General features: G+C 35.1%; 54 protein-coding genes and 4 tRNA genes (2 of these 58 only partly in view). 14 read left to right on the top strand and 44 right to left on the bottom strand.

The window, feature by feature from the left end; translation table 11 throughout:
* Window positions 1-863: the 5' portion of a two-component system sensor histidine kinase LytS gene (gene lytS, locus JFT89_RS18310; RefSeq protein WP_016096439.1), read on the bottom strand. Its footprint begins 907 nt before the window's first position; only the first 863 of its 1770 coding nucleotides appear in the window; its start codon is at window positions 861-863; its stop codon lies beyond the left edge, outside the window.
* Between the two features lie 328 nt (window positions 864-1191).
* Here lytS and JFT89_RS18315 point away from each other — a divergent pair, with 328 nt between their 5' ends.
* Complete coding sequence (locus JFT89_RS18315) at window positions 1192-2490, top strand: MFS transporter (RefSeq protein WP_016096438.1); 1299 nt, start codon at window positions 1192-1194, stop codon at window positions 2488-2490.
* Between the two features lie 119 nt (window positions 2491-2609).
* Here JFT89_RS18315 and JFT89_RS18320 read toward each other — a convergent pair whose 3' ends face one another.
* A complete protein-coding gene (locus JFT89_RS18320) occupies window positions 2610-4178 on the bottom strand; it encodes a BCCT family transporter (protein ID WP_016096437.1) in 1569 nt (522 codons plus the stop codon).
* 363 nt (window positions 4179-4541) lie between these two features.
* Window positions 4542-5612, bottom strand: a complete 1071-nt coding sequence (locus tag JFT89_RS18325; RefSeq protein ID WP_016096436.1) for a nitric oxide synthase oxygenase — start codon at window positions 5610-5612, stop codon at window positions 4542-4544.
* A 217-nt stretch (window positions 5613-5829) separates the two neighbouring features.
* Here JFT89_RS18325 and sodA point away from each other — a divergent pair, with 217 nt between their 5' ends.
* Window positions 5830-6456, top strand: coding sequence for a superoxide dismutase [Mn] (sodA, locus tag JFT89_RS18330; protein ID WP_201040435.1), 627 nt, complete (start codon window positions 5830-5832; stop codon window positions 6454-6456).
* 88 nt (window positions 6457-6544) lie between these two features.
* On the opposite strand, the gene JFT89_RS18335 is transcribed toward sodA, so the two are convergent.
* Window positions 6545-7489, bottom strand: coding sequence for an NAD-dependent epimerase/dehydratase family protein (locus JFT89_RS18335; RefSeq protein WP_201040436.1), 945 nt, complete (start codon window positions 7487-7489; stop codon window positions 6545-6547).
* Between the two features lie 43 nt (window positions 7490-7532).
* Window positions 7533-8123, bottom strand: coding sequence for an AmiS/UreI family transporter (locus tag JFT89_RS18340; protein ID WP_201040437.1), 591 nt, complete (start codon window positions 8121-8123; stop codon window positions 7533-7535).
* A 519-nt stretch (window positions 8124-8642) separates the two neighbouring features.
* Between JFT89_RS18340 and JFT89_RS18345 the strand changes: the two genes are divergently transcribed.
* A complete protein-coding gene (locus JFT89_RS18345) occupies window positions 8643-9044 on the top strand; it encodes a hypothetical protein (protein ID WP_201040438.1) in 402 nt (133 codons plus the stop codon).
* Between the two features lie 117 nt (window positions 9045-9161).
* Here the strand turns inward: JFT89_RS18345 and JFT89_RS18350 are convergent, their stop codons facing one another.
* Window positions 9162-9980 carry a glycoside hydrolase family 191 protein gene (locus tag JFT89_RS18350; RefSeq protein WP_201040439.1) on the bottom strand — a complete coding sequence of 273 codons (819 nt, stop codon included), beginning with the start codon at window positions 9978-9980 and terminating at the stop codon, window positions 9162-9164.
* 297 nt (window positions 9981-10277) lie between these two features.
* On the opposite strand from JFT89_RS18350, the gene JFT89_RS18355 reads away from it, so the two are divergent.
* Genes JFT89_RS18355 through pelG form a run of 5 tightly spaced genes read left to right on the top strand, consistent with a single transcriptional unit; the run spans window position 10278 to window position 17107 of the window.
* A complete protein-coding gene (locus JFT89_RS18355; RefSeq protein ID WP_201040440.1) occupies window positions 10278-11501 on the top strand; it encodes a nucleoside-diphosphate sugar epimerase in 1224 nt (407 codons plus the stop codon).
* Complete coding sequence (locus JFT89_RS18360; protein ID WP_201040441.1) at window positions 11501-12421, top strand: tetratricopeptide repeat protein; 921 nt, start codon at window positions 11501-11503, stop codon at window positions 12419-12421. Before JFT89_RS18355 ends, JFT89_RS18360 begins: the two co-directional genes overlap by 1 nt.
* The gene (locus tag JFT89_RS18365; protein WP_201040442.1) at window positions 12405-14237 is read left to right on the top strand and encodes a DUF2194 domain-containing protein; all 1833 of its coding nucleotides are present in this window, start codon (window positions 12405-12407) and stop codon (window positions 14235-14237) included. The genes JFT89_RS18360 and JFT89_RS18365 overlap by 17 nt, the downstream gene beginning before the upstream one ends.
* A 3-nt stretch (window positions 14238-14240) precedes the next feature.
* Window positions 14241-15662: a GT4 family glycosyltransferase PelF gene (gene pelF, locus JFT89_RS18370; protein ID WP_016096429.1), complete on the top strand. Its 1422-nt coding sequence runs from the start codon at window positions 14241-14243 to the stop codon at window positions 15660-15662.
* Window positions 15650-17107, top strand: coding sequence for an exopolysaccharide Pel transporter PelG (pelG, locus tag JFT89_RS18375; RefSeq protein WP_016096428.1), 1458 nt, complete (start codon window positions 15650-15652; stop codon window positions 17105-17107). Before pelF ends, pelG begins: the two co-directional genes overlap by 13 nt.
* Window positions 17108-17156: 49 nt before the next feature.
* On the opposite strand, the gene galE is transcribed toward pelG, so the two are convergent.
* Window positions 17157-18173, bottom strand: coding sequence for a UDP-glucose 4-epimerase GalE (galE, locus tag JFT89_RS18380; RefSeq protein WP_016096427.1), 1017 nt, complete (start codon window positions 18171-18173; stop codon window positions 17157-17159).
* Window positions 18174-18356: 183 nt separating this feature from the next.
* The gene (gene trhA / locus JFT89_RS18385; protein ID WP_002016441.1) at window positions 18357-19004 is read right to left on the bottom strand and encodes a PAQR family membrane homeostasis protein TrhA; all 648 of its coding nucleotides are present in this window, start codon (window positions 19002-19004) and stop codon (window positions 18357-18359) included.
* Between the two features lie 164 nt (window positions 19005-19168).
* On the opposite strand from trhA, the gene JFT89_RS18390 reads away from it, so the two are divergent.
* Entirely contained in the window at window positions 19169-19729 is a 561-nt protein-coding gene (locus tag JFT89_RS18390; protein ID WP_002035007.1) for a DUF1836 domain-containing protein, read from the top strand.
* A gap of 44 nt (window positions 19730-19773) precedes the next feature.
* Here JFT89_RS18390 and JFT89_RS18395 read toward each other — a convergent pair whose 3' ends face one another.
* Both JFT89_RS18395 and JFT89_RS18400 read right to left on the bottom strand, forming a co-directional pair.
* Complete coding sequence (locus tag JFT89_RS18395) at window positions 19774-21219, bottom strand: DEAD/DEAH box helicase (RefSeq protein WP_016096425.1); 1446 nt, start codon at window positions 21217-21219, stop codon at window positions 19774-19776.
* Window positions 21220-21398: 179 nt separating this feature from the next.
* Window positions 21399-22364, bottom strand: a complete 966-nt coding sequence (locus JFT89_RS18400; RefSeq protein ID WP_201040443.1) for a lysozyme inhibitor LprI family protein — start codon at window positions 22362-22364, stop codon at window positions 21399-21401.
* Window positions 22365-22634: 270 nt separating this feature from the next.
* Between JFT89_RS18400 and guaC the strand changes: the two genes are divergently transcribed.
* Window positions 22635-23618, top strand: coding sequence for a GMP reductase (guaC, locus tag JFT89_RS18405; protein ID WP_002068771.1), 984 nt, complete (start codon window positions 22635-22637; stop codon window positions 23616-23618).
* 138 nt (window positions 23619-23756) lie between these two features.
* A complete protein-coding gene (gene pepF / locus JFT89_RS18410; protein WP_201040444.1) occupies window positions 23757-25574 on the top strand; it encodes an oligoendopeptidase F in 1818 nt (605 codons plus the stop codon).
* Between the two features lie 36 nt (window positions 25575-25610).
* Here pepF and JFT89_RS18415 read toward each other — a convergent pair whose 3' ends face one another.
* The 24 genes from JFT89_RS18415 to JFT89_RS18530 form a co-directional block, all read right to left on the bottom strand.
* The gene (locus tag JFT89_RS18415; protein ID WP_002016446.1) at window positions 25611-26489 is read right to left on the bottom strand and encodes a radical SAM/SPASM domain-containing protein; all 879 of its coding nucleotides are present in this window, start codon (window positions 26487-26489) and stop codon (window positions 25611-25613) included.
* A 179-nt stretch (window positions 26490-26668) separates the two neighbouring features.
* The gene (gene rlmH, locus JFT89_RS18420) at window positions 26669-27148 is read right to left on the bottom strand and encodes a 23S rRNA (pseudouridine(1915)-N(3))-methyltransferase RlmH (protein WP_002089928.1); all 480 of its coding nucleotides are present in this window, start codon (window positions 27146-27148) and stop codon (window positions 26669-26671) included.
* A 59-nt stretch (window positions 27149-27207) separates the two neighbouring features.
* Entirely contained in the window at window positions 27208-27393 is a 186-nt protein-coding gene (locus JFT89_RS18425) for a CxxH/CxxC protein (RefSeq protein ID WP_002035001.1), read from the bottom strand.
* A 53-nt stretch (window positions 27394-27446) separates the two neighbouring features.
* On the bottom strand, window positions 27447-28634 hold the full coding sequence (locus JFT89_RS18430) for a S1C family serine protease (protein ID WP_016096421.1): 1188 nt from the start codon (window positions 28632-28634) through the stop codon (window positions 27447-27449).
* Between the two features lie 63 nt (window positions 28635-28697).
* Complete coding sequence (locus JFT89_RS18435) at window positions 28698-29492, bottom strand: MBL fold metallo-hydrolase (RefSeq protein WP_016096420.1); 795 nt, start codon at window positions 29490-29492, stop codon at window positions 28698-28700.
* Window positions 29476-30312, bottom strand: coding sequence for a two-component system regulatory protein YycI (locus JFT89_RS18440; protein ID WP_016096419.1), 837 nt, complete (start codon window positions 30310-30312; stop codon window positions 29476-29478). The genes JFT89_RS18435 and JFT89_RS18440 overlap by 17 nt, the downstream gene beginning before the upstream one ends.
* On the bottom strand, window positions 30293-31636 hold the full coding sequence (locus JFT89_RS18445) for a YycH family regulatory protein (RefSeq protein ID WP_016096418.1): 1344 nt from the start codon (window positions 31634-31636) through the stop codon (window positions 30293-30295). Before JFT89_RS18445 ends, JFT89_RS18440 begins: the two co-directional genes overlap by 20 nt.
* Window positions 31633-33468, bottom strand: coding sequence for a cell wall metabolism sensor histidine kinase WalK (walK, locus tag JFT89_RS18450; RefSeq protein ID WP_016096417.1), 1836 nt, complete (start codon window positions 33466-33468; stop codon window positions 31633-31635). Before walK ends, JFT89_RS18445 begins: the two co-directional genes overlap by 4 nt.
* Before the next feature lie 3 nt (window positions 33469-33471).
* Window positions 33472-34179 carry a cell wall metabolism DNA-binding response regulator WalR gene (gene walR, locus JFT89_RS18455; protein WP_002089942.1) on the bottom strand — a complete coding sequence of 236 codons (708 nt, stop codon included), beginning with the start codon at window positions 34177-34179 and terminating at the stop codon, window positions 33472-33474.
* Between the two features lie 282 nt (window positions 34180-34461).
* Window positions 34462-34534 (bottom strand) — tRNA-Phe (locus tag JFT89_RS18460).
* Between the two features lie 41 nt (window positions 34535-34575).
* Window positions 34576-34651, bottom strand: a tRNA-Asp gene (locus JFT89_RS18465).
* A gap of 21 nt (window positions 34652-34672) precedes the next feature.
* Window positions 34673-34744 (bottom strand) — tRNA-Glu (locus JFT89_RS18470).
* A 13-nt stretch (window positions 34745-34757) separates the two neighbouring features.
* Window positions 34758-34833, bottom strand: a tRNA-Lys gene (locus tag JFT89_RS18475).
* A 154-nt stretch (window positions 34834-34987) separates the two neighbouring features.
* Complete coding sequence (locus JFT89_RS18480) at window positions 34988-36277, bottom strand: adenylosuccinate synthase (protein ID WP_002138921.1); 1290 nt, start codon at window positions 36275-36277, stop codon at window positions 34988-34990.
* A gap of 215 nt (window positions 36278-36492) precedes the next feature.
* Window positions 36493-37854, bottom strand: coding sequence for a replicative DNA helicase (dnaB, locus tag JFT89_RS18485; protein WP_002016457.1), 1362 nt, complete (start codon window positions 37852-37854; stop codon window positions 36493-36495).
* A gap of 27 nt (window positions 37855-37881) precedes the next feature.
* Window positions 37882-38328, bottom strand: a complete 447-nt coding sequence (rplI, locus tag JFT89_RS18490; RefSeq protein WP_201040445.1) for a 50S ribosomal protein L9 — start codon at window positions 38326-38328, stop codon at window positions 37882-37884.
* Window positions 38325-40298, bottom strand: coding sequence for a DHH family phosphoesterase (locus tag JFT89_RS18495; protein WP_016096415.1), 1974 nt, complete (start codon window positions 40296-40298; stop codon window positions 38325-38327). Before JFT89_RS18495 ends, rplI begins: the two co-directional genes overlap by 4 nt.
* Window positions 40299-40399: 101 nt before the next feature.
* Window positions 40400-41332, bottom strand: a complete 933-nt coding sequence (locus JFT89_RS18500; protein WP_016096414.1) for a YybS family protein — start codon at window positions 41330-41332, stop codon at window positions 40400-40402.
* A 79-nt stretch (window positions 41333-41411) separates the two neighbouring features.
* Complete coding sequence (gene rpsR / locus JFT89_RS18505; RefSeq protein ID WP_000918874.1) at window positions 41412-41645, bottom strand: 30S ribosomal protein S18; 234 nt, start codon at window positions 41643-41645, stop codon at window positions 41412-41414.
* Between the two features lie 44 nt (window positions 41646-41689).
* On the bottom strand, window positions 41690-42211 hold the full coding sequence (gene ssb / locus JFT89_RS18510) for a single-stranded DNA-binding protein (RefSeq protein WP_000981963.1): 522 nt from the start codon (window positions 42209-42211) through the stop codon (window positions 41690-41692).
* A 26-nt stretch (window positions 42212-42237) separates the two neighbouring features.
* Entirely contained in the window at window positions 42238-42528 is a 291-nt protein-coding gene (gene rpsF / locus JFT89_RS18515) for a 30S ribosomal protein S6 (protein WP_001233782.1), read from the bottom strand.
* 191 nt (window positions 42529-42719) lie between these two features.
* Window positions 42720-43820, bottom strand: coding sequence for a redox-regulated ATPase YchF (gene ychF, locus JFT89_RS18520; RefSeq protein WP_002089951.1), 1101 nt, complete (start codon window positions 43818-43820; stop codon window positions 42720-42722).
* A gap of 115 nt (window positions 43821-43935) precedes the next feature.
* Entirely contained in the window at window positions 43936-44133 is a 198-nt protein-coding gene (locus JFT89_RS18525) for a DUF951 domain-containing protein (RefSeq protein WP_000436054.1), read from the bottom strand.
* Between the two features lie 20 nt (window positions 44134-44153).
* Window positions 44154-45011 carry a mechanosensitive ion channel family protein gene (locus tag JFT89_RS18530; RefSeq protein WP_016096413.1) on the bottom strand — a complete coding sequence of 286 codons (858 nt, stop codon included), beginning with the start codon at window positions 45009-45011 and terminating at the stop codon, window positions 44154-44156.
* Window positions 45012-45271: 260 nt separating this feature from the next.
* Between JFT89_RS18530 and yyaC the strand changes: the two genes are divergently transcribed.
* Window positions 45272-45868, top strand: a complete 597-nt coding sequence (yyaC, locus tag JFT89_RS18535; protein WP_016096412.1) for a spore protease YyaC — start codon at window positions 45272-45274, stop codon at window positions 45866-45868.
* A 20-nt stretch (window positions 45869-45888) separates the two neighbouring features.
* Here yyaC and spo0J read toward each other — a convergent pair whose 3' ends face one another.
* The 10 genes from spo0J to rpmH form a co-directional block, all read right to left on the bottom strand.
* Complete coding sequence (gene spo0J, locus JFT89_RS18540) at window positions 45889-46740, bottom strand: stage 0 sporulation protein Spo0J (RefSeq protein WP_195743302.1); 852 nt, start codon at window positions 46738-46740, stop codon at window positions 45889-45891.
* Window positions 46733-47494, bottom strand: a complete 762-nt coding sequence (soj, locus tag JFT89_RS18545) for a sporulation initiation inhibitor protein Soj (RefSeq protein ID WP_002016469.1) — start codon at window positions 47492-47494, stop codon at window positions 46733-46735. The genes spo0J and soj overlap by 8 nt, the downstream gene beginning before the upstream one ends.
* Before the next feature lie 186 nt (window positions 47495-47680).
* Window positions 47681-48553, bottom strand: a complete 873-nt coding sequence (gene noc / locus JFT89_RS18550) for a nucleoid occlusion protein (protein WP_002016471.1) — start codon at window positions 48551-48553, stop codon at window positions 47681-47683.
* Window positions 48554-48658: 105 nt separating this feature from the next.
* The gene (gene rsmG, locus JFT89_RS18555; protein WP_002016472.1) at window positions 48659-49378 is read right to left on the bottom strand and encodes a 16S rRNA (guanine(527)-N(7))-methyltransferase RsmG; all 720 of its coding nucleotides are present in this window, start codon (window positions 49376-49378) and stop codon (window positions 48659-48661) included.
* A gap of 22 nt (window positions 49379-49400) precedes the next feature.
* Window positions 49401-51290, bottom strand: a complete 1890-nt coding sequence (gene mnmG / locus JFT89_RS18560) for a tRNA uridine-5-carboxymethylaminomethyl(34) synthesis enzyme MnmG (RefSeq protein ID WP_002068716.1) — start codon at window positions 51288-51290, stop codon at window positions 49401-49403.
* A 58-nt stretch (window positions 51291-51348) separates the two neighbouring features.
* A complete protein-coding gene (mnmE, locus tag JFT89_RS18565) occupies window positions 51349-52725 on the bottom strand; it encodes a tRNA uridine-5-carboxymethylaminomethyl(34) synthesis GTPase MnmE (RefSeq protein ID WP_002034990.1) in 1377 nt (458 codons plus the stop codon).
* A 227-nt stretch (window positions 52726-52952) separates the two neighbouring features.
* The gene (gene jag / locus JFT89_RS18570) at window positions 52953-53570 is read right to left on the bottom strand and encodes an RNA-binding cell elongation regulator Jag/EloR (protein ID WP_002166368.1); all 618 of its coding nucleotides are present in this window, start codon (window positions 53568-53570) and stop codon (window positions 52953-52955) included.
* Window positions 53567-54334, bottom strand: a complete 768-nt coding sequence (gene spoIIIJ, locus JFT89_RS18575) for a YidC family membrane integrase SpoIIIJ (RefSeq protein ID WP_016096410.1) — start codon at window positions 54332-54334, stop codon at window positions 53567-53569. The genes jag and spoIIIJ overlap by 4 nt, the downstream gene beginning before the upstream one ends.
* 52 nt (window positions 54335-54386) lie before the next feature.
* Window positions 54387-54734, bottom strand: coding sequence for a ribonuclease P protein component (gene rnpA / locus JFT89_RS18580; RefSeq protein ID WP_002089963.1), 348 nt, complete (start codon window positions 54732-54734; stop codon window positions 54387-54389).
* Between the two features lie 76 nt (window positions 54735-54810).
* A complete protein-coding gene (gene rpmH, locus JFT89_RS18585; RefSeq protein ID WP_000831901.1) occupies window positions 54811-54945 on the bottom strand; it encodes a 50S ribosomal protein L34 in 135 nt (44 codons plus the stop codon).
* Between the two features lie 563 nt (window positions 54946-55508).
* Here rpmH and dnaA point away from each other — a divergent pair.
* Together dnaA and dnaN are read left to right on the top strand one after the other, a co-directional pair.
* Window positions 55509-56849 (top strand): chromosomal replication initiator protein DnaA, encoded by a 1341-nt coding sequence (dnaA, locus tag JFT89_RS18590; protein WP_002016481.1) that lies wholly within the window; start codon window positions 55509-55511, stop codon window positions 56847-56849.
* A gap of 182 nt (window positions 56850-57031) precedes the next feature.
* On the top strand, window positions 57032-57671 hold the 5' portion of the coding sequence (dnaN, locus tag JFT89_RS18595) for a DNA polymerase III subunit beta (RefSeq protein ID WP_002068698.1). It continues 506 nt past the right edge of the window; the window shows 640 of its 1146 coding nt (coding positions 1-640); it begins with the start codon at window positions 57032-57034; its stop codon lies beyond the right edge, outside the window.

Genomic DNA, 57671 nt, shown 5'->3' on the forward strand with positions numbered 1-57671 from the left:
TCTTTTGATAAACCTGTTATTAAACTGTGTGAAGGAATATGATGATCTGATGCTAATCCAACGTGAGCTAAGATTTCCTCTGTATCTGTTAAGGATACCGCATCCGTTCCCGTAAAGCGGTGAATAATTTGTGCCACATGTTTACAAGACTCTTCTGTTAACCCTTGGCGGAAATATGGTAACGTCTTATCAGCAATTCGTAATACTTTATGCGTTTGCAAAGCTTTTGCGTTTTCTTCTTGTCGTAAAATAGCTAGTATCATCGAAAGTAAAATGAAACTGCCAAAACTATTTACAAGAATCATCGGTAGCGCAATTGTTTTCACAACACTAAGTCCATCTTCTATAATTAATAGAATCATAAGCATTTCTAAAGTAACGATAAAAACACTTAAAATCGCAGAAAATTTAGGAGTAATAGTACGGTTATATTTTTTGAAAATGTATCCAATATAACCTGTTATAATCCCAGCCAAAATTGATGAAATTGCACAACTTACTGCCGTCGTCCCGCCAAGCATATAACGATGAATACCCGCAATAGAACCTACTCCAATTCCGACGATAGGACCGCCAAGCAATCCACTAATTCCAACACCCATGATTCGTGTATTCGCAATTGTGCTGGATGATGAAACACCTTGTAACCAATTTTCATTCATAATAGTATTTCCTGCTATTTCAATCCCTGTGTAATTGCTTACAATTGTAAAGACTGAAAAAATACAAATAAGCTTAAACTTATCTACATATCCGTCTTGCTTATGAAGAAGACGCCGGAACGTTTTAATATGAGAGAGTAAAAATCCTAAAATAACAATAAGTCCGACGCGTTCAATCATCATAAGTACTAAATTTAGCATCTGTGATTCATTCCTTTTTATATTAGTTAGTTTTATTATGGGAAAATAATGAAGCGTGCGTCAAGGAGAATGAAATGTTTTTTGAAATATTTTACACATAACTATCCCCTCTTTATTTGACAATCTAACAGAAGAGTGCTAAAAATAAAGTAATATAATACAGTCCTTTAACCCAACCCCGTGAGGTTGAGAAGGAAGTCGGAATATGCTATACGTATGGTCTTTTTTAGGGATACGTATGCTTTTTTGGCCTTCTCATCATATCAGGTGAGAAGGCCTTTTGTTATTCTTCCATAGCGACTGTAGAAGAAAATAAGGAGGAGTAATGATGAACGTCACTACTGATGTACAATCAACAACAGAGGAAACGAAGGAGAAAAGATATAAAACATTGTTTGGTTCTGCGCTAGGATATGCAGCAGAAGGTTTAGATATGTTGCTCTTATCTTTCGTACTCGTCTACATTTTAAAAGAGTTTCATTTAAGCCCTGTTGAAGGTGGAAACTTAACATTAGCTACCACAATAGGAATGCTAACCGGGTCTTATTTATTTGGATTTATTGCTGATTTATTTGGGCGTATCCGTACGATGGCCTTCACAATCTTACTATTCTCACTAGCAACAGCACTTATTTATTTTGCAACAGATTATTGGCAATTATTAATTCTTCGCTTTTTAGTTGGAATGGGGGTTGGTGGTGAATTCGGAATTGGAATGGCCATCGTAACTGAAACATGGTCTAAAGAAATGCGCGCTAAGGCGACATCCGTTGTTGCACTTGGATGGCAATTTGGCGTACTAGTCGCTTCACTCCTTCCGGCATTTATCGTCCCGCATTTTGGATGGAGAGCTGTTTTCTTATTTGGACTCATTCCCGCTCTATTAGCTGTTTACGTCCGCAAAAGTTTAAGTGAACCGAAAATATGGGAACAAAAACAACAATACAAAAAAGAATTGTTACAAAAAGAAGCTGAAGGTAATTTAACAATCACTGAAGCAGAACAACTAAAGCAAATGAAAAAGTTCCCACTTCGAAAGTTATTTGCCAATAAAAAAGTAACGATAACAACCATTGGTCTTATTATTATGTCATTTATCCAGAACTTCGGATATTATGGAATTTTCACTTGGATGCCAACTATTTTAGCAAATAAATATAATTACACGTTAGCAAAAGCGAGCGGTTGGATGTTCATCTCTACAATCGGCATGCTAATTGGAATTGCGACTTTTGGTATTCTAGCCGATAAAATTGGCCGCCGTAAAACTTTTACAATCTATTATGTCGGTGGTACTATATACTGTCTCATTTACTTCTTCTTATTCACAGACTCAACATCATTGTTATGGGGAAGTGCACTGCTTGGATTCTTTGCCAATGGCATGATGGGGGGATTCGGAGCAGTTTTAGCTGAAAACTATCCTGCTGAAGCTCGCTCGACAGCAGAGAACTTTATTTTCGGTACAGGACGTGGGTTAGCTGGATTTGGACCTGTTATTATCGGCTTACTTGCTGCAGGTGGTAATTTAATGGGAGCATTATCTCTCATCTTCATTATCTATCCAATCGGTTTAGTTACAATGCTATTATGTGTCCCAGAGACGAAAGATAAAGTATTAGAATAGATTGAAACTATACGAAATGTTTATCCAAATACTATCCCCTCAGGAAAAGTATTTGGATAAATGGCAAAGAGGAAGCATCTCAAATGAAATGCTTCCTCTTCTTATATAAATACAATTATTTATTTTGATTTACTAGCTTTTTGGAACAAGAAGCTAGTTTTATCTTCTTCTTTTACAATACCTTGTTTTAACGCTAATTCCCCTGCGACTTTAGGTGCTAGCCATAGCATTGGGAATAACAGAATAGATACCGGAACAGCCGTCACTACAATGAAGGATTGTAAGGCGTTAATACTTCCCTCACCCATATATAAAAGAATCGCCGCAACTGCGCCCATAATAAGCGACCAAAAAACTCGCAAACTAATTCTAGGATCTCCATCTCCAGTCACTGCCATTGAAATCGAATAAGCCATTGAATCTCCTGTTGTCACTACAAATAAAATTGTTAATAAAAGAAATGCAGGTCCAATAATATTAGATAGTGGCAGTTGCTCTGTAATTGCAATCATAGCCGCTGGCATACCAGATTCACTTAATGCGGTCGAGATAGAACCAGGATTCATTAACTCATAAAACACACCTGATCCCCCTAGTATAGTAAACCAAAACGTTGTAATAATAGGTGCAATAATTCCAATTGCAACGATGATTTCTCGGATTGTTCTTCCTCTTGAAATTCGGCTCACTAAAATTGCCATCATCGGTCCATATCCAATAAACCATCCCCAGAAAAAGATTGTCCACGATCCTAACCAAGCTGTATCACCACGATATGTGCTCATTGGAATAAATTCATTTATATAAAATCCAAACGAAGAAACAAATGAGTCGATAATAAATCCACCTGGTCCAAATAGTAATACAAATGCCATTAATAGAACTGCTAACCTAACATTTAAATTACTTATAATTTGAATCCCTTTATCAATTCCTGTTACCGCAGATATAGTAGAAACAGCTACTACACAAACAATAATTGCTAATTGAGTAGTAAACACATCAGGAATGTCAAACAATGCTTGTAACCCATAACTTGCTTGTAGTCCTAAAAATCCAATTGGACCAATTGTCCCTGCAGCTACCGCAATAATGGCAAACACATCGATCATTGTTCCAAGCCAACTCTTTCGCAATTTCTCTCCAAAAATAGGATATAAAAGCGTTCGAGGTTTTAACGGCATACCTTTATGATAATGTCCGTACATCATAACTACCGCACTAATTGTACCTAAAATCGTCCAAGCCAGGAAACCCCAGTGCATATAACTTTGTGCTAAAGCAGGCATTACCGCTTCTTTCGTTCCAGCAGTTATACCTTCATGTATTGGTGGCACCGTCATCAAATGGTACATCGGCTCTGCGGCTGCCCAAAAAACGCCACCTCCAGCAAGTAATGTAGACATAATAATAGCGAGCCATTTTGTCGTACTAATCTCAGGTTTTTCTAGCCCCCCAAGTTTAACTCTCCCATATTTTGAAAACGCCATACACATTGCAACAACAAATGTACCAATTAATAAAACCTGCCAAAAGGCACCAAAATATTTAATTGAAGCTGCAAAACTGCTATTAATGGCTCCCTCTACGTAACTTTTATTTAAAATAACTGCAATTACAAATAATAAAAGTGAGCCACCACTAATAAGAAATACAGGCCAATCCGTTTTTCGACTCTTCATCCTCATTTACACTTCCTCCTTCCTCAGCAATCTAAAAAAACAACTTTATTATGTTTTCTTGTTTACACCCAAAACACAATGATTATATAAGCATAATAATTCATCAATTTCCTACACACTTATGTTGTCCCTAAAAATATGCTAAATCCCTTATTTAAAAGAAAATTCCTATTCCTATTACATAAAAAAGCAAAACAAAAGACCTTATATTTCTATAAGGTCTTCGAAACAGAAATTTGATTATAACATAAGGAACTCCTTGGTTCAAAAAGTCCTTTCCAAAAATAACCGATAGTAAAGGCTTCCATTTGCTACGTAACAGTAATTAAAAAAAATTATATTTTGCAGAAAAAAAAACTATACTAGCTATTATTTATGAAAGAAATTCGGCTTCAAAATTTCATTTGGATACGGTTTATGATAAATATGAGTGGTAGCTGGCGACAACGGTGGAATGAGCCACACCCAATTCCCTGTTACAACCCGTCCACATGATGCTTCTTGCTTCTCGAATTGTTGAAATTGTTGTGCAGCTGTATGATGATCTACAATACTAACTCCTTGTTTTTTAAAGGAATGTAATACAGCAATATTCAACTCAATTAGTGCCTTGTCTTTCCATAACGTACCGTTTCTAGATGTATCGAGATTCATCATCTCTGCAACCGCTGGCAGTAAATTATAACGATCATGATCCGCTAAGTTACGAGCCCCAATCTCCGTCCCCATATACCATCCATTGAACGGAGCGGCTGTATAGGAAATACCGCCAATTTCTAAGCGCATATCTGAAATCATTGGAACCCCATACCATTTTACTCCTAAAGATGAGATTGGGTACTCTGGATGTTCAATCGGTACCTCTTTCACTTCTTTTTTAGGAATTTCTTTATATACGGGTTCTTTTCCATCAACAGAAAAAATAAGTGGCAATACATCGAAATTCGTACCTTCTCCTTGCCAGCCAAGTTCCTGACAAAAATCTGTAAACGCAGTGGAATGAGAGTCACCAATCACTCCCATTTCTGTTTTATATCCTGCATACCGAATCAATTGGTGATTATAAATTCGTATATTATTTTCTTCACCTTGATATTGCTTAAAAATTGTAATTGTCGGTTTAACTTTCCCATCGTTCGTTGCATATTTAATATGATGAATTAATGCATTGTATACACCTTCCTCATCATTTACTTCACGTGCATCTAATATGTGCATCTTACTCCAAAATAGTCTTCCGATGCATCGATTACTATTGCGCCATGCCATTCGTGATCCATGAACAAGTTCTTCAAATGTATGCTCATACGTCCCCGTCTTCTCTATCTCAACTTGAATTTCTTTTATTCTCTCTTCTATGAATTGTTCTTTATTAAGCTCTTTATAGCAAACCGTAATAAAATGACTCGCTTCCTCTATTAATTGTTTCGTTTTACTCATAAACGATCTCCTTCTATTTCAACAAAACGTTACTACTTTACAGTATAAGCAAAAAGAATAAGAGTCACAAATGAAAGTCGAAATGTTACTTTTATTGTAATATTTTTCAGAAAATTAAAGAACTTACTATTGACTTGTATAAAAAATAGGTGTATTTTTGACTCAGGTAAATTATTTTTACCTAGACCAACTTTTTAATAAGAAAGGAGGGAATGTTATGTCTTCATTTCAATTGCCAAAGCTTTCATATGACTATGATGAACTAGAGCCATATATCGATAGCAACACGCTTTCTATTCATCATGGAAAGCACCATGCGACATACGTAAATAACTTGAATGCCGCTTTAGAAAACTATACGGAATTACATAATAAATCTTTAGAAGATTTACTATGTAATTTAGAAACTTTACCAAAAGAAATTGTTACAGCTGTCAGAAATAACGGTGGTGGACATTATTGTCATAGTCTTTTTTGGGAATTAATGAGCCCGCGAGGTGGCGGTGAGCCTAATGGAGACGTTGCAAAAGTAATTGATTATTATTTCAATACCTTTGACAACTTAAAAGATCAACTTTCTAAAGCAGCTATTAGTCGTTTTGGAAGTGGCTATGGATGGCTTGTTCTGGACGGTGAGGAACTCTCCGTTATGAGTACACCCAATCAAGATACACCTTTGCAAGAAGGTAAAATTCCATTACTCGTCATCGATGTATGGGAACACGCCTATTATTTAAAGTATCAAAATCGGCGTCCAGAATTTGTTAACAACTGGTGGCATACGGTGAACTGGGAACGGGTAAATGAAAAGTATTTACAAGCAATTCAATCACAAACACATTAGTCGTGCGTATAAGGTAAATTTGGTAATGTAAAATTAGTATTGTCGAAATCCTCCAGAATCCCCCGGATTGCCACCGGGGGATTTATGATTATTTCATTGTATTTATGTAATAACGTAAAACTTTTTCCGTCTCTAATTTCAACTCTCGGAACGGGAATCCTAATTCACGAGCCTTTCCATTATGTAACGTACAATTAATCACTCCATTATAAGGAGCTATATTATCTCCTACTTCTTGAATGAGCGCTTTTATCCCGGTATTCTCTTCTATGAAACGAATAACTTCTCTGGTAGAAACCACCCCGTTACTACAAGCATTAATTGGCCCTTCTATGTTTTCCATCCCGCACCAAGCTAAAAACTGTCCTGCTTCCTTTTCATGTATAAATGACAACTCTCCATCTACATGATCCACAACGATAGACTCTTGTTTCACAACATGTTCAACGTAAAATTGTAATCTTTTCGTATAATCGTTTTCTCCAATAACAACTGGAAAACGCACTGCGACAACTGGAAATGTTGCATGTTGAAATAAAACTGCTTCAGCTAATCGCTTACCTTCACTATAATTGAAATCATTCCTACCTCCATACGTAATTGTATACTCGTACGGATTGAAGTTTTCTTCTAATAGACCTAACGCAGGCTCATAGACAGCCATTGAAGATGTCATAATGTATTTCTTCGTTTTTCCTTTTAGCACTTCACATATTATCTTCGCTGCATTCGAGCTATAGCATAAATTATCGTATACGATATCATAACTTTTACCTTCAAAACGCTCTTCTAGTAGCCTCTCATCTTCTCTATTTACAATCAGTCTTTTTACTGCACTTCCAAAGGAATCTTCAGTAACTCCCCTCGTCGCAATCGTTACATCATGTCCAGCTTGCAACAGTACTTCTACTAAATGTTTACCAAAAAATCTTGTTCCCCCTAGCACCAATACTTTTTTCACCTTCATCATCCCCGTTTTTACAAATTGTAAAATACTACCTCTATTATTATAAACGCTAAAATAAAAAAACATGGAATCAGTTTAACGATTCCATGTTTTTTCTACACACGATACATTAACGTACTCGATATTTAAAAATACAATAGCAGCAATATAAAATAGAAATTACTGATACATAAACCCATAGTTCATATATGAATCCCTCGCCCCATACTCCCATAAAATAAAAGAGTGAAGGCAACGTCAATGTTACCCATGATTGTACAAAGGCAATTCTGCCAAGATATTGACTGATATTCTTTTTTTGTGCATTTAATACAAAGAATAAATACCAAAGTAATGCCCACATAAACCATGTTAACGCATTAACAACATCGTGGAATTGAACAAATGAAACAATCATATAGAATAAAGCAATAATTGCTACCCAAATACAGAACCAGCCTAGTCCACTACTATCCATTCCTTTAATAAAAGTAACGCCTACATATAAATAAGTTAAACCAAATAAAAAAGTAGCTGCATATGAATATACCGTCCAATTACTTTGATCAGAAATCATAATCAAATAGAACGGAATGATAATTTGTAATGCCCCCACAAATAAATTAAAGACACCTGCACTTTTCATCTCTACTTTGCCTAATATGACAAGACTATTTAAAAATAAAGCTGCACCTGAAAGTAATAATCCTACGTAACCCATATATATTCGTGTGAAAATCTTTCCCTTTCACACTTTTAACCTCCCCACAATATAAAGTGATACTTTATCCCGCATTAACGAGCAGTAAAACCCCCACCTCAAAATTCAGCTAGAGCAAAGAAGTTAAGTGGGAGATCAACTGCCCGTAAAGCCCGATTGGTGAGGGCTAATAATCAGTGGGGATGAACAACCCCCACTGATTAAAGTTTCACTTTATTATTTTTCTTCCTATTTAAAACTACATACATAATTTTTAATCTGAATAAGTTAGACTTCCTACCTTAAAAAACAACAAATTTAAAACGCTTTCAATAATAAATAACCCTATCAAAACATGAAATAGGATTCCTTGATTATAAACGTACTCTAACAATGATACAAGTGTTGGAATACTTTTCAATACTACGTTTTGAATTTCTATAAAAAATTAGTAGAATGATACATTTTCCCTATCTCATTCTATTAATTATTTGCATAGAATATCGTACACTCATATTAATTTAGAAAGGTTTGATATTTATGCCTCTTCATTATCCAAATCATTTTGTTTTTCACTCCACAGGTGTATTAACAAGAGAGCCTGCAACTGTTTCAGCAGTAGTAAACATTGTAAATTTAGATGCATATTACACACACCATGTAACTATAGAGGTTTGGGATTGGTCTAACTATTCTAATCCTGTAAAATTACCTATACTAATTGGTGAAAATACGGAAGTAGCATTCCCATATATTTTACAAGGCAACCACTTAGCAGTTTTTCATGCTGATTTAGATGACTCTATTGATTTGTACGAAATTCGTATTTCTTATCCTGGCCACTCCAATATTGTTGCAAATTGTTTTGGGCGAAGTATCCCGCCATATACAAGCCAAGAAGGTAATACAGTATACCATAAACAACTCGTTCGAATTCATTAAATCTCCCCTATTATGTGAAAGGGGCTGGTCAGTAATACATTTATCTTTATAAGATAATCGTATTACTGACCTAAAGCGTGATAGTCAATCTTGATAGTTTCTCATTTTGAACACTTGCTATTTATCATAAATATCATTCGGATTTATTGTAGGAACAAATCCATTTGTAGAACTATATTTTTTAGATACATTATCTGGGGTCACGGTAAACGTTACAATTTTATTGCTTTGTTGTTTAAAATAACGCATCCAATTTTGACTCCATTCATCTTTCGCAATAACTTGTTTATTGAAGTCTTCCCACAATACACCATGTATAAAATTCAAGGATGTATTTTTGATTGTGTCAAATCCCCAATTCTGTATAAGAAGCAGGTTGGAATCAACACTTTTAATTTCTTTTAATAAATTTACATATGCTTCTCGAAATTTCCCTTGTATAGACGGCTGATCATAAAAATAGTCATCAATATCACCAGCTGTATCTAAAAACACCCCATCTATTCCTTTTCCAATAACTTGCTGTTTCACCTTATTCACAACAATCCCACGGTAGTGTTCATCAGCTAAATTCATAATATATGTATCCCACTGCTCAATCTTCATTTTCTTACCATCTCTATAATAATAGTCTGATTCAACTACTTGTGATTTATGCCACGATTCTAATTCTAAAACACTAACATAGCCAAGAACTACCGTTCCTGATTTTTTTAATTGCTGAACCTGTTCTTTCGTAAATGCATATGGCTCTATAATAACCATGTCATACTTTGAAAGTCTCTCAATTACTTGCTCATTTGCTTCACCATAATAAATTTTATAACTTCGTACATTTTTTAAAACTGGTTCCACAACATTTGCTTGTGCGGATGTACTTGAGGAAAAAATAAAAGAAAATATAGCTAAAAAGCATACGGAACGTTTCCACTCCATAATAATATTACCCCCTATACAACTGTAATTTTCTATTGTTTTAAATGTTAATACAAATATAGTAATACCATAACATTCTACATTTTTTCAAAATCGATTTTTTATAAAAATCCCAATAAATGCAATACATTAACAGAAATTAGAATTTATTTCACTTGAATTTACTACATCTCTGTTGATAAAATGATTTGGGCTTTACATATTATATATCTTAAAATAATTCTTTTAAATTATGTATTTTATTTTAGTGTACTATTCCTCAAAATTAAATTTGCAAATGAAAGAAGGAATTTATTTATGTACTATAAGCAATCCAATTCATTCCAAAAAATGATTGAACCTACGATTCTCTTTATTGCACTATTTTTTCTCTCAATACTAACTGATTTTCTAACACCAACGTATGAATACTTCCTACTCTTATTTATTACATTAATTATTTCTAGCCGGTATGGCATATCTATTGCCCTTTTCGCCTTTCTGGAAGCAATGATTTATATTTTCGTAAGCGGTATATATAAAGAAAATGATGTATTACTGTACTTTTATTCATCAGATTACTGGATAAGTTGGATTTTCTTACTTGTTATTAGTTTATGCTGTGGACTGATGAGCACTGCACAAAAAGAACGTTATGAAGATGTACATATGATAAATAATGAGTTGAAAGCTGAAAATAAAGAATTAAAATATGTCGTGAAACAATTGGATGAAACACGTATTACACTACGTTCTCGTGTACTTGAATCAAATAACCACTTATCTAAAATGTATCATATGTTTAAAGCTTTAAATCATACACATCCTGAAATTGTACTCGATGAAGGAATGAATGTATTAAAAATGTATTTTGGAGCAAAAAAAATTGGTATCTATCACGTTGATAACAATAAACAATCGCTTCGTATTAAATTAAGAGCTGAAACTGGTAAAAATACATTATCTCAATCTATTTTCGTTAAAAACGCTTCCTTAGTCATCAAAAATGCGCTAGCGCATAATCGACCTTTTTTCCGTACAGATGAGGATTTTCAAGACGCTCCACTTTTAGTTGGTCCCGTCCTATTCCAAAATGATGTACAATACGTCATTATATTAGACGAAATCGAATTTTCAAAAGTAACTTCTGAGCAATTCGAACTTTTCACATGGTATTTACGCTGGATGGGTGATCGTTTACAAAACGCTTCTAATCTTTGGCTATCCAGTCAAGAGAATCGCACATTCCCTAAAACAAGCATTTATTATGAAGATGAATTTGAACATTTACTAAAAATAGAAAAGAAACGTTACGAAACATTATCTTATCCATATTCCTATTTTGAGTTCAATTCTCCACAAGATTCTTTAGGAATGATAAATTCTATTTTAAAAGACCATTTGCGAGATATCGATATATTCGGTTATAGTACGACCGAGCAGAAAATCATGATTTTATTACCTGGCACTGAAGAACAGTTTTGTATACAAGTTCAAACTCGTATACAAAACGCTCTTTCTTCTAAAGGAGTGATAGTCTAATGATTTTACTCCTTCTTTATTTTATTTATGTTATTTTGGTTTTTCTTTTATTTCGATTTACGAAAAGTTTGATTACTAAAGATAAAAAAGGAATTATTGAATTTTGCTTGATTCTATCTCTTCTTTTCCCGCTTATCGGACTTATTGTATCAGCAATCATGTTATTACTTAATATAAGACGTTCCAAAACCGAGTGGTTACAGCAATACTCTGATTATGTTGCCTTTCACGTTGATAATTACGAAGATATTTTGGAATCAGCAAAACAAGATATGGACTTAATTTCATTTTCTTCTGGATTAGAACTAGATAAGCCTGAATTACATAAACAACTCATTGTACAGTTAAGCTCCTCCTCTATTGCTAATGAAGGAGGCTTATTGAAAGAAGCCATTCACCATAAAGATCCTGAAACTGTGCATTACGCAGCAACTACTATTAATTTACTAAATGAACGGTACGAAAAACAGATCGAATACTTAAATAAGCAATTTCTACAAAATCCACAAAATGAAATTGCAAAAGAATTGGTTTCTAACTATTTAAGATATATAAACAGTGGGCTTCTTTCTAATCAGCAAAAAGAAAAAATAATCGCTGAATTTATGAATTTTATTACACAAGGTGTAGAACTATTCCCTAACGAACCTCTTTACCCTTTCCATCTTGGAAATCTGTTTCTACACACAAAACAATATGCAAAGTCTGAAGAACAATTTTTAAATCTTGTTCATTTCTATCCTGAATCATATTACGGTTACGTTGGTTTACTTGAAATATATTATGAGCAACAGTTATGGGACAAGCTCTATAACTTAATCAATAATCTAACAGATGCAAAAAGAGTTCATATACTACCGCGTAAATATCAATTATTTGTAAGGCAGTTTGGAGGCGCACACATTGAAAAAGGGGATTAATATATATATCGGGATTATTAGTATCATTTTATTTCTCTTAATTTTATCCATCCTTATATATCGAACAGAAAATTTTTATCAAAAGTTTTCTGTTCCTAAAACTAAAGAAACAGATACTGTTAAAACACTCAAAGCAAAAGATGTAGCTCAAAATGGACAAAAAATGCAATTATACGTTTTAAAAACGGATAATACATTAGGGCAACAAGTCGAATTTAATACGAAGAAGGCAATGGATTACGCACACCTACGCTATAAAGATATTACAGCTAATGAAATTAAGGGACTTACGCCCTCTCCCTATACAGGGATTATTATTACAGGTGAAATAATGGAGCAACTTCCACAAGCTGATATTCAAAATTTTGTACAAATGGGCGGAAGAATTATTATCGCAAACCGACTTGATTCAGATCCTTCCTGGAACACATTATTTGGTATTACCCAAAAAGAAGGTTTCAAAGATGCGAAAGGATTAACCTTTGAAGAAGTTTTATTCCCTGGTTATCCAGATCTCTCAAGTTCTTCTCCATTGTTTACTCATAGCTCAATGAATATTACGCTAGATGAGAATACAACTAATACTTGGATTACAGCGGAAGATACTCCCATCCTTTGGACCAATGACTACGGTGAAGGAAAAGTCTTATATTGGAATACAACAGCATTGAACGATAAATTAGGTAGAGGTATGTTCGTTCAATCACTGGGTACTATTTTCCCGGCTTTCGCTTCAGCACAACTTGGAGCGGAGATTATGTATATCGATGACTTCCCATCTCCGATTCCAAGTGGCGAACTAAAAAACTTAACGAAAGAAAAAATTTCTGTTGAAGAATTTTATAAAAAACATTGGTGGAAAAATATGAAGGATATCTCTGAAGATCTTGATATTAAATATACGGGTGTTGCCATTGGGACGTACCAAAATAAAGTAACGCCACCCTTTGAAGATTTCACAGGTAAAAATAGAAATACCTATTTATTATTTGGGAGAGAATTACTAAGTCACGGCGGGGAAATAGGCATTCATGGCTATAACCATCAACCTTTATTATTACCACCAGCTCCAGTAGATAAAGCACTTGAATATGTTCCATGGAATTCAAAAGAGGATATGGAGAGCTCCTTAGATGCTCTGCAAAAACTCGTGTATAACTTCTTTCCAAACGAAAAATTAAAAACCTATGTACCACCATCCAATATTATAAATACAACTGGATTAAGTGCATTAAACGACGCGGTTCCAACTATGGAAACAGTTGCTTCTCTATATGTGGGAAGTAAAAGTAACGGTAGTTTAATTCAAGAATTTGGACCAGATGAACATAATAAAAACATTTATCACTTCCCGCGCATTACGAGCGGCTATGCTATCACAGATGAAGAGCAATTTATCTTAACTGATGTTACCGCAAATTTAGGGGTTATCTCACATTTCGTCCATCCAGATGATATCCTTGATGAAAAACGCTCAGGTAATTTAACATGGGAAGAATTATTTAAAGCTTATAAAAAGACAATTAAAGAAATACGAGAAAGATATCCTTATATAAAAAGTATGACCCAAAGTGAAGCAACTGCTTCTATGAAAATTTATCAAACTGGTGACCTAGATGTTTCTTATGAAGATGATGCTGTTCACATTGCATATAAAGGGTTACCAAACCATACTTCAACAATTATACGTGTAGAAGAAGGTAAGAAAATACAACCTGGCTCATTCCCTTACGGTACAGTTAAAAAGCTTGATTCCCAAATTTATAGCGTTACGTTAACGAAAGCCAGCGCTACGATTCCAATTAAAGGAGCATAACAGATGAGAATAGGTTTGGTCGTTGAAGGCAGCTATCCCTTTGTAAGTGGAGGGGTAGCAAGCTGGGTTCAAATGATTATCCAGCAGTTTAAAGAACATGAATTTACGATTTTCGCGATAGTCCCTCAAGTAAAAACAGAAGATGAATATCAATATGAAATTCCAAGCAATGTAAAAGACATCATTCTGATTCCTTTGCAATCAGAAAATGGAGCAAAACATATAAAAACTAATTTAACTGAACAAGAAGTACAGACACTTCAAAAATGGTTTACATTTCAAGCGAACGATACAACAGCATTACAAATATTAGGGAATAAACAAAAGCTAGGAACACTCCATTCCTTCTTCGAAAGCCGTGAGTTTTATGAAATTGTTAAAGAAAGCTATTTATATGAAGAAAGTAGTGGATCCTTCTTAAATTATTTTTGGATGTGGAGATCTATGTTCACACCAATCATTCAAATTTTACAAATTGATTTTCCTGAATTAGATCTTATTCATTCTGTATCGACAGGGTATGGTGGATTACTTGGTGCTGCAATTAGTGCCAAGTCCGATATACCATTTATTCTAACTGAACACGGTATTTATTCTCGGGAGCGTGAAGAAGAAATACTACAATCTACTTGGATACCAATTGAATATAAAAAAAGATGGGTTTCTTTCTTTCATCACTTGTCTCATCAAGCATATGAACAAGCCGCTGATGTAATTACGTTGTTCGGCCGAAATAGTGCATATCAAAAAGAATTAGGTGCTCCGGCCCATAAACTAAAAATCGTTCCAAATGGCGTTACTTTATCTGACTATAAAGGGTTACGTAAACCAAAATACAATTCGGATAAACTCATCATTTCCGCTATTATACGAGTTGTGCCAATTAAAGATGTAAAAACAATGATTTATGCAGCTAAATTATTATTAGAAAAAGATATTCCATTTACATTTTACTTACTAGGTCCTGATACGGAAGAAGCAGAATATGCTCAGGAATGTCGTGATTTAATTCAACAATTAGGATTAGAAGAGCATGTAATAATGACCGGCAAAGTAAATATTAAAGATTACTTAAAACAAACAGATATTCTCGTATTAACAAGTATATCTGAAGGACAACCATTAGCTATGTTAGAAGGAATGGCAGCAGGATTACCATGGGTTGTTACAGATGTCGGCTCTTGTAAGGAATTAATTTACGGACAAGATGAAGATCCTTACGGACAATGTGGATTTGTTGTACCACCTGTATCTCCTGAACAAGTTGCCATTCATTTAGAGTGGTATTATCGTCACCCTGAATCCATTCAACAATTTGGGGATAACGGGCGCAATCGTATTGAAGCGCACTATCAATTATCAGGTGTCGTTGATAGTTATCGTAAGCTTTACTTAGAAAGAGGTAAAAAAACATGGCAGGGATAGGATTTCGTTTACAAAAATTATTCCAAGAAGACTACTATTCTTCCAGAATAAAAGCGTACGGATTTTCATTATTTGTTACAGCTGGTCCTTGGTTAGTCGTTATTTTAGCAGTAACAGCTATTCGATACATTTTAAGTTTGTTCCATTCTATTTCAATTGAGGAACAGCGCCTTTTCACAATTTCAATTTCATACTGCTTCATTTTTTCTCAAATCATATATGGTGCCTTGCAACTCATCGTAACTAGATATGTGGCCGACCTTTTATACGAGCAAAAAGCTGATAAAGTATTTTCTTCCTTTTTAGGAATGACGAAAATCACACTTTTTTTAGCTATTACCTTATGGATTTTGTTTGCAATTTTTACACCATTAGCCTTGTATTATAAAATTGTGATGCTATTTTTATTTTTAGCTTTAAACATCATTTGGATTCAATCCATTTATTTAACAGCAGCTAAAGATTATCAGTCCATCGCTCTTGCATTTTTAATTGGTTCCATTTTCTCCTTATCTGGAATTGCACTTATCGCTTACTGGCATCCAACACTTGGAATAGAACACGGATTGGCCCTATTACTTTTAATTTCTTTTACAATCGGGACTTTCATTACATTAGTGTGGTTAAGTATAGTTATTGTACGAATGTTTCCAAATAGTGATGCTACTGAACAATTTACCTTTCTTTCTTATTTAGATAAATATCCAGAACTATTTTGGTCAAGCTTACTTTACAATATTGGCATTTGGGTATGTAACTTTGTTATTTGGTTCGGAGAAGGGCGAGGAAATATTGAAAACACGTTTATTTATCATCAAATTTATGATACATCTGTTTTCTGGGCTTATTTAAGCATTATCCCAACCTATATTTTCTTCGTAGTATCCATTGAAACAAGGTTTTATGAACGGTATAAGAAGTTCTTCGGTTCAGTTAACAATGGGGCGACATTAAATACAATCTTACAATTAAAAGAATCAATGAACTTTGTCCTAAAGCAAGAAATGGAACGAATACTTCGTAATCAAGGTATTTTTTCTTTACTTATTATTTTTATAATATGGATGTTTAGTTCACAATCTGGGAACGTAACACTTGAGTACTCTATTTTGCAGCTGACTATAATTGGTGCTTATGCAAACGGGATGGTCCTTGTTATCACGTTACTACTCTTATATTTTGAAGATCGTAAAGGGGCATTTCGAACATCAGCCCTGTTCTTTTCTGCAAATTTGTTATTAAGTCTTCTTCTACTTCCATTTGGGTTCAATGGTTACGGTATTAGTTTTGCACTCGGATCTTCTATTACATTCTTATATGCTATTTCTAGACTCTTTACTTACATTAAAGATATTGATTACTATACGTTTTGTCAGTCAAATACTCCTATAAAACGGCGAACTTTCTTTACTAAATTTGCTAATAAACTTAATGGAAATAAATAAATAAAAATGACCTTTTGCTCCCGCAAAAGGTCATTTTTTTATCTGTTCATTAAACTTCTAGATAGCCATTTTTGTTATTTGATTGCCATCTCCAAGAGTCTGCACACATCTCTTCTAATCCGCGTTTTGCTTCCCATCCTAATTCACGCTTCGCTTTCGATGCATCTGCAAAACATACTGCCACATCACCAGGTCGACGCTCCGTAATTTTATAAGGAACTTCTTTGCCCGAAACCTTTTCAAATGCTTCAACCATCTCTAGCACACTATAACCAGTACCTGTACCGAGATTGTATGCATCTATCCCAGTAGTGCCAAGTACCTTTCCAAGCGCCTTTACATGGCCATTTGCTAAGTCTACAACATGAATATAATCACGGACACCCGTGCCATCTTTTGTTGGATAGTCATTTCCAAATACACTTAATTCCTTTAACTTCCCTACTGCTACTTGTGTTACATATGGCATTAAGTTATTTGGAATTCCGTTTGGATTTTCTCCAATACGTCCACTTTCATGCGCACCAAATGGGTTGAAATAACGAAGTAATGCGATACTCCATTCTGCATCCGCAAATGCTACGTCACGCATAATTTGTTCAATCATTAATTTCGTTTGACCATATGGATTCGTTGCACTTAATGGAAACTCCTCCGTAATTGGTGATGTTTCTGGAATACCATACACTGTTGCAGATGAACTGAAGATCATCTTCTTCACATCATGCTTCTGCATCACTTCACATAGCACTAGTGTGCTTGTAATGTTGTTATGATAATACGTTAACGGAATTTCTACTGATTCCCCTACAGCCTTAAAGCCTGCAAAGTGAATAACAGCTTCAATTGTATTTTCTTCAAAAATCGTATCAAGTGCTTCTCGATTTAAAATATCTTCTTTATAAAATTTAAACTGTTTTCCTGTTATCTCTGTCACTCGATTTATAGACTCTACTGAGCTATTCGAAAGATTATCTACTACTATAATTTCGTAACCGTTTTTTAGTAATTCTACGCATGTATGACTACCAATATATCCTGCTCCACCTGTTACAAGTATTGCCATAATTATAGTCCTCCATATTTCATTCATTATAAACTTCTCAAAGTATATCACATATTTCTTATCATATGTTTATTATGCGAACACAGAAACTTACATTTTATCCCATGATTTTTTGTACAATAAACGATTCAAATCAGGTAATAAAAAAACGCCACATAACAGACATCGCGTGGCGTTTTTTGATCAAATTACGTAACAATATACACTTAGAAAATGTGCAAGACTACCTAACAATACAAAAACATGAAAAATTTCATGGTGTCCCATATATTTAAACTCCAACCATTTTGGCTTCGCACCGTAAATAAACCCACCAATTGTATAAAAAATGCCTCCAAGTACTAAGAAAATAATACCTCCTGTACTTAGATTCTCAGCTAGCGGTGCAAAGAATAGAACAATTAACCAACCCATCAGAAGATAAATTGCTGTCGATAACCATCTTGGACAATTAAACCAAAACATTTTAAAAGCAATACCACAAATTGCCGTTGCATAAACTAAACAAAATAATAGTAAACCATTTGCCGAATTTAATGTAATTAAGCAAAAGGGTGCATATGTACCTGCAATTAATATGAAAATCATAGAATGATCTAGCTTCCTAAAGAAATAAATAACACGTTCACTGGCTACGACACTATGATACACAGCTGATGCCATATAAAGGACCATCATCCCGATACCGAATAAAATAACAGCTGTAATTGCAGCAACAGATGGCATCTTAACAGAAACTTTCACAAGCATAGCTAATAATGCAATAAATGATAATACAGCTCCTCCTAAGTGAGTAAATGCATTAACCGGTTCTCTTACATAAACATTCATATAAACACCCCTCATATAATTACATGTAGTTTTCATAACTACATGTAATTATATACATATTATCCGTGCGGGTCAACATTTACAATTCATTTGTTTCGTAATACCATATTTAAAGATATACTAAACATTAAGTTCCACTAAGTTATAAAAGTGAGGGGTTCTACGTGGAAAATATAAATAAATTACTTGAATCATTACATTTAGAAAAAAGTATTAAACTTGAGGATATCCCAAATGTCGACTTATATGTAGACCAAGTTGTCCAACTATTTGAGAATACTTATGCGGATACAACGAGAACTGATGATGAAAAAGTATTAACAAAAACAATGATTAACAATTACGCAAAAGGGAAGTTATTCATCCCTATCAAAAATAAAAAGTATTCAAAAGAACATATGATTTTAATCAGCTTAATTTATCAATTAAAAGGAGCTCTTTCCATTAATGATATAAAAAGCTCCTTAGAAAATATAAATGCACCGTTAATAAACGATGATACATTCGAATTAAATACTCTATATAAAGATTACCTTTCTCTTACTGACACCAATGTGGAAAGCTTTAAGCAAGACGTGAATAACCGTGTTAAGGAAGTAAACGAGGTTTCTTCCTTAGAAGATCCAAAGCTAGAAAAGTTTTTATTACTAACATCCTTCGTGACTATGAGTAATATGTATAGACGTTTAGCAGAGAAACTAGTTGATGACCTCAAAGAAACTTAAACAAAAAAAACTATCCACCTGTTAGAGGTGGATAGTTTTTTTGTTTACTTAATTGCTTCATGAACCTTTAATTGTTTCCCTTTAATCGTTGTGTTTTTCATAATTTTTAAAACAAGCGGTCCTTTTCCATTTAATATTTCAACGTAAGAAACATTGTCTTGTATTGTAATAATTCCTATATCTTCTGCTGTAACACCTTTAATTTTAGCAATTGTACCGACGAAATCTACCGCCCTAATTTTCTTTTTCTTCCCGCCATTAAAGTACAATTTCATAATTCCTTTGTTTAGGTCTGCATTTTTATCTTTCTTTATAATTGGTTTAGCATGTATCTTTTCCTCAAATACTGCTTTCCCTTTCATAACTTCTTCTTTTGAAGGTGCAAGTGCCTTTGGAATTTCAAAGCCAATGTATTCCTCAATCTCTTCTAAAAATCTATTTTCATACGGCGTCATGAATGTAATAGCTTTCCCGTTATTACCAGCTCGTCCCGTTCTTCCCGTACGATGTACATAACTTTCTTTTTCTAATGGAATATCATAGTTAATAACATGTGTAATATTATCAATATCAATTCCTCTAGCAGCTACGTCTGTCGCTACTAAATAACGGAACTTTCCTTTTCTAAAATCGTCCATAACTTCAAAACGATCTTCTTGTACCATACCACCATGTATTTTGTCACAAGGATAGTTAATGCGCTTTAACTGCTGAAATACGTGATCTACATTTTCTTGCGTACGGCAAAAAATAATACAACTATCTGGATTCTCAATCGTTGTTACATCTTTAAGAAGTGAAAGCTTCTCCTCTTCTCTCATCTCAAAAAGTGTATGTTCAATTTTATCTGTTGTAATCCCGGTAGCCTTAATTTCAATATGCGTTGGCGAATCCATATACGTACGAGATAACTTTTCAACATCTTTTGGAAGTGTTGCTGAAAATAGCATTGTCATTCGTTTTTTAGGTAATTCGTCAATAATTGCCTCTACTTGATCGATAAAACCCATATTCAGCATTTCATCCGCTTCATCAATAACTAAATACTTCAAACACTCTAAAGAAAGGGTACCTTTTTCAATATGATCTAACACACGTCCAGGAGTCCCAACTACAATATGTGTTTTTTGCTTTAACTCTAATTTTTGACGTGCAAATGGAGATTTACCATAAACTGCAGCGGCCTTAATTCTTTTGAAACGACCTATATTCGTAATATCTTCTTTTACTTGCACCGCAAGCTCTCTCGTCGGTGTTAAAACTAAAGCTTGTGGCTTATTCTCTTCCCACTCCACCATTTCACAAAGTGGTATGCCGAATGAAGCAGTTTTTCCACTTCCAGTCTGTGATTTCACGACAAGGTCTTTCTTTTGCAAGGCAACTGGAATAACCTCTCCTTGCACTTCCGTTGGATGTTCATATCCTAAACCAGTAAGTGCTCTTACAATTTCTTTACTTAATGCATAATCAGCAAAACTTTTTTTACTCATATATTAACCTCTTTTTATTCTGTATTATTTTCTTTTTTCGCTTTTTCTATCAATGAATCATCATATACCTTATTATCACCTTATTCATTATACTTGAAAGCTCACATAAAAAGGCGAATCATTCGTGATTCGCCTGACTAAACAAAAGGATCTTCTATTTTAAAAACTTTTTAAAAATATTATTCCATATATTGCTCAACTAACTGATAACATCTTTCCCTCGTACTATTTGCATTCGATGAAATAGTTGCTACCCCTGATAATGTTCCCCGCCCAGATTTATTCCAAGCTTCTTCCGCCTTGCGATCTCGATACGTAATCCATTCACGCTGTTTCTCTCTCAAAGTGTTCATTTCACTTGTAGAAAGTTGCTTTTTCAAAACAGCATAAATCTCATTTAAAGCTTGATCCCATGCATCGTATCTTTTAACTTCCACTTCTTTCATTTCAGTTGTAATTCCGTTCTCATATAAGTAATCGAGCTTTTTCAAACTCTCCTCAATACTATTTAGTTTAGTAATATATTCTGCCTTCTGACCGGTAATAACAATTTCTTTCTTCGGCTTCTCTTCTATTACTTTTTCTTCCTTACGGTTCTCATCTTTTGTTTTATCTACATCTACTGCCCTCGGCACACTCTGTATAATTTGTTCATTCGCATTTTGATAATATATTTTAAACTGTTCTTTCCCTTTCGTTTCCCTAATAATTACGTTAAGTTGCTCTTTTACATCCCCAAACTTCTGCTCGTTTTTCAACTCCTCTACTTTAACTAGCATTTGCTTATATTTTTCTTCCTCATCTTTTTGATTAGCTAAAACTTCTCGTTTTTCTTTTGCTTGTTTGGCTAATATAACTGAACTAGCAGCATCATTTTCAATTTCCCTCAATAACGAAATTGCTCGGTCTATATTACTTTCCTGTACTGCTTCAATCATTTTATTTGTTTGATTCACCTTCAGCCTTATTTCCCGATCATCCTTCTTTTCTTTTAATGCTAATTCAAAAGATGCAACTGCTCTATCGTATTCTTTATTTTCCAGTGCTAAATCTCCTTGTTTCTCTGCCCTATCAAATGCATCATTATTGCTACATCCGGCAGTAACCAAAAAAGTTATTCCTATTATTAGTATTAACTTTTTCATAGTATCTCCCCAGCCCCCTCACCCAAAATAAGAAGCACACATACAATTTTATGCAATTATCGCAACTTTCCTTACTTTTTCATAAACGAACGTTATGCATATAAAAACTATTTAAATTCGTTTTTAGCGTTATTTTTAAAAGATATTAGCTTCTTTTAAAAAAATGTTAAGAAAATCTTTGACTTCTTCATAAAAATGATGTAAATTATCCTATGGACGAACATTTTTAATCAATAAAAATAAAATATTCGTATTTTAGGGGTGTAAATGATGGAAAACGTATTTGACTATGAAGACATTCAATTAATTCCTGCAAAATGTATTGTAAACAGCCGATCTGAATGTGATACAACTGTCACTTTAGGAAAACATAAATTTAAATTACCTGTCGTACCTGCAAATATGCAAACGATTATAGATGAAAGAATCGCAACTTATTTAGCTGAAAATAATTACTTCTATATCATGCATCGTTTCCAACCAGAGAAACGAATCTCATTCATTAGAGATATGCAATCACGTGGATTAATTGCTTCAATCAGCGTTGGTGTTAAAGAAGACGAATACGAATTCGTACAACAATTAGCTGCTGAGCAACTTTCACCTGAATACATTACAATCGATATCGCACATGGTCACTCTAATGCTGTGATCAACATGATTCAACATATTAAAAAACATTTACCAGAAAGCTTTGTTATCGCTGGAAACGTTGGAACTCCAGAAGCGGTAAGAGAATTAGAAAACGCTGGTGCTGATGCAACAAAAGTTGGCATTGGACCTGGTAAAGTTTGTATTACTAAAATTAAAACAGGCTTTGGAACTGGCGGTTGGCAGCTAGCTGCACTTCGCTGGTGTGCAAAAGCTGCAAGTAAGCCAATTATCGCTGACGGTGGTATTCGTACACATGGCGACGTAGCTAAATCAATTCGATTTGGAGCAACTATGGTTATGGTCGGTTCTCTATTCGCAGGTCATGAAGAGTCTCCAGGGGAAACAATCGAAAAAGATGGCAAACTTTATAAAGAGTACTTCGGTTCAGCTTCTGAATTCCAAAAAGGTGAGAAGAAAAACGTTGAAGGTAAGAAAATGTTCGTTGAGCATAAAGGTTCTTTAGAAGACACTTTAATCGAAATGGAACAAGATCTTCAATCTTCTATCTCTTACGCTGGTGGAACAAAATTAGACGCAATTCGTACTGTAGATTATGTAGTCGTGAAAAACTCTATTTTCAACGGTGACAAAGTATATTAATTTATAAATTTAACTAGAAGGACAAGCATTTTTTATGCTTGTCCTTCTTTTTCATGTATAAAAATGTAAAATATTTTCATTTCACTGAATTTTCTAGTATCATGTTTTTAGATACTTATAATAAGGGGGATATAACAAATGAAAAATGTAATTGAGAAACGCCTTATTCGCGCGGAAGTCTCTACTGAATTGACATGGGACCTTTCTGATTTATACGAATCTGATAAAGAGTGGGAAACTGCATTACGTGTATTAACAGACGATATAAAAAAACTTGATGCATTTAAAGGACAATTACACACTAGCCCCGCTACCTTATTAAATTGCCTACTTTTAGAAGAAGAGCTTTTAATGAAGTTAACAAAACTCGGCGCATATGCAAATTTAAAAGAATCCGCTGATCGTACAGATTCAGTTATTCAAGCGAACTCTTCCAAAATTTCCGCTCTAGGAACGAATGTACATACCGCACTATCCTTTATTCATAACGAAATTCTCTCATTTGAGGAGGGAACAATTGAAAAATATTTAACTGAGGAAATAAAACTTGAACCTTTCCGTAAATCATTACTAGAGATACTCCAAAAGAGGCAGCACACACTCTCTCCTGAAACAGAAGAAGCTCTTGCTGCACTCGGCGAAGTTCATAGTTCACCCTACAAAATTTACGGCATGACTAAATTAGCCGATATGGATTTCCCTTCTATACAAGATGAACAGGGAAATGATTTGCCTGTATCGTTTGCATTATTCGAAAGCAAATATGAATTTTCTCCAAGCGCATATATACGTAAAAAAGCATATTCATCATTTGTTTCCACATTGAAACGATATAAAAATACAGTTGCAACAACATATGCTACTGAAGTAAAAAAACAAGTGGCGCTTTCTCGTTTGCGCAAGTACGAGTCCGTTACCCATATGCTTTTAGAACCTCAAAAAGTTCCACTTGAAATGTATAACAACCAACTAGATATTATTTATAACGAATTAGCGCCTCATATGCGCCGTTTTGCAGATTTAAAAAAGAATGTATTAGGGCTTGATCAAATGCTTTTCTGTGACTTACATGCACCGTTAGATCCTGAATTTAATCCAACAATCACTTACGAAGAAGCTGGCAAACTCATTCAAGATTCTTTAAAAGTATTAGGAAATGAATATAGTTCCATTATCGAAAAGGGCTTCAAAGAAAGATGGGTAGACCTTGCAGATAACGTAGGAAAATCAACAGGTGCCTTCTGCTCTAGCCCATATGGTTCCCACCCTTATATTTTAATTACATGGCAGGGTACGATGCGCGGGTGTTTCACATTAGCTCATGAATTTGGACATGCTGGTCATTTTTATTTAGCAAATAAAAATCAGCGTATTATGAATGTGCGTCCATCTATGTACTTCGTTGAAGCTCCATCAACGATGAATGAATTACTATTAGCCCAGCATTTACTTGCGACTACTGAAGATAAGAGAATGCGCAGATGGGTTATTCTGCAACTACTCGGCACATATTACCACAACTTCGTTACCCATCTACTTGAGGGAGAATATCAAAGAAGAGTATACGCTCTAGCAGAAGAAGGACAAGCACTCACAGCTACAACTTTAACTGAAATAAAAACGAAGGTCCTTTCGACATTCTGGGGAGATTCCGTAGAAATTGATGAAGGCGCCGGTTTAACATGGATGCGTCAACCTCACTATTATATGGGCTTATATTCTTACACATATTCTGCGGGACTAACTGCTTCTACCGCTGTAGCTCAAATGATTAAAGAAGAGGGACAACCTGCTGTTGATCGCTGGCTTGATGTACTCCGTGCAGGCGGTACAATGAAACCACTTGAATTAATGAAACACGTTGGAGTAGACATGTCAAAACCAGATGCAATCCGTAAAGCTGTTTCTTACGTAGGTTCCTTAATTGATGAATTAGAACGTTCTTATCAAGAATAAAAATAAGCCCTCGCTTTATGAGGGCTTATTCTATATTTACTTTCCAAATCTTTTGCGGTATCCGCACTTTCTACACAGTTCTTCTACTGCAACCCTTTTTGAAAATCCATCTACAATATTGTTCGCTCTTTCGCCTTCAATAATATTAGAGAATGAATCATTATTAATATTTCCAAGATTAATAATTCCCTCACCATCTAGACAACAAGGAATAACCGTTCCGTTCGCTAAGATTCCAGCCTGATTTCGAAGACCATGACAGAATCCTTTTCCATCATCCTCTTCTTCATGCAATGCCGGCCACTGGAATTCATAGTCTTGATTAATAAAGACACGTTCCGCAATTTTTATACCTTTTCCCGGTGTAAGCTTCTCTTCAATTTGATAAGATAGATCAAACTCATTTTCAATTATAGATAATAAATCCCTATTTTTTTGGATTTCAGCATTTGTTTTATTATCCTGAGTTAAATTCCATAATCTTAGTGAAACGATTAAGTCCGATTGACTTGTTGCCTCTCTAATGAAAGAAAGTATACTCCTTACATAGCCCTCTTTATCTTGCGAACCTGGGTGTCCATCAAAACTGTGCAGTGAAAAATTCATTTGTCTTAACGCAGGCTTATTTAACAGTCTATGCCTTCTCTTATTAATTAACGTCCCGTTCGTTGTAATATTAACTTTAAACCCTTTTTCGTGGCTTAAATCTAATAGTTGATCTATTTTCGGATGGAGCAACGGCTCACCCTTCACGTGCAAATAGATGTAGTCTGTGTGAGGTTTAATTTGGTCTAATCTTTTAGCAAAATCCTCTACAGAAATGAATTGCTTCTGCCTTTCCGTCGGCGGACAAAAGCTGCACGCAAGATTACATACACTCGTAATCTCCAAGTAAAACTTCTTAAACTTCTTCACCTTTAATTCCTCACTTCTCTGACTACTTATACTTTTTCCTCTTCATATTACAGCATATTTTTTTAGAAATAGAAACATACTTATTTTAGGAAATCTACATACCATCTATTAATGTTTAAAAGACCATCGGTGATTTTTGTCCAATGGTCTTTTTTACTCTTTATATACAAATGAAAAATTTATTTATGATAAGGTTCACCACGATTAATCCGAAACGCTCTATACACCTGCTCAAGCAATACTAATCGCATTAATTGATGTGGTAATGTCATCTTCGAAAAAGAAAGAGATTCGTTTGAACGCTTCATTACTTCAGAACTAAGCCCCAGTGATCCGCCAATTACAAATGTGATCTTGCTCTTTCCATATGTAGCAAGGCGATCTAAGTTTACCGCAAATTCTTCTGATGATTTTTGTTTTCCTTCTATAGCTAACGCAATGACATGCGTATCATCAGAAATTTTATCCAGTATACGAATACCTTCTTTTTCTTTTACAATTAACATTTCTGCTGCACTTAAATTTTCTGGTGCCTTTTCATCTGGCAATTCAATTACTTCTACTTTTGCGTAAGAAGATAATCGTTTTAAATATTCTGCTATACCTTGTTTTAAGTACTTTTCTTTTAATTTCCCAATTGAAATAATCGAGATATTCACATTTATTCCCCACCTTACAAACACGTTATCCACAGGACTTATCCACATATCCACAAATGTTACCCACATATTGTGTGAGAATCTGTGTTCGATACAACATATGTCGCCTCATTTTGACAAAATTCACATGTTTTTTTCTCTTCTTTAGAGTTATCCACATTGTTAATAACCGGTGCGACTTCACACTCATCCACAATGATATCTAATGCTAATTCAACATGTTCTAAACAACAAGGTAAATTCATATTCTTCACCTCACTTTTCTACAATAGAAAACAGGAGGTAGGCCCTCCTGTTTTTAATACTTTTGAATGCCTAATTTCACCGTTGTTGTCGCTCGTTTTGTACCACGATAAAACGTAAGAGTCATTTTATCATTAATTTTTTTATTATATAAGGCCGTGCGGAACCCAATAATATCTTGCACCGCTTTTCCATCTACCGCCACAATAACATCATGTTCTCTAAGACCCGCATCCGTACCTGGCGAAGGACTTTTCACATCTAAAATGCAGACTCCTTCTTTTACGTTATCTGGTAATCGTAACGTTTTTGACCAATAGTAACTCGGAATCTCGTTTAATGACCTTAGTTCAATCCCAACATAAGGTCTTTTTACTTTACCGTACTTTTCTAGTTCATTCATAATAGGAACAGCTCTCGTAACTGGAATAGCTAGTCCAATTCCTTCTACTTCTTTTGCTGCAATTTTCATTGAGTTAATGCCAATTAATTGTCCCGCTACATTTACAAGCGCTCCACCACTATTACCTGGATTAATTGCCGCATCTGTTTGCAATACTTCTACTTGCCAATCGTAATGTCCATCTTGGTTTAAATCTACAGGAACAATACGCTCATTAGCCGAAATAATACCTTGTGTGACAGTTCCGGAAAATTGTAGCCCAAGTGGATTTCCAATCGCAATAACTGGTTCTCCTCTACGAACGGTATTAGAATCGCCAATTTCAATCACTTTCTTCACATACTTCGCATCTATTTCTAGTACCGCTAAATCAGTGACTACATCGGTTCCTAATACTTTACCTGGAATTTTCTTACCGTCACTTAAGCTCACTTCAATACGATTCGCCCCAGCAACAACGTGGTTATTCGTTACAATATACGCATGTCCATCTGTTTTCTTATAAATCACACCAGATCCTGTACCAGCTTCCGAATCAGCCTCTGAAAAATCGTCTCGTTGAATATTAATAACACCAACAACAGCCTCTGAAGCACGATCAACAGCGTCTACAAAGCTAATCTGTTTAACAGGAACATTTCCACTTTGAGCTTCAGCCATATTTTTTTCACTTGCTTCAGCTTGCGGAAGCTTACCTGCATGATTTGAAAATAAAGGAGCTCCAAATGCAAATAATGAAGCCCCTACAATTGTCCCTGCTATGCTAGAAATGACAATACCTTTATGTTTCTTTTTCCCTGCACGTTTAATACGATATTTTTCTTCATCAATAAAGGACATATTTGTTCACCTATCTTCCTGAAAACAACTATATTCACCTTTATTGTTTACTAAAATGAAGAATTATACGTATTGAATTTTCGTAGGCATTTTTTGATCCGTATCATGTATTTCAAAGGATTCTCCAACCCCAAAACCTTTTTCTTCTAATACTTGTGATACAGACATACGCGCTAATTCTTTCATGTTATTATCTAAGCTTAAATGCGCTAAATAAATGTGTTTTGTCTCATCTGTAATAACATCAGCCATCGCTAATGCAGCGTCCTCATTACAAACGTGGCCAACGTCGCTTAAAATACGACGCTTAATGCTCCATGGATAGCGTCCCATACGAAGCATTTCCACATCATGATTGCTTTCAAACACGAAAGCGTTCGCTCCCTTAATAACACCTTTCATACGGTCACTTACGTAGCCCGTATCTGTAATAAGAGCTAACTTTCTATTATTGTTATGAAAAGCGTAAAACATCGGTTCCGCCGCATCATGAGAAACGCCAAATGATTCAACTTCAATATCCCCAAATGTTTTCACGTCTCCTACTGAGAAAATGAATTTTTGATCAGTTGGGATATTACCTATTAAATGTTCCATTGCATTCCATGTTTTCTCGTTCGCATAAACAGGTAAATCATATTTACGCGCCAATACACCTAATCCTTTAATGTGATCACTATGCTCATGTGTTACAAGAATACCTGATACGTCATTTATATTCAGTTCAGCTTGTTTGAATAAAGCCTCTGTCGCTTTACCACTTAAACCTGCATCGACGAGCAGTTTTTTTTCATCTGTTCCTACATATAGCATATTCCCTGTACTTCCACTCGCAAGTACACTAAAGTGCATACTCATTCTTTCTCACTCCATTATGTTCTTCCGGCACTTGAGTTTCCCCTAATTCCATAACTTGTCCTTCAATTGCATTCACAAAAAAATCCTTTTTTTGTTCTGTCTTTAAGTTCCATGTTGGAGCAAGCACTTGTATATTAGAAGAAGACTCCGCAAGAGTCGCATATCCAATCTGCGCCTCTTTCACGTGCGTATTTTCTGCAATTTTATTTTTTACATATATATTTTCTAAAGCTGTTTGAGCAGTGATAATTTCTTGTTCTTTCGTTTTTTCACTTTCGCCCATTTCCTTCAAATCCGTTAACATTGTTTGTGTATACGAAATAAGCTCATTTTTTTCATTCAAATCTACAACAATCATTGCATGATTGTTGTAGAAAATCGGCTTATCCTTATACTTTTGAAAGAAATAAATTTTTGAATCTTTCATTGCCCCAAACTCGTATTTCTGCCCATCAAGCACGTAGCTTTTTAAAAAATCATTATACTTGTCCTTTGATAACGATTTTGCATTTAAAAATGGTTCTTTCAACTTACTTTCTATCTTATATTCTTCTTGCAGATGCACTGTTTGATTTTTTAAAGACTGCACATCTTCTTCCTTAAAGCTTTTATTTTTCGCCATAATAAACGACTCTTTTTTCGGCTCTTTAGGAAAACTCCCCATAGTAATTTTAGACTCTTTTAATTGTTGATCAATTTTTGTTTCTGTCACAAGTTCCAATTGATTACTATCTTGCTTTTGAATGAACTGAAAGATAAGAAAGAGATCTAAAACAAAAAAGGTCACAATAAATATGGTTTTAATTCGATCCCAATCCATTTAGTTCCCCCTCACTCCATTCAAATATTTTTTGCTTACCATTTTCTTCACATTTTACATACCATATTGGCTTTAAAATAATGTTTTTTCCTTCATTAATGGAATCTTCCAATGATAACTTATAACCAATTCCAACATCCTGAATTGAATTTTTATCAATTTGCATATTATTCTCTAATGATGTCATCACTGTACGACCCGATGCGAGAGAATTTGTTAGTTGTTTACTAGGTAATTTGAAACTTGGATCAAAAAGGGATCTTTCATACTGCATGATTTCACCTGAACCCCATGCTTGCTTTAATTCCGCCATTCCATCGCTATTAAATACAGGCAACCCATCCTCATAAAAACGGAAGGACGTTTTCCCCTTATTAATATAATCAAAACGGTAGAGTTTTAACGCACCACTATGCCCACTTACAAAGTCAAAACTTTTTTGTAAAAGTGCTGCATTATCCATAGATTCATCACTATGTACAGCGGAGTTTTTGTATTTCAACATTGCATTTGACTGATCAATTTCCATAGAACGTATACCATCTGTAAATGTTTTCTTTGATTTCTCAGAAATAGGGCTTAAATAACGTGGATCACTAAATAATGCATTTTTAAATGTATCCTCATCTAACCTAGATCCAAAATACTCTACCTCACTTAATTCCGTAATTCCATCTGGTAAGTAAAGTTTTTTTCTATCACTTATTTGATATTCAAAATACGGTCTCGCTACTGTTATAAGTTGATTTTGAGCATTTATAACATCCTTTACATAAACACCACTCAATTTTGCTTCATATATTTTACGATAAGGATAAGTATCATAGGAAACAAAACTAATTTTAATTTCTTGGTCCTTACTTCGAGAAGGGTCAATTATAATACGATTGAAACTCCTATTACCTTCTATGTTTTTATCTTTAAAATTAAACATACTTTTAATCGTACCCAGTGGAATGTTTGTAGGAAAAACAAATTCAATTTTTTCTTCTCCATGTACATACGAAAGAAAATCACCTTTAGGAACTGTCCCTGTTATTTCCTTTAAATCCTGTAACTCTCCATTTTCAAGAATTCTATAAATTAAATCCACATTACTCTTGTTTTCACTCACATAATGATTTTTCTCTTTATGAACGATTACAGAGGATGGGCGAACAACCTCCGAAAGTTTTATTGGATTTATCTCTTCATTACCTTGAACAAATTTTGCATTTTGTATCGGGGTAGAATCAGGAACATATGTCCATAAGTTAAAAGTAAGAAATAGGCTAATAACAACTAAATTAATTAAAACTATTGTTTTAAAGTTTTCCATACTCATTCCCAATCGTCCTCTTCATCAGTTGCCATTGGCAGTGTGAAATAAATAGTTGTTCCTTTTCCTTCCTCACTTTTCGCCCAAATTGAGCCTCCGTGCGCCTCAATCATTTCTTTCGCAATGGCTAATCCAAGACCTGTACCACCCATTTGTCTTGAGCGAGCTTTATCTACACGGTAAAAACGTTCAAATATTTTATCTACATTTTCCTTCGGGATACCCATTCCTTGATCACTCACACTAATTTCTAATAACTCACCACGGTCACGCAGGCGATATGTTACTGTGCCACCTTCTGGCGAATATTTTAATGCATTGGAAATAATGTTATATAAAACTTGTGTAATTTTGTCTGTATCCATATCAATAAATCGAGATTTTTTAGAGAAAGATCGTTTGAAGCTTACATTTTGCTCTTTAGACATTTCAAAGCGATCGATAACGTTATTAAAGAAATCAGTAAAGTCGACCCATTCCTTCATTAAGCGATGTTCTGTACTATCTAGTTTTGATAGTTGTAACAGCGCATTTACAAGTCTAATCATTCTTTCTGTTTCTTCTTGTGTAACCGTTAAAAATTGTGGTGCGATATTCGGATCTTGCCATGCACCATCCGTAAGTGCTTCTAGGTAACTGCGCATTGTTGTTAACGGTGTTCTTAGCTCATGAGATACGTTCGCAACAAACTCACGGCGCTCTTGTTCTATACGCTCCTGCTCCGTTACATCATATAATACAGCAATTAAACCATTTGCCTTCCCTGTTTCTTTTTGAATGACAGAGAAACTAGCACGTAAAATATATGGTTCATTCCTCGTACTAAAATCTAATAAAACTGAATCAGGTTCTTCATATAAATGATCCAGCGTAAATTCTTCTTGTATCCCTAACACTTCTAAGACAGATTGATCTAATGCCGTTTCACGCGAAACATTTAACATTTTTTCCGCAGGATCATTTAATAAAATGATGTCACCTTTTCGATCAGTAGCAATTACTCCATCTGTCATATGTGATAAAACAGATGATAGTTTGCGCCTTTCACTCTCTGTTGAAGAGCGGGCTTGTTGTAATTTTTTCGATAAATTATTGAAAGATAATGCTAGTTGTCCAATTTCATCATGGCTATGCACTTTTACTTTTCTCGAATAGTTTCCTTTTGCCATTTCAATTGCTTGTCTCCGCATATCTGAAATTGGTCTTGTAATTGTTTGAGCCAACAAAATCCCAAGTACAGCTGTTACTAGTAAAGCAATTACTGTCCCCGTCGCGAAAATTTGGTTTATATCTTTCATTTGTTTATACACATCTTCCATAGATGCAACAATACGAATGACGCCAAGTACCTCTCCTTCTTGCTCTTTTAGAATAGGAGTAATCATCACTTGAACCCGATGACCTGTTTTCACGTCTTTCTCAACCTTTGACTCTGGTTTTTTTTGTACCATTACCCTTTGTACAGCTGTGTCTGCTGACGTTCGTCCTACTTTATTTTGCTTAGACGCGTCTGAAATTGCCATTAATTTTTTAGTAGAATCAATTACACTTATTTCTTGAATATCTTTCTTACGATCCGATGCTAATTTTTGAATCGAATCATTAATAGCTTTATCTACTGATTCTGCTTTAGGACGTTCTTTTACAAACTCTTGCTTCAAGTTATAAGAAAGTAAATTTGTTTGCTGCGTTAAGGAATCTTGAAAACCTTTTACAAGGCTTTTTTCTAATTCCCTAACGAAATATACACCAATTACTTGCATTGCTATTAATATTAACAGCATATATATGAGCACAAATTTTAAATGAATAGATTGAAAAAAACCAACTTTCTTCATATACTATTCCTGTTCTGGGTCACGCAAGTAATACCCTACCCCACGTCTAGTTACAATTAAAGTAGGATGACTTGGATTATCTTCAACTTTTTCGCGTAAACGACGTACTGTTACGTCTACTGTACGTACATCTCCAAAATAATCATAACCCCAAACTGTTTGTAATAAATGTTCACGAGTCATAACTTGACCTAAATGCTTCGCTAAATAATGTAGTAATTCAAATTCACGATGTGTAAGCTCAATGCTTTCTTCACGCTTCGTTACACTATAAGCGTTCGAATTGATAACGATTGGTCCAATAACCATTTCGGTATTTTCTTCTTTCTCTGCAGCACCACCCTGCTGATGGCGACGTAAATTTGCTTTCACACGAGCAAGTAACTCCCTCGTACTAAATGGCTTCGTTACATAATCATCTGCCCCAAGCTCAAGCCCTAATACTTTATCAATTTCAGAGTCTTTTGCTGTAAGCATAATAATTGGCATTTCTGAGCTTTTACGTATTTCACGACATACCTCTAAACCGTCTTTTCCCGGTAACATAATATCTAATAAAACCATATCTGGCTGTTCTTCATTTGCTTTTTCAATCGCCTCATCACCATCATGCGCCATTACAATTTCAAAACCTTCTTTTTCTAGGTTGAACTTCAAAATATCCGCAATCGGCTTTTCATCATCAACTACTAAAATTTTCTTTCCCATCATCGTCTATTTCCTCCTTATAAAAATATGATCAATAATCCTCAAACATATTGGTGTTTCTATAGTATGTTCCTATATGACAACAATCTTAGTCTAAGTATTTCTCCTCTATTCTCATAGACTCATGTATCATCCACTTTTACACGGAATCCTATACGATCTATAGAAAAACCTCTAGCTTCAACTGCTAGAGGCTCCTCATTCTATTGTAAAATAACTACCCACTTTTGTAAAACTGGACAAAATAAAAAGGATATTAAGTGGGCCCACTTAATATCCTGAGAGTGGCTCGGGACGGAATCGAACCGCCGACACGAGGATTTTCAGTCCTCTGCTCTACCGACTGAGCTACCGAGCCAAAACTATATATAAAACCACTAATGGTGGTATAAACAAAAGTGGCGGTCCCGACCGGGGTCGAACCGGCGATCTCCTGCGTGACAGGCAGGCATGTTAACCACTACACCACGGGACCAAAAATGAACATAAAAAAACATGACCCGTACGGGATTCGAACCCGTGTTACCGCCGTGAAAGGGCGGTGTCTTAACCACTTGACCAACGGGCCACGAAAAATAAAATGGTGAGCCATGAAGGATTCGAACCTTCGACCCTCTGATTAAAAGTCAGATGCTCTACCAACTGAGCTAATGGCTCATACTCACCAACGTCATATTTTCGTGACGACAAGACATATCATAACATGTTATCTTTCATTTTTGCAATACCTTTTTTTATTTTTTTATAAAAGATAAGAAAAAACTCATGAAAACATGAGTTTTTTCTTAAAAGAATCAATTTTTTATATCAATTAAGCTTCGTATACATTACGAACGATATTTGTTTGATTACGATCTGGTCCAACTGAGAACATAGATAATTGGATTCCTGTTAATTCAGAAACACGCTCTACGTATTTTCTTGCATTTTCAGGAAGTTCATCTAATGATTTCATAGCAGTAACATCTTCTGTCCAACCTGGAAGCTCTTCATATACAGGCTCACATTTCGCTAAAATGTTTAAGTTAGCTGGAACTTCATCGATAACTTCGCCATTGTATTTGTAAGCAACACAAATTTTAAGAGTTGGGATACCTGTTAATACATCGATAGAGTTTAATGATAAGTCTGTTAAACCACTAACACGACGTGCATGTCTTACAACAACGCTATCGAACCAACCTACGCGGCGCGGACGACCAGTTGTTGTTCCGTATTCACGACCAACTTCACGAATTTGATGACCGATTTCATCATTAAGTTCCGTAGGGAATGGACCATCACCTACACGGCTTGTATATGCTTTACATACACCTACAACGCGAGTAACTTTCGCAGGACCAACTCCAGTTCCAACTGTTACACCACCAGCAATTGGGTTAGAAGATGTAACGAATGGATACGTACCGTGGTCGATATCAAGCATAACACCTTGTGCACCTTCAAATAATACACGATGATTGTTATCTAGTGCATCATTTAATACGACAGATGTATCGCATACATACTGTGCGATTTGTTGTCCGTATTCGAAGTACTCTTCAAAGATTTCTTCTACGCTGAAACCTTCTGTATCGTACATTTTTTCAAATAAACGATTTTTTTCCACTAAATTGCGCTCAAGCTTCTCTTTAAATGCTTCACGGTCTAAAAGATCAGCCATACGGATACCAATACGAGCAGCTTTATCCATATATGCAGGACCGATACCTTTTTTCGTTGTACCGATCTTGTTATCACCTTTACTCGCTTCTTCTAATTCATCTTGTTTTAAGTGATAAGGTAAAATAACGTGCGCACGGTTACTTACACGTAAATTATCAGTACTTACACCACGATCGTGTAAGTATTTCAACTCTTCAAGTAATGCTTTCGGATCTACTACTAAGCCATTTCCGATTACACAAATTTTCTCTTTATAGAAAATACCAGATGGAATTAAGTGTAATTTATATTTAACTCCGCCGAAAACAATTGTATGTCCCGCGTTATTTCCACCTTGATATCTTGCAACTACTTCCGCATGCTCAGAAAGAAAATCAGTGATTTTACCTTTTCCTTCGTCGCCCCATTGTGTTCCTACAACTACTACTGAAGACATTATTAAAGCACCTCCGCAATTTTCAAACGATCTATTCAAACAATATAATTGTACCAAAACAGAAAGAGAAGTCAACCAAAAAGCGAACATTTTTTTATCAAAAAACGTTTTCGTTCGTAAGAATTACATATTCACCTTATGAAAGCCCTATCTTTCATATAAAAAAAAAGAAACACATCTTATTATAAGAAATGTGTTTCTTTTTTATACTGCCTTTATGCGTGCGGTGCATGTCCATCCTCAAAGCGGCGTTCTAAGTTGACGAATTTATTAAATTCCTTAACAAACGCAAGCTCTACTGAACCTACCGGACCATTACGTTGTTTTGCAATGATAATTTCAATTGTATTTTTATTTTCTGTTTCACGATCATAGTAATCTTCACGATATAGGAAGGCTACAATGTCAGCATCCTGCTCGATACTTCCTGATTCACGAATATCAGACATCATCGGACGTTTATCTTGACGAGATTCTACACCACGAGATAACTGCGACAAGGCAATAACAGGTACTTGCAATTCACGTGCAATCCCTTTTAATGTACGAGAAATCTCAGATACTTCCTGCTGACGGTTTTCTCCTGATTTCCCACTTCCTTGAATAAGCTGTAAATAGTCAATCAAAACCATCCCAAGACCTTGCTCTTGCTTTAATCTACGACATTTTGCTCGAATCTCATTTACTTTAATCCCTGGTGTATCATCAATATATATACCAGCATTAGAAAGGCTACCCATCGCCATTGTTAATTTCGCCCAATCATCAGAAGTTAATGAACCGGTACGAAGTCTTTGTGCATCAATATTTCCTTCTGCACAAAGCATACGCATAACAAGCTGATCAGAGCCCATCTCTAAACTAAAAATCGCTACATTTTCATCAGTTTTCGTCGCTACGTTTTGTGCGATATTTAGTGAAAATGCAGTTTTCCCTACCGATGGACGCGCCGCCACGATGATTAAATCATTTCGCTGAAAACCTGCGGTCATCTTATCTAATTCAGTAAATCCAGTTGGTATCCCGGTAACTTCACCCTTTTGATTATGCAAAAGTTCAATTTTATCATAAGCATCTACAAGAACATCTTTAATGTTTTGGAATGCTTTTGCATTTGTTTGGTGAGATACTTCTAATATTTTTTTCTCAGCCTCATTTAAAAGGCCATCCACATCATCTTCTCGCTCGTATCCATCCGATACAATATGAGTCGCCGTTCGAATTAAACGACGTAAAAGTGCCTTTTCAGCGATGATGCGTGCATAATATTCTACGTTAGCAGCTGTTGGAACAACTTCTGCTAACTCTGCTAGATAAGAAACCCCACCAACTTCTTCTAGTAATCCTTGATCAGCCATCGCTGATGTCATTATTACTAAGTCGATTGGTTCTCCCTTATCAGACAACCCAAGCATGACTTCAAAAATCTTTTGATGTTTCGTTCGATAAAATGAGTCAGGTACCAATAGTTCCGATGCTGACGTTAACGCATCCTGATCAATTAATATGGCACCTAAGACTGCCTGCTCAGCTTCTATATTATGCGGAGGGGTACGATCAGCCATTACATCACTCATGCGCAATCCTCCTTGCTTAATTTATTTTTATTGTTCACTAACATGAACTTTTACTGTTGCTGTTACTTGCGGATGCAATTTCACAGTGACGTTTGTATAACCTAATGCACGGATTGCATCATCCATTTCAAATTTACGTTTATCAAGTTTAATCTTGTGTGACTTTTGCATTACATCTACAATTTGTTTACTCGTGATAGAACCAAATAAGCGGCCACCTTCTCCAGATTTCGCCTTTACTTCTACAGTTAATTTCTCTAATGTTTCTTTCAGCTCTTTTGCATTCTCAACTTCTGCTGCTGCATCTTTTTCCTCTTTGCGCTTTTGAGCATCTAAAGTTTTCATACTGCTGTTTGTCGCTTCGGCAGCTAACTCCTGTTTTAGTAAGAAATTATTTGCATAACCGTCTGGTACATTTTTTATTTCTCCTTTTTTACCCTTACCTTTTACGTCTTTTAGAAAAATTACTTTCATGATTGTGTGCCTCCCTGTAAATAGTCATCAATAACAAATCGAAGCTTCTCCTCCGCTTCATCTACTGTAACATTTTTCATTTGTGTGGCTGCATTTGTTAAGTGCCCGCCACCTCCTAAATTCTCCATAATTAGCTGTACATTCAATTCACCTAAAGATCTACCACTAATTCCAATGAAATTTTCTCCACGTTTTGCAATAACAAACGATGCAATGATACCTGTCATTGTCAATAATGTGTCTGCTGATTGTGCAATAAGTACTTGGTCATAATATTCATCACCATCAACTTTAGCAATCGCAATTCCATTTTTATAAATGTACGCATTTTTAATGGCTTTTGCAACTCGTAAATACTGACCCATATCTTCTTTTAAAAGTTCTTGTACAAGTACAGTGTCTGCGCCATGCGAGCGTAAATAAGAAGCGGCATCAAATGTACGAGCGCCTGTACGGAATGTAAAACTTTTCGTATCAACAATAATACCAGCTAACAATGCCGTTGCTTCTAACATTGTCATCTTTAAATTTTTCGGTTGATACTCAAGTAATTCTGTAACAAGCTCTGCCGTTGAAGAAGCGTATGGCTCCATATAAACAAGTAATGGATCTTCAATGAAATCTTCCCCGCGGCGATGATGGTCAATAACTACTACATTTTCAATCTTGTGTAACAGTTTTTCCTCCATCACCATTGAAGGTTTATGCGTGTCAACAACAACAAGTAATGAATCATCGTTTGCAAATTCCATCGCTTGCCCTGGTGTAATAAAATGTGACCATAACTCTTCATTTTGTTTCACTTTATCCATCAAACGTTTGATTCCTTTATCAGAATCATTTTCATCTAATACAATATATCCTTTGCGCTCATTTAATTGAGCTACCTTTAAAATACCAATCGCTGCACCAATCGCATCCATATCAGGAGCTCTATGCCCCATTATAATGACATTACTGCTTTCTAATACTAAATCCTTTAATGCATGTGAAATAACTCTAGCACGTACACGAGTACGCTTTTCGACCGGATTCGTCTTGCCACCGTAAAACTTAACTTTACCCGTCGCTTGTTTTATAGCTACTTGGTCTCCTCCTCGTCCTAATGCAAGGTCTAAACCAGATTGAGCCATCGCTCCAAGCTCCGATAAAGGTAAATCACCCGAGCCAACACCAACACTTAGCGTAAGTGGTATATTCCTTTTTGATGTTTCTTCACGCACTTGATCCAAAATACTAAATTTCCCTTTCTCCATTTGCGCTAAAATACTTTCATTTAGTACAACGAAGAATCTTTCTGAAGATGCACGTTTCAAATATGCACCATACTTAACGGCCCATTCATTTAGACGTGACGTCACAAGACTTGTTATATTCGTGCGTAATTGATCATCTAACCCTTGTGTAACTTCATCATAATTATCTAAATAAATAACAGCTAAAACGGTGCGCTGATCCTCATACATTTTTTCAATCTCTGTTTGCTCAGTTACATCAAAAAAATAAATTAGTTTTTCTTCTTTCCTTACAAACACACGGAACTTTCGACTATTTAAAGATACTATATCGTCAGAAGTCTCTCCTTTAATAAAAAGGAGTAATGTTTCTGATACATCGTACAGATGCCACCCAGCTAATGCGTGTTGCCCCAAACATGAAGACAAGTAAGGATTTGCCCAATCAATCCCATACTCCTTATTGTATAACAATATACCGATTGGCATCTGGTTGAATGCTTCGTTACTCACTTTTTTTACCCTAGTAATCATATCTGTCGTATACTTTTCAAAATTCCTTTGAAAGTTAAGTTCAAATCGTATAACTAAAAAGAAAACGATGCTAAAAATAAAAAAGGCGGCTATCCCCATAATTAAGTGAAAATAACAAAGAATCGAGATTAGCACCAACACAAAAAATGCCAATACGTAAACAGGATATAAAAACCACTGTTTCTTATAAAATTCAGGCATGTATACAACTCCTATAACGTAAAACCAACTCAATTTCTAGTTAGTTAAACAGATTAAACACCTTAAAACAGCATAAAAATGCTGTTTTATCCCTTTGTTTTTCATTGCATTTTAGAACGCAATGAAATCCCTAAATCAATTATACCTAAGATTGTCACAAGAGGAAACAGCATTGGAATAAACATACATACGATAAAACTAATAATAGGAACACCTTTCGTAAAACCTTTTTTGTGTGCTAAAAAGGTGATAAACGTTAATCCTTGCAATACAAGCAGCAACGCAAAGATCACATATAGATTAGAAAATACCATATGTAAATATGATGTTGGTTCAACTTTTATGAAAGTTGATAGCAAAATAAATATGACGTAATACCAGACAATACTCTTTGGCAATTGTATATCTTTAAATTTAGGCCAAGGTGTCACGCCATACTTTAATTTTCTCAAAACACTACCTGATATTAGCACTGTGATCCAAGAAAAACATACAGAAACTAGCACAAGTATACTTGGAAATAACGTTTGTAGTATATCATTCATTTGTGCAAACAACTCTTTTTGTTCCTTACTAACTGGCATACCAGCAGCATTTGCTATCTTTTCACTTTGCACCATACTTTCATTAAACATATTTTGCATTTGCTTCATTAAATCTATGTTAAAAAACTTTATACTCCCCACATAAATGAGCATCATACCAATTAAATATGCAAGTGTTCCAGCTATTAATATCTCCACTGATTTTTTCCCTTTTTTATACATATATCCTAATACAACACCTATTAATCCAAACATCACTGTCTTTATGAGACTAATTGGTTGACTCACGATAACTGTAACAAAAAGCGCCGCTACAAAAATCATGAATACATTAGATAGTTTATGTCTTACTGTTAATAATATAAATGGTAACGGCAACGCAAATGTTGCAACTGTACCTAAAATCGGAACATACATGGATATCAGCAATAAAATTGCATATATCGCCAATAACGCTGCACCCTCAGTAATAAATTTCGTACTTTTCATCATCTAACCTCTCTTTCAAAAAGAAAAGCATAGCAAAATGCACAGTAGAGTCCGACTCTACTGTGCATTTCATACGCTATTATTCACCAACATATGGTAAAAGTGCCATTTGACGAGCACGTTTAATTGCAACTGTAAGTTTGCGTTGGTATTTTGCGCTTGTCCCTGTTACACGACGAGGTAAAATTTTACCACGCTCAGAAACGAAACGTTTTAATAAATCAACATCTTTATAGTCAATGCGAGTGATGCCGTTAGATGTGAAGAAACACACCTTACGACGCTTCGCACGTCCACCTTTGCGTCCTGCCATGTCTATTCCCTCCATTCTTTGTTAAAAATAGCCGATTCACACCATTAAAATGGTAAATCGTCGTCCGAAATGTCAATCGGTTGACCAACATTCGAAAATGGATCGTCATTCTTCGTAAATCCAGAGTTACCTTGATTACCTTGGTTACCTGAATTACTAGATTGACCAAATGGGTTAGAGCTTTGGTTACCGAAACCAGCTCCTGATGGTTGCTGATTGAATGAACCACGTTGCTCCCCACCGCCATTACGCGGCTCTAAAAATTGTACGCTCTCCGCAAGAACTTCTGTTACATATACACGTTTACCATCTTGTCCATCGTAATTACGAGTTTGAAGACGTCCGTCTACGCCTGCTAAGCTACCTTTTTTCAAATAATTTGCCACGTTTTCTGCTTGTTTACGCCATATTACACAATTAATAAAGTCAGCTTCACGCTCACCTTGTTGATTCGCAAATGCGCGATTCACAGCTAACGTAAAAGTAGCTACTGCAACACCATTGGGCGTGTAACGTAAGTCAGGGTCCTTAGTTAAACGACCAACGAGGATAACACGATTCATCAATCGAACCACTCTCCCTTATATATCAATTATTTTTCTTCTTCTTTAACAACGATATGACGAAGGATATCTTCGTTGATCTTAGCTAAACGGTCGAATTCGTTAATCGCCTCTGAGTTAGAGTTCACGTTTAAGATCATGTAGAAACCTTCACGTAAGTCGTTGATTTCGTAAGCTAAACGACGCTTACCCCACTCTTTCGTGTTAATGATTTCTGCACCATTGTTTGTTAAAACACCTGCAAAACGTTCAACTAAAGCTTTTTGAGCTTCTTCTTCAACGCCAGGACGAATGATGTACATAATTTCGTACTTTCTCATTACACTTTCACCTCCTTTTGGTCTAAACGGCCCATAATGGGCAAGGAGCAATTAATTTATAGTAATTACTCACGAGTTTAGATTATATCATAGTAAGTTATATGAATCAACTCACCAATACGTAAAAAACTTGGCAAACACATAATATATTTGCCAAGCTCATATCTTTATTTTTCCTAGGAAATATTAAATTAAACGTTGAAGCGGAAGTGCATAACATCTCCGTCTTTTACGATATACTCTTTTCCTTCTAAACGTACTTTTCCAGCTTCTTTTGCAGCTGTCATAGAACCGTTTGTCATTAAATCATCATAAGAAACTGTTTCCGCACGAATAAATCCACGCTCAAAGTCTGTATGAATTACGCCAGCACATTGTGGTGCCTTCATACCTTGTTTAAACGTCCATGCACGTACTTCTTGCACACCAGCTGTGAAGTAAGTAGCAAGTCCTAATAAATCATATGCAGCACGAATTAATTGATCTAAACCAGATTCTTCAATGCCTAGTTCTTCAAGGAATACTTTTTTCTCTTCCTCGTCTAGCTCAGCGATTTCTTCTTCGATTTTTGCACATACAACGATTACTTGAGAATTTTCATTTGCTGCAAATTCTTTTACCATTTGTACATATTTATTGTCAGAAGGATCCATAATATCATCTTCACTTACGTTTGCTACATATAGCATTTCTTTCGTTGTAAGTAAATGAAGGCCTTTAACAATCTTCATTTGCTCTTCTGTAAATTCAACAGTACGAGCTGGTTTTCCCTCTTCAAAAGCTTCTTTTAAACGAACTAAAATTTCATGCTCATATACAGCTTCTTTATCTTTTTGTCTTGCTAACTTCGCAACTCGTTCGATACGCTTATCAACAGATTCCAAATCCGCTAAGATTAATTCTAAGTTAATTGTTTCAATGTCATCAATTGGATCTACTTTTCCTGAAACGTGCGTAATATTTTCATCTTCAAAACAACGAACAACTTGGCAAATTGCATCTACTTGACGAATGTGAGATAAGAATTTATTTCCTAACCCTTCACCTTTACTCGCACCTTTTACGATACCTGCAATATCAGTAAATTCAAATACAGTCGGAACAGTTTTTTTCGGTTCTACTAATTCCGTTAATTTATTTAAACGCTCATCTGGTACTTCTACAATCCCTACGTTTGGATCGATTGTACAGAATGGATAGTTAGCAGATTCTGCTCCTGCTTGTGTAATTGCATTAAATAAAGTGGACTTACCTACGTTAGGTAATCCAACAATCCCAGCCGTTAATCCCATATTTTTCACTCCTATGTCTCAATCTTTCATCATTATAGATAGTAACGAAAAAAATGACAAGTTTCCACCAAATGAAAAAAAGCAACGGCTGTCTACCGCAGCCGTTGCTTTTTCACTATTCTTCATGCTTCACAAGTATTTTTTTCACCTTACGATCAAACTCTCTTCGAGGAATCATTACCGAATGGTCACATCCCTCGCACTTAACGCGGATATCCATTCCCATACGAATAATCTTCCAGCGATTCTCACCACACGGATGGGCTTTCTTCATTTCCACAACATCGTACAAGTTATATTGCTTTTGCTCCATTCTCCAAATCCCTCCCACTATTAAATTGCTTTTTCATTAACTAATTCTTCACGACTATATAAAACCATACGTGGGTATGGAATTTCAATCCCATGTAAATCAAGACGATTTTTAATCTCTTTGCGAAGAGCCCTCGCAATAACTGCATGCTGCATCGGCTCAACTTCAGCAATAACACGTAATACAACTTCAGATGCTGCCAATGTTTGAACACCTAGTAATTGAGGTGTTGTTACCATTTTCTCATATTTTCCTGGTAATTCCACTAATAAATCTTCAATAACTTGCTCCGCTCGTACTATATCACTTTCATAAGAAATAGATACATCAACAAATGCTACACTATTACTAACGGAAAAGTTCGTTACTTGTACAATACTGCCATTTGGTATTATATGAATTTCACCCGTCCAGCTTTTCATCTTCGTTGTGCGTAGTCCAATTTCCAAAACAGTTCCTTCAAATTGACCTATTCTTACATAATCACCTACTGAAAATTGATCCTCTAACAAAATAAATAATCCTGTAATAACATCTTTAACTAAACTTTGTGCACCAAAACCAACTGCTAAACCAATTACCCCAGCACCAGCTAATAGACCAGATGCATTAATATTGAACACGCCTAAAATCGCAATTAACATAATAAACATAACAACGTATGCCACAATATTTTCAAGCAACTTCGCTACCGTAACTGTACGACGTTCTGAAATTTGAATTGGCGAGCGACTTCCCATACGAAACGCATTTCGTACAATTGCCCTTGCAACTCGCACAATAATTGCACCAAGTATTAAAATAACGACTATTTGTAGTGATTTTACACCTATATTCGTCCAATCAATGGACTCAAACCATTTCAACGCTAAATCCATGTACCTCTACCTCTCCAGCTAAAATTTCTTTTTAGTTATCCTTCTCATTGTATCAGAACTCTCTCTGGTTTCTGAAAAAAATTTATGACTTTAATTCCATTTGTTAACTTCCATTCAGGTATAAAATGAAACGAATATATATATACTAGTACTATTATTTCCGTTTTCATTCACAGTTTGTAAAAAGTATGCACTTATAATTTTCCATTTCACACACCATATAACATATTGTGAAAATTTATTAAAAGGATGGGTGCTTCATGAATATTAGAAGTTTTCGCTTACCTTTTTTTGAAAAAGAAACTCAAAATGTTATGCATCATGACTTAGAAGCCTCTGAGACAATCAGTAATTTCTTACTTTCCCATATTCCCATTAAGACTAATATGCCACTCATTCTCATTTGTATCGGAACAGACCGTTCCACCGGTGATGCACTTGGTCCATTAGTTGGTACTAAACTAGAACAAATTGAAATCAAAAACCTTCAAGTATTCGGCACACTAGACGAACCAATACATGCACTAAATTTAGAAGAGAAAATTCAGAATATACAGAAAGAAAATCCTACTTCATTTATTATTGCTGTTGATGCATGTTTAGGGAAATCTCAAAGTATCGGTTCTATAACTACTGGAAAGGGCCCTAGTAAACCTGGAGCTGCGATGAATAAGAAATTACCTGAAATTGGTGATTTGCATATACATGGCATCGTAAATTTAAATGGTTTCATGGAGTTTTTCGTACTTCAAAATACAAGACTAAGTTTAGTCATGAAGATGGCTGATGTAATTGCACAAAGTATAAAAGAAACAGACCAAAAATTATCTGCATTAAAAAAAGCAAACCATCTATAAACAATAAGATGGTTTGCTTTTTAATTTTCCTTTGATAATAATTCTAAAATTCGATTTAAATCTTCTTTATTAAAAAATTCGATTTCGATTTTACCTTTTTCTTTTTTCGTTTCTTTGATTTTTACATCCGTACCAAACTTTTCTCTTAAAAACGTTTCACGCTCTACAAAAAATATATTTCTTTCTTTTTTCACTTGTTGTGTTTCACGTGAAACACGTTGATTAATTTCCTGGACAATTTGTTCCAATTGGCGAACATTCAGTCCTTCTTTTTCAATTCGCTTCAATAAAGATTTCAACTGTTCTTCATCTTTTATTGTAAGTAAAGTTCTTCCATGAGCCATTGAAAGCTCACCGTTTGCAATCATATCTTGAACGAATGAAGGGAGGCTTAACAAACGAGTATAATTTGCGATATAAGGTCTGCTTTTACCAAGACGTTTTGCTAATTGTTCTTGTGTTACATTTAGCTCGCTCATTAACATCTGATATGCCATTGCCTCTTCCATAGGATTTAAATCTTCTCGTTGTAAGTTTTCAAGCAAAGCAAATTCCATCATTTGCTGCTCATTTAATTGCCTTACGACAGCAGGCACTTTCTCAAGTCCGGCCTCTTTAGCAGCACGATATCTTCTTTCACCTGCAACTATTTCATATCCTTTAATACTCTTTCGAGCAATTAACGGTTGCAATATACCGTGCTCTTTAATAGAAGCCGCTAATTCCTGAATCGCTTCTTTATTGAAATGTTTACGTGGTTGATATGGATTCGGCCTTAATTCAGTTACTATAATCTCCTGAATCGTTTCTTCTTCTTTCACATCTAAATCTGGAAAAAACACGTTGATTCCTCTTCCTAATCCCTTAGCCACCTGCAATCACTTCCTCTGCTAAATCTAAATATACTTCTGCTCCTCTTGATTTAGCGTCATACTGCATAATTGGTTTTCCATGACTTGGTGCCTCACTTAAGCGAACATTACGAGGAATAATCGAACGATATACTTTATCCCTAAAGTATTTTTTCACTTCATCTATAACTTGAATTCCTAAATTTGTACGAGCATCCAACATCGTTAACAATACACCTTGAATTGCTAAATTTTTATTTAAATGCTTTTGCACAAGTCGAACTGTATTTAATAGCTGACTTAACCCTTCCAGCGCGTAATATTCACACTGTACAGGAATAATAACAGAATCTGCTGCTGTTAATGCATTAATCGTTAATAACCCTAATGATGGGGGACAGTCAATAATAATATACTCATATTCATCACGAATTGGCTGTAACGCTCTTTGCAAGCGTACTTCCCGGGAAATGGTTGGTACCAATTCAATTTCAGCACCAGCCAATTGAATTGTAGCGGGTAGAACATCTAAGTTTTCAGTTGCGGTTTTCCGTATGGCACCTTGAACATCTGCATCTTCTACAAGAACATTATAAATACATTGATCTAATTCAGACTTTTCAATCCCTACACCAGTCGTTGCATTTCCTTGAGCATCAATATCTACGAGAAGGACTTTTTTTCCTACTTGTGCCAATCCAGCCCCTAAATTAACGGATGTTGTTGTTTTTCCAACACCGCCTTTTTGATTAGCAATAGCAATGATTTTTCCCATGATGTCACCTACTTTCAACCTTTCTTTCTTATTCTAGAAACAATTACGTTTATTGTAACATGAAATAAAAGTTTTTCTTTTACGTCCTTATTAAACTTCAAAATTTATTTCTAAACTCCTTCTTGCTTTAACAAGAAAATATAGTAAAAGAGACCTCTCCAATAGGATAAGGTCTCTAGCACGTAATTATTTTTTCTTCGGAATTTTAATCGTAATTTGATAGTATTCATCAAACTCTTCTTCCGCAGAATTAACATTCAAACCACTATTAGCAACCATTTGTAATGATTGTCTAATCGTGTTCATAGCAATTCTCGCATCTCGACTTACTGCTTTTTGCTTTGCTTTGCGCTTTGGTTTTACTTCTTCTAGTAACTTTGCAATTCGTTCTTCTGTTTGCTTTACATTCAATTGCTTCTCCACAATCTCTTGTAAAACCTTCAGTTGTAATTCCTCATTTTTCAAAGGAATAAGGGCGCGAGCATGCCGTTCTGTAATACTTTTTTCTAATAATGCACTTTTGATTTCTTCAGGCAATTTTAATAATCGCAATTTATTTGCGACTGTCGATTGTCCTTTTCCAAGTCGTTGTGCCAATGCTTCTTGTGTTAAATTATGTAACTCAATCAGCTTTTGATATGCCACAGCTTCCTCAATTGCTGTTAATTCCTCACGCTGCAAATTTTCAATTAACGCTACAGAAGCTGTCTCAGTATCATTTAAATTCTTTATTATTGCAGGAACTTTTTCCCACCCTAACTTTGTTGCTGCGCGGAAACGCCTTTCCCCGGCAATAATCTCGTACTTATCATCCTCATACTGTCTCACAACAATCGGCTGGATAAGCCCATGTGTACGAATAGTTAATGCTAGCTCCTCAATACGTGCATCGTCAAAAACTGTTCGTGGTTGATAACGGTTAGGGGTAATGTTTACTATCGGAATTTCCTGTATTTCTTCATATACCTTTTTAGCTATTTCTTCATGGCTTTCGTCTTGTAATTCGAATTCGCTCTCTTTATCTCCAAAGCCAAATAAACGAGAAAACGTATTTTTCATACATATTCCACCACCTTTTAGGCCTATTGACTGTTCTACATAAAATGTTTCCTATGAAACATTTACGTTTTCATTTATATAATTTAATCTTACGTCTAATAAGATTTATTTTTCAATAGGTAATTTATTGGGCGTTCCCGGTTTGCGTGGATATTTCTTTGGTGTCTTGCGCTTTTTCTCGATTAATAAAATATTACGCTCACTTTCTTCAAACGGTAATTGGAACGTAGACATTTCTTTCAATTCTCCACCAAGTACCTCTAAAGCGTATTTGCCATTTTCGATTTCTTCGTTAGCCGCTGCACCTTTCATTGCAATGAATGTTCCCCCTACTTTTACAAGTGGTAAACATAGCTCACTTAATACAGAAAGACGTGCAACTGCACGTGCCATTACAATATCGTATGCTTCACGTACACCTTCTTTTTTTCCAAATGTTTCAGCACGATCATGACAAAATGCAACATCACTTAATTCTAACTTTTGCGCTAAGTGATTTAAGAAATTAATACGTTTTTGTAATGAATCTACAATTGTTACTTTTAAGTGCGGGAAACAGATTTTTAAAGGGATACTTGGGAATCCAGCTCCTGCTCCAACATCACAAATAGAAAATGGTTTCGAAAAATCATAATAAAAAGCCGCTGTAACAGAATCAAAAAAGTGTTTTAAGTATACTTCTTCTTTCTCCGTAATAGCCGTTAAGTTCATTTTTTCATTCCACTCTACTAATGTTTCAAAATAGATTCCAAACTGCTCTAACTGTCTAGAAGAGAGGGAAATACCCTTCTCTTCTAGCATAGATTGAAATTGTTCTATGTTCATCTAGCAATATCTCCTTACTATGTTATTGGTTCGATACTCGTGCAATTTTTCCTTGTTCAATGTAAATAAGCAAAATTGAAACATCAGCTGGATTTACACCAGAAATACGTGAAGCTTGCCCCATTGAAAGCGGACGAACATCTTTCAATTTCTGTCTTGCTTCTGAGGCAAGGCTAGAAATCGCATCATAATCAATATCCACAGGAATTTTTTTGTTTTCCATTTTCTTCATACGTTCTACTTGCTGTAAAGATTTCTCGATATATCCTTCGTACTTGGTCTGAATTTCAACTTGTTCCGTAATTTCATCACTTAATGCTACTTCACTTGGTACTAAAAGATGAATATGCTCATATGTCACCTCTGGACGACGTAATAAGTCACTTGCACGTATTCCATCTTTCAATTCACTTCCGCCAATACTACGAATTAATTCTTGAACTTCAGGACGCGGTTTAATAAAAATACTCTCTAATCGTTCCTTTTCCTGTTCAATTTGTAGTTTTTTATTTGTAAATCTCTCATAACGATCTTCTTTAATTAAACCAATTTCACGCCCAACCTCAGTTAGACGAAGATCTGCATTATCATGGCGTAATAATAAACGATATTCCGCACGAGACGTTAATAAACGGTATGGTTCATTTGTGCCTTTTGTTACAAGATCATCAATTAAAACACCAATATATGCATCAGCGCGACCTAAAATAACTTCTTTTTTACCTAAAGAACGACATGCTGCATTAATTCCAGCCATAAGCCCTTGTCCTGCCGCTTCTTCGTAACCAGAAGTTCCATTAATTTGTCCTGCTGTATATAAATTTTTAATTTTTTTCGTTTCAAGTGTTGGCCATAGTTGAGTTGGTACGATTGCATCATATTCAATTGCATAACCCGTACGCATCATTTCAACATTTTCCAGGCCAGGAATTGTTCTAAGCATTGCACGCTGTACATCTTCTGGTAAGCTCGTCGATAAGCCTTGTACATATACTTCTTGTGTATTACGTCCTTCTGGCTCTAAGAAAATTTGATGACGTGGTTTATCATTAAATCTTACTACCTTGTCTTCAATTGAAGGGCAATATCTAGGCCCTGTTCCTTTAATCATACCAGAATACATAGCTGAGCGATGTAAGTTTTCATCTATTAAACGATGTGTTTCTGTACTTGTATACGTTAACCAACATGGAATTTGATCCATAATAAATTTTGTCGTTTCAAAAGAGAAAGCACGTGGCTTATCATCACCTGGTTGAATTTCTGTTTTACTATAATCAATCGTATTACTGTTTACACGCGGAGGTGTACCTGTTTTAAATCTAACAAGATCAAAACCAAGTTCCTCTAAGTGTTCAGATAATGTAATAGATGGTTGCTGATTATTTGGACCACTTGAATATTTTAAATCTCCCATAATAATCTCACCACGTAAAAATGTTCCCGTTGTAATTACAACTGTTTTCGCTGTGTATTCAGCACCAGCTTGCGTAATTACCCCTTTACATACACCATCTTCAATAATTAAACGCTCTACCAGACCTTGAAACAACGTTAAGTTTGGTGTTTCTTCAATTGTTTTCTTTAATTCATGCTGGTAAGAGAATTTATCAGCTTGTGCACGAAGCGCGCGTACAGCTGGTCCTTTACCTGTATTTAACATACGCATTTGAATATGTGTTTTATCAATATTGCGTCCCATTTCTCCGCCTAATGCATCAATTTCACGAACAACAATCCCTTTTGCTGGTCCACCAACAGAAGGGTTACATGGCATGAACGCTACCATATCTAAGTTAATTGTTAACATTAATGTTTTTGAGCCCATTCGTGCTGCCGCAAGACCAGCTTCACATCCTGCATGACCTGCACCGATTACTATGACATCATATAAACCGGCATTGTATCCCATTGTTTATTCCTCCTAATGACCTCTATCTTACTAAATCATCTCTGATTAAAGTTTTACTTTATTTTCCTAAACAAAATTGAGAGAACAATTGGTCAATTAAGCTTTCATGGACAGTATCACCAGTAATTTCACCAAGTATTTCCCACGCTCTTGTTAAATCAATTTGAACCATATCAATCGGAACACCATTTTCTATCGCTTCAATTGCATCGTTAATTGTTCTTCCTGCTTGTGTTAATAATCCGATATGTCTCGCATTAGACACGTATGTCATATCCGCAGAATCAATTGTTCCTTCAAAGAATAAATCAGCTATTGCCTTTTCAAGCTCATCTATTCCTTGCTCCTCAATTAAAGATGTTGTAATAACACGATTGCCTACCGCTAAATCTGTAACACGTTCCATATCAATTTCTTGCGGTAAATCTGTCTTATTTACAATGACAATGAAATCTTTTCCTTGTACGGCACGGAATAGATCCTCATCTTCATTTGTTAAAGCCTCGCTATAGTTCACTACAATTAACACTAAGTCTGCTTGGCTCATCATTTCCTTCGAACGCTCTACACCAATTCGTTCAACAATATCTTCCGTTTCACGAATTCCGGCTGTATCTATAAGTTTAAGTGGTACACCACGCACATTAACGTACTCTTCAATAACATCACGAGTTGTTCCTGCAATATCAGTTACAATTGCCTTTTTCTCCTGAACAAGACTATTTAATAGCGATGATTTCCCAACGTTAGGTCTACCGATAATCGCGGTAGAAATGCCTTCACGTAAAATCTTTCCTTGCTTCGATGTTTCTAATATCTTTGCAATTTCAGCACGGACATGTGTAGCTTTCTCAATTAAAATATTATGCGTCATCTCTTCTACATCATCATATTCTGGGTAATCTATATTCACCTCAATATGAGCTAATGTTTCTAATATTTCTTGTCGCAGATGGCCGATTAATTTAGATAATCGTCCTTCCATTTGGTTAATCGCTACATTCATAGCACGATCTGTTTTCGCACGGATTAAGTCCATAACAGCTTCTGCTTGTGACAAATCAATACGTCCATTTAAAAAAGCACGTTTTGTAAATTCACCAGGCTCTGCCAGTCGTACTCCTTGCGCTAAAATAAGCTGTAATACTTTATTTACCGAAACAAGTCCACCATGACAGTTAATTTCTACTATATTTTCACGCGTAAAAGTCCTTGGTGCACGCATAATAGACACCATAACTTCTTCAATAACTTGATTTGTATCTAAATCGACAATATGACCATAATGAATTGTATGAGAAGAAACCTGTGTTAAATCCTTCCCTTTAAAAATACGATCGACTTTCTCAATCGCATCATCCCCACTTACTCGAACAATGGCAATTGCACCTTCCCCAAGTGCTGTGGAAATTGCGGCAATTGTATCAAATTCCATGTCCTTTCACCTCACTTGCTTATTTATCTCTATTTCAACATGAATTTTTTCCGTCACTAAATTATTAGGATACCATAACGAACCTATCTACAAAAGAATAATAACTCATTTTATTATGTCCTTATGTAAAAAACACTAAACTTATTCACAGTGGATAAGTTTAGTGTTTTTTAGTTATCCACATTTATTTTCTCCTCAAAAAAACCGGCACTCAATTGAGTAACCGGTCACTTGGAAGATATTACAACATACCGATGTGGTTCTTTCCCTTCAGAAGTTGTAATGATATTTTGATGATTAGATAATGCTTGGTGAATAATTTTCCGTTCAAAAGAAGGCATTGGTTCTAGAACAACTCTTTTTTTCGTACTCACTACTTGTTTTGCTAATCGATAGGAAAGAGATTCTAACGTATTTTTTCTTTTACTACGATAGTTTTCAGCATCCAGTGTAATACCAATATATTGCTTTGTATTACGGTTCGCAACAAGTTTTGTTAAATACTGTAAAGAATTTAACGTATTCCCTCTTTTACCAATTAAAACACCAATATTTTCACCAGAAATTGTAAATTCAACTTCGCGTCCTTTTACAATTTTTCTAATCTCAACTTCCACACCCATGTTTTGAATAACATTTTTTAAATATTCTTCACATTCTTGGATTGGATCTTTTTTCAATACAACTTCTACAACAGCGGGGCGATTCCCAAATAAACCTAGGAACCCCCTCTTACCCTCATCGATAATATTTATATCTACTCGATCTTTCGAAGCATTTAATTGTCTTAAAGCATCTTGTACTGCCAGCTCGACTGTTTGTCCTTTAGCAGTAATCATACTCACTTGCTTGATCCTCCTGCCTTACTAGCCTTAATTTCAGGCCCTTTGATCATATACACTTGAGCGATACCAAAGATATTACCAACTACCCAGTACAATGATAGTGCTGCTGGGAAGTTAATTGCAAAGACTAAAATCATAATTGGCATAAGCCAAATCATCATTGCCATTTGCGGATTTTGTCCAGCCGTTCCTGCCATTGCAAGCTTTTGCTGAATAAACGTCGTAATAGCTGCAACAATTGGAAGGATATAGAACGGATCCGCCTGTCCTAAATCGAACCATAAAAATGTATGTTCACTAATTGCTGTTGTTCTCATAATCGCATGATAAAACGCGAATAAAATAGGCATCTGAACAAATATTGGTAAACATCCTGCTAATGGGTTTACACCATTCTTTTGATATAACTGCATCATTTCTTGTTGTAGTTTTTGCTGTGTTGCTTGATCTTTAGAACTATATTTCTCTTTTAATTTCACCATTTCTGGTTGTAACGCCTGCATTGCTTTCGTACTCTTCGTTTGTTTAATCATTAATGGTAATAATGCAAAACGAATGATAAGAGTTGTAACAACGATTGCTAAACCGTAATTACTACCAAATAATTCTGCAAAATATGTGATTAACTGAGAAAGCGGGTATACGAAATATTCATTCCAAATCCCAGTGCTTTTCGGTGTAATCGGTTGATTTGTTTCACTACAGCCGGTAGCAATTGCCATTAGCATAATAACCATGGCTAATAAACCTATTTTCTTTTTCAAAGCCTGCTCCTCCTTGTTTCGGTATGTATATAGTGTAATTCATTTCCTTACGCTACTTTTTTATTCTTTTCATACCAGAGCGTTTAAAGACATGAATTAAGCTTTTCTTTAACTCTTCATATGTCATCTCTGCACAAGGCTTCCTTGCTATTATAACAAAATCTTTTCCAGAATCTATCTCATCTTTTAATTCTATAATCGATTGGCGAATCATACGCTTAATTCGATTACGCACTACTGCATTTCCTATTTTCTTACTAACAGAAAGACCAATGCGAAAATGCGGCTGTTTTTCTTTATCTAATTTGTATACAACAAACTGGCGATTGGCATTCGATTGTCCTTTTTGGAAAACAGCCTGGAATTCATCATTCTTTTTTATACGATTTTTTTTCTTCATATCATTTGACACTCCTGTATTTCATCAGCGGAAACTCATTATTATTAGAAAAAAAGACCACTGAACGATCAGTGGTCTACGCAGATAATACTTTTCTTCCTTTACGACGACGAGCTGCTAGCACTTTACGTCCGTTTGCTGTGCTCATACGGCTGCGGAAACCATGTACTTTGCTGCGCTTACGTTTATTTGGTTGGTAAGTTCTTTTCATTATATGACACCTCCCTGAGGAATATCTGTTAAAGACAGTCTAATAAATTATAGTAAATCAAATAGGAAAATGTCAATGGTTCTCGAAATTTTCATCAAATATTCATTTTTAACCTATTCACACACTTTTTCACAGTCCCTATATTTCCTTGTGGATAAATATATTTTCTCTTTTTTGTATCCACAAACTCTTTTTTTACTTTTACACAGTATATCGTGTTGTGGACAAGTTTATTCCACAAGGTATTGATTTTGTGGATAACTTTCTTAAATTCATTGCTATAGCTGCTTTTTTTTGATATTATAGTTGTGTTTTCACTTTGAATAAGTTTTCCACACCTTTATTTTATCCACAATTTGTGCATAACATGTGGATAGTTTAAATCACATGTGAGTAAATAGTTGTCCACATGTGTTATTTTGTCGAAAACTCTATCTCGGATACTAACGACGTTTTTATATTTTAAAATACGTTTCGTATAAATATGCATTAGAAGTATTTACAGGTTGTACAATTGTTGCGCAACCTTATTCTTTTACCATCTTTGTAAAGGAGGGACACCTTTGGAAAATATCTCTGATTTATGGAATAGTGCCTTAAAAGAATTAGAAAAAAAGGTAAGCAAGCCAAGTTATGAAACATGGTTAAAATCAACAACTGCTCATAACTTAAAAAAAGATGTATTAACTATTACAGCTCCAAATGAATTCGCTCGTGACTGGCTAGAATCTCATTATTCGGAACTAATCTCCGAAACACTTTATGATTTAACAGGGGCAAAACTAGCTATTCGTTTTATCATTCCCCAAAGTCAGGCAGAAGAGGATATAGATCTCCCTTCTGTTAAGCAAAAACACGCCCATGATGAGTCTAATCACTTACCACAGAGTATGTTAAACCCAAAATATACATTTGATACATTTGTTATTGGCTCTGGTAATCGTTTTGCACATGCTGCTTCTTTAGCTGTAGCTGAAGCACCAGCTAAAGCCTATAATCCGCTCTTTATTTACGGGGGCGTTGGACTTGGAAAAACACATTTAATGCACGCAATTGGGCATTATGTAATTGAACACAACCCAAATGCAAAAGTTGTATATTTATCATCTGAAAAATTTACAAATGAATTTATTAATTCAATTCGTGATAATAAAGCTGTCGATTTTCGTAATAAATATCGTAATGTAGATGTCTTATTGATAGATGATATTCAATTTCTTGCTGGAAAAGAACAAACACAGGAAGAGTTTTTCCATACATTTAATGCGTTACATGAAGAAAGTAAACAAATTGTGATTTCAAGCGATAGACCACCAAAAGAAATCCCAACTTTAGAAGATCGCCTTCGTTCTCGCTTTGAATGGGGGTTAATTACGGACATTACGCCACCAGATTTAGAAACTAGAATCGCAATTTTACGTAAAAAAGCAAAAGCAGAAGGTCTTGATATACCAAATGAAGTTATGCTTTATATCGCAAATCAAATCGATTCAAATATTCGTGAACTAGAGGGTGCACTTATTCGAGTTGTAGCTTATTCATCTTTAATTAATAAAGATATGAATGCTGATTTAGCGGCTGAAGCGCTTAAAAATATTATTCCAAACTCTATACCTAGGATTATTTCTATTTCTGATATTCAAAAGGCTGTTGGGGGCGTCTATCAAGTAAAATTAGAAGATTTCAAAGCAAAAAAACGGACAAAATCCGTTGCATTCCCTCGCCAAATTGCGATGTATTTATCACGTGAACTTACGGACTCATCTTTGCCAAAAATAGGTGAAGAATTTGGTGGCCGCGATCATACAACAGTAATCCATGCTCACGAAAAAATTTCGAAGCTATTAAAAACGGATACTCAATTACAAAAACACGTTGAAGAAGTTAAGGATATTTTAAAATAGTAGTACCTGAATAGTGTGAATAACTTAGCTTATTTTACGCACAGTCTATCCACATGTAGATAGACTGTTTTTACATCTTTAAACAGGGTTATCCACATATCCACAAGCCCTATTACTATTACTACTATTTTTTTATCTTTATTAAATAAATAAAATCTTATACTTACCGGAGGTTTTTCGTTATGCGTTTTACAATACAAAAAGACTATCTTGTAAGAAGTGTACAAGATGTAATGAAGGCAGTTTCTTCTCGTACAACAATTCCAATTCTTACAGGGATTAAAGTTGTAGCAACTGAAGAAGGAGTTACTTTAACAGGTAGTGATGCAGACATCTCTATCGAATCATTTATCCCAGTCGAAGATGCTGGAAAAGAAATTGTGGAAATTGAACAATCAGGAAGTATTATTTTACAAGCAAAGTATTTTAGTGAGATCGTAAAAAAATTACCTAAAGAAACTGTCGAAATTTCTGTGGAAAATCATTTTATGACAAAAATAAAATCTGGAAAATCAGAATTCAACTTAAATGGTTTAGATGCTGCTGAATATCCGTTATTACCACAAATCGAAGAACATCACGTATTTAAGATTCCAACAGATTTACTAAAGCACATGATTCGTCAAACAGTATTTGCAGTTTCAAGTTCTGAAACAAGACCAATCTTGACAGGTGTAAACTGGAAGGTATATAACAGCGAGCTAACTTGCATTGCAACAGATAGTCACAGGCTAGCACTTCGTAAAGCAAAAATCGAAGGGTATAATATTGCCGATGAATTTCAAGCGAATGTCGTTATTCCTGGTAAGAGCTTAAGTGAAT

This window comes from Bacillus sp. TH25 (assembly GCF_016650935.1).
Taxonomy (GTDB): domain Bacteria; phylum Bacillota; class Bacilli; order Bacillales; family Bacillaceae_G; genus Bacillus_A; species Bacillus_A mycoides.

Coding starts and splice junctions, on each gene's coding strand:
- rpmH (WP_000831901.1), bottom strand. CDS start 54,945: ATGAAAAGAACTTACCAACCAAATAAACGTAAGCGCAGCAAAGTACAT.
- JFT89_RS18320 (WP_016096437.1), bottom strand. CDS start 4,178: ATGAGGATGAAGAGTCGAAAAACGGATTGGCCTGTATTTCTTATTAGT.
- soj (WP_002016469.1), bottom strand. CDS start 47,494: ATGGGAAAAATCATTGCTATTGCTAATCAAAAAGGCGGTGTTGGAAAA.
- ychF (WP_002089951.1), bottom strand. CDS start 43,820: ATGGGATTAACGGCTGGGATTGTTGGATTACCTAACGTAGGTAAGTCC.
- JFT89_RS18445 (WP_016096418.1), bottom strand. CDS start 31,636: ATGAGTATGGAAAACTTTAAAACAATAGTTTTAATTAATTTAGTTGTT.
- yyaC (WP_016096412.1), top strand. CDS start 45,272: ATGAATATTAGAAGTTTTCGCTTACCTTTTTTTGAAAAAGAAACTCAA.
- pelF (WP_016096429.1), top strand. CDS start 14,241: ATGAGAATAGGTTTGGTCGTTGAAGGCAGCTATCCCTTTGTAAGTGGA.
- rnpA (WP_002089963.1), bottom strand. CDS start 54,734: ATGAAGAAAAAAAATCGTATAAAAAAGAATGATGAATTCCAGGCTGTT.
- JFT89_RS18325 (WP_016096436.1), bottom strand. CDS start 5,612: ATGAGTAAAACGAAACAATTAATAGAGGAAGCGAGTCATTTTATTACG.
- noc (WP_002016471.1), bottom strand. CDS start 48,553: ATGAAAAATACGTTTTCTCGTTTATTTGGCTTTGGAGATAAAGAGAGC.
- JFT89_RS18400 (WP_201040443.1), bottom strand. CDS start 22,364: ATGAAAAAGTTAATACTAATAATAGGAATAACTTTTTTGGTTACTGCC.
- JFT89_RS18525 (WP_000436054.1), bottom strand. CDS start 44,133: ATGGAGCAAAAGCAATATAACTTGTACGATGTTGTGGAAATGAAGAAA.
- walK (WP_016096417.1), bottom strand. CDS start 33,468: ATGAAGAAAGTTGGTTTTTTTCAATCTATTCATTTAAAATTTGTGCTC.
- JFT89_RS18355 (WP_201040440.1), top strand. CDS start 10,278: ATGTACTATAAGCAATCCAATTCATTCCAAAAAATGATTGAACCTACG.
- JFT89_RS18345 (WP_201040438.1), top strand. CDS start 8,643: ATGCCTCTTCATTATCCAAATCATTTTGTTTTTCACTCCACAGGTGTA.
- JFT89_RS18340 (WP_201040437.1), bottom strand. CDS start 8,123: ATGGGTTACGTAGGATTATTACTTTCAGGTGCAGCTTTATTTTTAAAT.
- rplI (WP_201040445.1), bottom strand. CDS start 38,328: ATGAAAGTAATTTTTCTAAAAGACGTAAAAGGTAAGGGTAAAAAAGGA.
- JFT89_RS18335 (WP_201040436.1), bottom strand. CDS start 7,489: ATGTTTTTTTATTTTAGCGTTTATAATAATAGAGGTAGTATTTTACAA.
- JFT89_RS18440 (WP_016096419.1), bottom strand. CDS start 30,312: ATGGATTGGGATCGAATTAAAACCATATTTATTGTGACCTTTTTTGTT.
- pepF (WP_201040444.1), top strand. CDS start 23,757: ATGAAAAATGTAATTGAGAAACGCCTTATTCGCGCGGAAGTCTCTACT.
- galE (WP_016096427.1), bottom strand. CDS start 18,173: ATGGCAATACTTGTAACAGGTGGAGCAGGATATATTGGTAGTCATACA.
- guaC (WP_002068771.1), top strand. CDS start 22,635: ATGGAAAACGTATTTGACTATGAAGACATTCAATTAATTCCTGCAAAA.
- dnaB (WP_002016457.1), bottom strand. CDS start 37,854: ATGAGTGATGTAATGGCTGATCGTACCCCTCCGCATAATATAGAAGCT.
- JFT89_RS18495 (WP_016096415.1), bottom strand. CDS start 40,298: ATGCCTGAATTTTATAAGAAACAGTGGTTTTTATATCCTGTTTACGTA.
- sodA (WP_201040435.1), top strand. CDS start 5,830: ATGTCTTCATTTCAATTGCCAAAGCTTTCATATGACTATGATGAACTA.
- rsmG (WP_002016472.1), bottom strand. CDS start 49,378: ATGAACATAGAACAATTTCAATCTATGCTAGAAGAGAAGGGTATTTCC.
- JFT89_RS18315 (WP_016096438.1), top strand. CDS start 1,192: ATGAACGTCACTACTGATGTACAATCAACAACAGAGGAAACGAAGGAG.
- mnmG (WP_002068716.1), bottom strand. CDS start 51,290: ATGGGATACAATGCCGGTTTATATGATGTCATAGTAATCGGTGCAGGT.
- mnmE (WP_002034990.1), bottom strand. CDS start 52,725: ATGGAATTTGATACAATTGCCGCAATTTCCACAGCACTTGGGGAAGGT.
- JFT89_RS18395 (WP_016096425.1), bottom strand. CDS start 21,219: ATGAGTAAAAAAAGTTTTGCTGATTATGCATTAAGTAAAGAAATTGTA.
- JFT89_RS18430 (WP_016096421.1), bottom strand. CDS start 28,634: ATGTCCTTTATTGATGAAGAAAAATATCGTATTAAACGTGCAGGGAAA.
- walR (WP_002089942.1), bottom strand. CDS start 34,179: ATGATGGGAAAGAAAATTTTAGTAGTTGATGATGAAAAGCCGATTGCG.
- pelG (WP_016096428.1), top strand. CDS start 15,650: ATGGCAGGGATAGGATTTCGTTTACAAAAATTATTCCAAGAAGACTAC.
- JFT89_RS18360 (WP_201040441.1), top strand. CDS start 11,501: ATGATTTTACTCCTTCTTTATTTTATTTATGTTATTTTGGTTTTTCTT.
- rpsR (WP_000918874.1), bottom strand. CDS start 41,645: ATGGCAGGACGCAAAGGTGGACGTGCGAAGCGTCGTAAGGTGTGTTTC.
- JFT89_RS18425 (WP_002035001.1), bottom strand. CDS start 27,393: ATGAATTTACCTTGTTGTTTAGAACATGTTGAATTAGCATTAGATATC.
- JFT89_RS18435 (WP_016096420.1), bottom strand. CDS start 29,492: ATGAGTATGCACTTTAGTGTACTTGCGAGTGGAAGTACAGGGAATATG.
- trhA (WP_002016441.1), bottom strand. CDS start 19,004: ATGAATGTTTATGTAAGAGAACCGGTTAATGCATTTACTCACTTAGGA.
- JFT89_RS18530 (WP_016096413.1), bottom strand. CDS start 45,011: ATGGATTTAGCGTTGAAATGGTTTGAGTCCATTGATTGGACGAATATA.
- rpsF (WP_001233782.1), bottom strand. CDS start 42,528: ATGAGAAAGTACGAAATTATGTACATCATTCGTCCTGGCGTTGAAGAA.
- JFT89_RS18500 (WP_016096414.1), bottom strand. CDS start 41,332: ATGAAAAGTACGAAATTTATTACTGAGGGTGCAGCGTTATTGGCGATA.
- JFT89_RS18480 (WP_002138921.1), bottom strand. CDS start 36,277: ATGTCTTCAGTAGTAGTTGTAGGAACACAATGGGGCGACGAAGGAAAA.
- JFT89_RS18350 (WP_201040439.1), bottom strand. CDS start 9,980: ATGGAGTGGAAACGTTCCGTATGCTTTTTAGCTATATTTTCTTTTATT.